Raw genomic sequence first — 54,565 nt, 5'->3', positions numbered from 1 at the left:
GCTCCTGCTGGTGCTCAACCGCAGGCCGGGACGGGGCATCACCATATTCCTGATGATGCTGTCGCTGCTTGTCTCCCTGCGCTATATCGTATGGCGGCTGACCACCACGCTGGAATTCCACGGTTTGATACAGGGTGCCCTGTCCATCCTGCTCCTGCTGGCCGAGACCTATGCCCTGGCCACGCTGTGCCTGAGTTACTTCCAGATGTCGTGGCCGCTGGAGCGCAGGGAGCATGCCCTGCCAGAAGATCCTGCCGAGTGGCCGAGCGTGGATGTCTACGTGCCATCCTATAATGAAGAACTGTCTCTCGTGCGCTCGACGGTTCTGGGCGCGCTGGAACTTGACTGGCCGGAAGACAAGCTGAATGTCTATATTCTTGATGATGGCAGGCGGGTTGCTTTCCGTGACTTTGCGATAGAGTCAGGCGCGGGTTACATCATCCGCTCGGAAAACAACCATGCAAAGGCTGGCAACCTCAATCATGCCCTTAAGGTAACGGACGGGAAATTCGCGGTCATTTTTGATTGCGACCATGTACCCACCCGTGGCTTCCTTAAAAGAACCATCGGCTGGATGATTGCCGACCCCAACCTCGCCCTTCTGCAGACCCCGCATCATTTCTATGCGCCTGACCCGTTCCAGCGCAATCTGGCCGCAGGCATGCATGTGCCGCCTGAAGGCAACATGTTCTATGGTCTGGTGCAGGATGGTAATGATTTCTGGGATGCAACGTTCTTCTGTGGTTCATGCGCCATCATCCGCCGCTCCGCCGTTATGGGGATCGGCGGCTTCGCGACCGAAACCGTCACCGAAGATGCCCATACCGCACTCAAGATGCAGCGCAAGGGCTGGGGCACCGGCTACCTGCGCGAACCGCTGGCAGGCGGGCTGGCGACCGAGCGCCTGATCCTGCATATCGGCCAGCGCGTGCGCTGGGCGCGCGGCATGCTCCAGATCATGCGGCTCGACAACCCCATGCTCGGGCGCGGCCTGCGGTGGGAGCAGCGGCTTTGCTATCTTTCCGCCATGTCGCACTTCCTGTTCGCCATCCCGCGCGTAACCTTTCTGGTCTCGCCGCTGGCCTATCTCTTCCTGGGTGAAAACATCATCGCGGCCTCGCCGCTGGCCATCAGCGCCTATGCGCTGCCCCATATCTTTCATTCCATCATGACCCTTTCACGTGTTGAAGGGCGGTGGCGTTATTCCTTCTGGAGCGAGATTTACGAAACCTCGCTCGCGCTGTTCCTGGTGCGGATCACTATCGTAACCCTGCTCCAGCCCCACAAGGGCAAGTTCAACGTGACCGACAAGGGCGGCCTGCTCGAACGCGGCTATTTCGATTTCAGCGCGGTCTATCCCAATATCATTCTGGCGCTTATCCTGTTTGCAGCCCTCATGCGTGGTGTGTTTGGCATCATCTGGCAATATCACGACCGCCTCGCACTCCAGTCCTTCGTGCTCAATACCCTGTGGGTGATCATCAGCCTCATTATCGTGCTGGCTGCCATCGCCGTGGGGCGCGAAACGCGCCAGACCCGCGCCGCGCCGCGCATTACCGTGCGCCTGCCCGTAACCATTACCGATGAGCAGGGCAGGGCGTTTCATGCCCATACGCATGACATCTCGCTCGGCGGCCTGTCAGTTGACCTGGACTGGCCGCACAATGTCGAAGCGCCACAGACCGTCATGGTCAGCTACGACAACGAGCGTGACGGCATTCACACCCATGTGCCGGCCGAAATCATGGCCATGCAACCGGGCAATCTGCGCCTGCAATGGGCGCGCCAGGACCTGAACGATGAACGCCAGATAGTCGATATGGTGTTCGGGCGCAGCGATGCCTGGGCCAACTGGGCCGATTTCCCCCCCGACCGCCCGCTCCGCAGCATCGTCATGGTGTTCAGAAGCATTGGCGACCTCTTTAAATGGCGCAAGCCTGAAAAACCCCGCCCCATTGCGCAGGCAGAGGACATCACCGTGCCCATGGTGGAAGAAAAACTGGAGAAACAGAGCCTCGTGCTGAAACCTGCCCAACGCGGCGCCCGCAGTGGGGCTGCCCTATCCGCCACTTTCCTCCTGGCCTTTACGGCCCTGGCCCCCGCGGCACTGGCCCAGGGGCTTGCGCCCGTGCCCGCCACCACCACGGTGGACCAGACCGGAATCAGCACCCAGACCCCGTTTGGTGACAGCAATACGGGCATCGTGCCCGATGCCGCTCCTGCGGTCGACCCGCTGGCCGCAGCCCGGATCAGCGATACGGAGGTGACGCGCACCCTGTCATTCCGCGACCTTGGCGCCACGACCGGCCCGCTGACATTGCGCGGCTACTCTCCGCTACAGGGGCTTGATGTGGTCGTGCCCGCCAACCGGGTGGTCACGCACGCGCAACTTACCCTTTCTGGCGCGCTCTCGCCCTCGCTTCTGCCAGAGGCGAGCGCTGTCACGGTCACGCTGAACGAGCAGTATATCGGCACGATCAAGGTCAACCCCGACCACCCCGAGTTCGGCCCCATCACGTTCGATGTCGATCCGCTGTATTTTACCGGCGATAACAAGCTCAATTTCCGTTTTGCCGGTGAATACAGGCGTGATTGCAATGATCTCTTCAACGAGATCCTGTGGGCGCGCATTTCCGACAGCTCGCGCATTACCCTGACCACGGTGCGGATCGCGCCCGAACGCAAGCTCTCGCGCCTGCCCGCGCCCTTTTTCGACCCCAACCTGCGCGCGGCACTCCGGGTTCCGTTCGTCATGCCATCTCCCGAAAACCGGGATGACCTGAAGGCCGCGGGCGTGATCGCCTCATGGTTTGGCAAGATCGCCGATTTCCGCGCGCTGTCCTTTCCAGTTTCCACAACCGTGCCCGCATCGGGTAACGCGGTTGAAGTGGGCCGGAACATTCCCCTTGATGCCAATGGCACGCTGCCCACCGGCCCGACCCTTGCCGAGGTCGCCAACCCCAATGACCCGTGGGGCATTGTGCTGATCGTGACCGGGCGCACCGCGCAGGAAGTCGAGGCGGCTGCGCGGAATCTGGCTTTCTCACACGATACGCTTGGCGGCGTTGCATCGAAAGTGGTGGAGGACGTGACCCTCGACCCCCGCCAGGCTTATGATGCGCCTGCCTTCGTGCCAACCGACCGCCCTGTGCGTTTTGGTGAACTCGTCGGTGCTGCCGACCTGCAGGGCGGGGGCTATACGCCTGCGGGCATGACGCTGCCCTTCCACCTGCCGCCTGACCTTTATACCTGGCGGGGGCGGCCTTACCTCATGAACATGTGGGTGCGCGCGCCCGGAGGCCCGGTGGTGGACCTCGAGACATCACGCGTCGATGTCAGCCTGAACAACAATTACCTGCAAAGCTATTCGCTCTCGCCGCCCGGCGTGTGGCAGAAATGGTCGGAAAGGCTGGTCAACCAGCATGCAGGGGCCACGGGTCACATGACCGCCCTGCCACCGTGGCTGCTGTTTGGCCAGAACCAGTTGCAGTTCAATTTTGACGCCCGCCCCATCGACCGGGGCGCATGCCGCCGCACGCCGGGTGATATCCGCATGAGCGTGGATTCAGATTCCACCCTCGATTTCCGCCGGGGCTACCATTACGCCGAACTGCCCAACCTGTCCTATTTCGCCGAGGCCGCCTTTCCGTTCTCCCGCATGGCCGATCTGTCCGAGACGACGATCATCCTGCCGCAAAGCCCCGATGCGGGCACCGCTGGCTCGTTCCTTGACCTCATGGGCTTCTTTGGCGCGACAACGTGGTACCCCGCCGCAGGCGTGCATGTCATGACGGCGGACCAGATGAAAAATACCACCCCGCAGGGTGATATCATCCTGCTTTCCACCGCCGACCGGCTGAATTCAGCCTCCGACCTGCTGTCACGCTCGCCTTACGTGATCAAGGACGGGCACGTGCGGGTTGGCCAGCACATGGGGCTGGAAGGGATCTGGTACCTGTTTCAGGACCACGATCATGCCGGCCTGCTCAACGGCGTGAGTGCTCACCTCAATGCGCCGATTGCCGAGGCAGGCGTGATGATCGGCGCACAGTCACCCTATGACAGCCAGCGCTCGGTCATCGCCTTTGTGGGCGATACGCCGCAGCGCATCCATGACCTGGTGCTCAGCCTGCGCAACACCAGGGATCTATCCTCCATCCAGGGGGATCTGGTGCTCAAGAACGCCGAACAGTTTACCAGTTACCGCACCGCGCCGACCTACAAAGTGGGCTCATTACCCCTGTGGCTGCAACTCGACCGGTATCTGAGTTATCATCCTTTCATTCTTTATCTGACCGGTCTATCAGGGGCGGGACTGACCGCTTTCGGGGCGTGGAGTTGGCTGCGCGCCAAGTCTCGCAGGCGCGTGCTGGATGATGACAGGACCGGTGAGGCATAAGGTAAACGTCCCTGCATGCTGACCGTGCCCCACATGGTGCGGCCTGCATGGGCGGCAATGTCTGTCGCATCGCCCCGGTCCATAAATAAATTCTTATACGGAGAAGTAATTCATGAGTGCTCTTCTTGCTGGCCTCACGCTGCTGATCATCGGCGATAGCCACGTCACGTTCAAGGACTCCCTCCTGTCCGTGCTGCCGGATGAATTCAGCCGCCAGGGCGCGAAAGTGGTCACCTACGGTGTGTGTTCCTCCACCGCGGCTGACTGGGTCGTGCCCAACCCCAACAATGGCTGCGGCGCCGCCGAGCGCATTGGCGATGCCCCGATTGGCGCGCCCAACATGAAGCCCGCATCGCCCCCGCCCATCAGCGACCTCGTGGCCAAGTGGCATCCCAACGTGGTAATGGTGATTCTTGGCGATACTATGGCAGCCTATGGCCAGGCCTCGGTCTCGAAAGACTGGGTGGACGAGCAGGTCAAGACCCTGACCTATGCCATTGGCAAGACCGCGTGCATCTGGGTCGGGCCGACCTGGGGCCAGTTCAGCCCGCGCTATGGCAAGACCGACCAGCGTGCGACCGAAATGGCCACCTTCCTCAAGGGTGAAGTCGCACCCTGCACCTATGTCGATGGCACGGCACTGCTCAAGCAGGGCAGCGTGAACACCATTGATGGCATTCATGCAACACCTGAAAGCTACAAGGTATGGGGCAACGCGATTGTGCAGGCGACGCTGCCTGAACTTGAAAAGTTAAAAGACGCCCCGCCTGCCACCGGCCAGTAAGGTCGCCCCTTACGGAAGCATGAGCGACACCGCACGGCGTGCTTCCGTATCTGCCCATGACGGGCACAAGACGTGGAAATCTGTTGATGCTGCACCTGAATGAACCTGCCGCTACGCCGAGCAGGTGGCGTGAAATACTTGAGAAAGACTTTTTTCCCCTCAACCGTCGACGCGATATCGATGGGCTGCGTGGCCTTGCCATTGCCCTTGTGGTCCTGTTCCATGCAGGCTGGCTGCAGGGCGGCTTTATCGGCGTCGATATTTTTGTGGTGATCTCGGGCTATTTCATGGGGCGCTCGGCGCTCATGCAGCATCCGTTCCAGCCCCTGCGGTTTGTCTGCCGCAGGCTCTACCGCCTGCTGCCCGCGCTGGTCTGCATGATTGCCCTGGTCTCGGCGGGCATGCTGTGGTGGGTCCTGCAAAGCGACCGGGCCGATATTGCCATCAACGGGGCCTATGCGCTGGTGTACCTGTCCAACATATGGGCTTCGGGGCATGTCGGGTATTTCCAGGGGCAGAGCATTGCCTACCCGTTCCTGCACACATGGTCGCTCTCGCTGGAAATGCAGTTCTATACCATCATCTTCCTGATGGCGCTGCTGCTGCCGCTGACAAGGCACCGCAAGCTGGTGCTCTCGGGCATTTTCACCGCCTCGATGGCATTTTGCGCATGGAGCTACGTCAAGGGCGATACGCAGGCTTATTACAACATATTCGATCGGCTGTGGCAGTTTTCACTTGGCACCATGATCTGGATATTGCCCCGGCCACGCCTTTCCCCGGTTGTTGCAAATATTGTCTATGCCGTGGCGCTGGCGGTGATTGTGGGGGCAGGGCTGTTCTATACCCTTCAGTTTGCCTGCCCGTCCTACATGACCATTTTCCCCTGCGTTGCCGTGGCCACCATCATCATGCTGCCCGAAACGCAGGTGGGCAGGTTGTGCCTTGTGCCCATTTCACCGCTCGGGGTCATTTCGTATTCGGTCTATCTGTGGCACTGGCCGGGCATCGTGGTGGCGAATTACCTCTTCTTCTTCCAGGTGCATGGGTGGATGATGGCGGCCGTGCTGGGCATCGTCCTTGTCATCAGCGTGCTGAGCTACGTGTTCGTGGAGCGGACCGGGCTTGATTATGAGGACCGGGTTGCGGTTTCCGCGCGCAACCGTGGCGCCGCCCTGCTTGTCGGCGCGTGCGTGACGCTGGCGGCGATCCTGTTCTATATCTCTTATGTGTCCCGTGTTCATTAGACACGACATAAAAGGACGATACCATGCCGCCAGCACGCTGCCTGCGGGGCGCGGATGGCGTCGTGCGCCCGCAGCCTGGGTCATGGTGCCCCAGCCCATGCGCCCGGCATGGAGCACGCTGAAACTCCTTTGCGGCATGATGGCAGGAGTCATCCTGTCGGGCGAGATGGCGCGGGCGGCGGACCCCGCCCAGGCCACGCCAAACACTCCAATCACAACCGGCGGCACAGCCATCACGGTCACGCCCACGCAGGACCAGGATGCGGAACGCGCGCACATGGCGCATGCGGCAGCCGTGCTGGAACTGCTGCTCAACCAGGGTTATTACTGGCTGGGCCAGCATAACCTGAATAAAGCGCATGAAACGATAGAACGCTCGATTTCGCTCGAGCCCAATAACCCTGAAGCGCTTTACCTGCAGGGGCGCCTGCTCATGGCGCAGGGCAACCCGGCCCAGGCTTCGGCCACGCTGGCCCGGCTGGAGCGCAACGGCGCGGCGCCGGGGCTGGTTGCCGACCTCAAGGCGCAGATACAGGCTGGCCCCGTAGACCCCAAGGGCTTGGCCGAGGCCCGCGCCCTTGCAGCGGCAGGCAAGATGATGCCTGCCATGTTCAAGTACAAGGCGCTTTTCAAGAACGGCGACCCGCCACCCGATCTGGCACTGGAATATTACCGCGTGCTGGGGGCAACCATTCTGGGCCGCCAGGAAGCCCAGACCAAGCTGACCGCCTGGGTGCAGCGCAACCTGCGCGATCTCGATGCCCGGCTGCTGCTGGACCGGATCCTGACCTACCGTGTCACGTCGCGCCCCGAAGGGATGGACGGCCTGCGCGAACTCGCCCGCTCCAACGCTCCGGCACCAATCCGGCAAGGGGCGGTTGCAGCATGGCGCGAGGCGCTGTTGTGGGAGCCGATCACAGGCCCCACCATTCCGCTCTATAATGAATGGCTCGGTCTGCACCCCGATGATGCGGAAGTGAGCGAACTGCTGCACAAGGCACAGGAAACACAGAACGCCATCGATGCCGCCACCGCCCACCAGGAGGGCTACGCGCTGCTGGCCCGCCATAACCTGGAAGGCGCATCGCAACGCTTTCACCACGCCCTTGCGCTCAATGCCCATGATGCCGATGCGCTGGGCGGGCTGGGGCTGGTGGCGCAGGCCCGGCAGCAGCCCGCGCAGGCCATGCAGTATTTCCTACAGGCGATACAGGCTGACCCGGACTCGGCCCCCCACTGGCGGGCGGCCATCAAGGCACTGCAATCTGGCCCCGGGGGCGTGGACCCGCTGGTGGTGCGGATATTACAGGCCATCAATGATGGCCACTATGATACGGCGCGCACGGACCTCGCGGCGCTGGGCCGCCGCCCTGGCAGCAGGCTGACTTTCCTGTCACTGGAAGGCATGCTCGAGCGTAAGCAGGGGCATGATGTGGAGGCCGAGCGCATCTATCGTGAAATTCTGGCCCAGGCGCCAGGCAATGCCGATGCGCTGTTCAATCTGGGCGGCATCCTGATCCAGACCGGGCGCGGGGCGGAAGCACAGGATATCATTGCCCGCCTCAAACCCCTGCGCCCGGCGCTGGCAACCTACCTGCAGGCCGCCGATCTTTCCGCCCGCGCCGACAGCACGCGTGACCCCGATGAACGCGTAGCCCTGCTGCGCGAGGCCGCGGCCCTTGAGCCCACGGACCCGTGGATCCGCCTCAAGCTAGCCCATGCGCTTGATGATGCAGGCGGCCATTTTCAGGCGCAGAGCCTGATGGATGACCTGACAAATGCCAGATCCGTCACGCCCGATGACCTGCAGGCCGGGATCATCTACGCCATGGGCCAGCATGACCTCGCCACCGCCGAGCGCCTGATGGCGCGTCTGCCTGCAGGCGGGCAGAGCGCTGGCATGGCCAGCATTGCCAGCCAGATCGAGCTTGCCCGCCGCATACAGGCGCTCAACCGCGCGCCGCGCGCGGATAATGCCGCCCTCGTGGCGCTGGCCGACCAGCCCGACCCCACGGGTGACCGGGGCGTGCAGATTGCTGGCGCCCTGCTGGACCGCCATGCCACGCGGGAGGCCCAGCAGGTGCTGGCCGGCGAAGAGCGCCTGACCCAGCCACCAAAGGCTGCGCAGATGCTGGCCTATGCCGGGCTGTACCTGCGCCTGCATGCCACGTTCGACACCACGCGCTGCCTCAGCACCTTTGATGCGATGGCACGTGACTACCCCGGATCGGTCACACCGGAACAATTACACATAAGAAACGACATTGCCATCGGCCTCGCCATCATGACCGCCGATGAATTTGACCGTTATGGCCAGACCACGAAGGCCTATCAGGTACTGGCTCCCGTGCTGCGCGCCCACCCGGAATCAGCCGAGGCCCATCTGGCCATGGGCCGGATATACCAGACACGCAACATGCCCGCCCGCGCGCTGGAGGAAGACCAGATTGCGCTTCGCCTCAAGCCGCACAATATCTACGGCCTTGCCGCCGCCGCGCGTGATGCGGGCGGTACGAACCAGGTAGCGCTCGCACGCGGCTATGCCGAGCGGCTGGCGCATGAAGACCCCGATGGCCCTATGAGCTGGGAAGTGCGCTCCGATGTCGATCGCGTGGCGGGCAATACGCGCGCGCAGCTAGCCGATGTGGAACACGCCCGCCGCGCCCAGCGCACGCTTGATGGCGAAAGCACGTATGCAGGCCATGAAAGCTTCCTGCCGGATTATCGCTGGCCGTTCATTGACAGCAATTACATCGACCTGCAGGGCGCGACACTGCCTGCAACCTATCATTACATCCCCGAGGATGACGGCGCCGAGGCGATGGACCGGCAGATCGTCTACCTGCGTGATTCCATCTCGCCACAACTCGACGCCAACAGCTTCGTGCGTAGCCGCACCGGCGTTGCAGGGCTGGGGCAACTGACGGAATTCGCCATTCCCATCACCGGCACGCTGCCGTTTGAATCATGGGAGCACCGGCTGTCCTTCTCGATCACGCCCACGCTGCTGTTTACCGGCGATGCGCTGAACAATTCTTACTCAGCCCACCAGTTCGGCACCTATTCCATCAATGGCGCCCTGCCGGGGGCGTATCATCATTACTATACGCAGGGCGTGGGGCTGAGCCTGAACTACGTCAATCACTGGTTCTCGGCCGATGTGGGGTCTTCGCCGCTGGGCTTCCCCATTACCAACGTGGTGGGGGGTGTGGAATTCGCGCCGCGCCTGACCCGTAACCTTGGCCTGCGCATAAGCGGGGGCCGCCGCATGGTCACGGATAGCGAGCTGTCCTACGCGGGCATGCACGATCCTGGCACGAACCGGGTGTGGGGCGGGGTGACACGCATGTTTGGCCATGGGGCGCTGGAATGGTCCGCGCCAGGGTGGAACATCTATGCCGGTGGCGGCTTTGCCTATCTGGATGGCACGCATGTGCAGAGCAATACCGAGGTGGAAGCAGGTGCTGGCGGCACCGCCACGGTATGGCAGACCCACAACCGGCAGTGGTTGCGCGTGGGGCTGGACCTCATGTATTTTGGTTACAAGCGTGACAGTTACTTCTTTACATGGGGGCAGGGCGGTTACTTCTCGCCACAGCAGTATTACGGCGCGATGGTGCCGGTTGAATGGTCGGGGCATAACAGGCGATGGACGTGGTTCCTGCGCGGTGAGGCAGGGTTCCAGCATTATCACAGCAATGGAGCGCCCTATTACCCCACAAGTGCAAGCCTGCAGCAGCTTGCGGCCTCGAACCCGCCTGATGAATATTCAGGCAGCGGGGCAAGCGGTCTTGCGGGCAACGTACGCGGGCGCATTGTCTATCAGTTTACCCATCGGTTGCGGGTGGGCATGGAAGGCGGCTACAGCCGGGCAGGCAACTGGTCTGAAACCAGTGGCATGTGGATGGCGCATTACGCATTTGACGGTCAGTAATACAATCAATCGGGGGCAGGTTCATGCCCTACACCTCATATCCGGGAACAGCATTACATGGAAACGCGCGGAAGAGTTCTGGCCTGCATCACCGCCATGGCAACCCTTGGCCTGCCTGCCCTTGGGGTAGCGGCCCAATGCCCGGCTGATGACCATAAAGGCACAGAAACCTGCATTCCGGCCAATAGCGCCGCGAATACAGGGCTGAACCGCCCGCCCGGTGCGCATGACGACGTGAGCAGCGGTTACGCGCCAGGCGACCTGTGGCAGGCAGGCGGGCAGGTGTGGCGCGCAACCGCGCTTACGCCCGGGGCCGCGCAGTGGACGGCCGTGCCCACACCGCATGCCCCCGCCGATACCTTTGGCCCGCATGCCGTTTTTGCCGGTGGGCCTACGCGAATGGTCAGCACCTATTCCGGCCCCGCCGTGGATATCGAGACGACAGCAGGCGGCCAGACGGTTGCCACCACGCTGAACATACGTCCTGATGGCATGCTTGATACGGCCACCCTCAAGCGCGTTCTCGCCGCGCGGGATGCGGGCACCTTCGCCACCGTAACCCGCGTGTATGACCAGACCGGGCACGGCAACCACATTGTAGCGACGCCGGGGCACCATGTGGTGCATATCGGCGCGGTGCAGGTTTCAGGGCAGGAGACCCTCTCCTGGGGTGAAATTAACGGGCCGGGTGGATTTGTACTGCCGCAGACACTCAAGGTACCCACCAACAGCTTCTTTTTTGGCACCACGGGCACCTATGCCTCATCCAATTCCGGCTATTCTGCCTTCCCCGTGCCGCTCATGCTGGGGCAGCAAGGGCAGGAATTCAAGGTGTTCATGGGCAGCTACACGCTCGATGGCTTCGTGCATGTGGCTGACATGCGCAGCCCGGACCAGCGCACGGACCTGATCATCAGCAACGATCCCGCCGCCTTTGGCCTGAGCGCAACACCGGCGGGCTACCGGCTTGAAAACGGCAATAACCACGTCGTGCTTGGCGGGGCGCTGTCGGGGGGGGCGTTTTCCGGCGGATATATCGGGTATAATGCCGATGGCGGCAACTGGTTTGAACAGGGCCGCAACACCGGGCAGTGGACCGGTATCGTCATCGCCGATCAGGCCGCCACGGCCGGGCAGGAGCAGGACTTTGAAGCCGCTGCCGCCGTGGCAGGCAACCACATGCCGCAGCTACGTGATACTGTCGTTGCCATTGGCGATAGCCGGACGGAAGGCTTCGGCCTGAGCGATGGCACGAACTGGCCCTATCTCATGCAGCGTTACGCCCGCTACAAAAGCTACAATTTTGCCGTGTCAGGGGCCACGACCAAGCAGATGCTGGACATGGTGCCCGCAGCGGAAGCACTGGCCCGCCATCCCGGCCGCAAGGTCGCGGTCGTGTTTGGCGGCTTCAATGACCACCTGCACCAGATCGGCACCGGCGAGACGGTCCATAACCTCGGGCAGATCACCAGCCGCCTGAAAAAAGCCGGCTATCACGTGGCATTCCTTGACGAGACCATGACGCAGGGCGCGCCGCGCAAGGCGCTGGACAATGCGGTCGAGGATGGCAAGATTCCTGCCGATCTCGAACTCGATCTTTTCTCCACCGGCGAGCCTCTTTCCGATGTGCTTGACCAGACAAAATGGCTTGCCGATACAACCCACCCCAACCAGGCCGGGCATGACATCATCGCCCGCAACGTGTGGCAGAATATCGCCAATTTTCTTGGCCAGTAAAAACGCCATACGCCTGTAGGGAACAGTTTTCCAGATGCTGCCTTTTGCAAAAAGGGCAGCATTTTTACAGGACACTATTTAAAAACAACTCATTGATAAAAAATGATAAAAGCTTCACCAAAAACGTCCTGAGGATGGTGCGCCGTATGCCGCAATCCATCCGGTTACCCTGCGTATTCGCATGGAGTTGCAGGCAGGACAGGCCGATCAGGCCGGGTGGACCGCCGCCATGGCGGGGTCGGTGCGCCCCGGCCGCCCGGTCTCGATGCGCCCTGCGAACTGATACAGCAGTTCCGGCTCATCCGCACTCGACACGGTGAGATCATACCACAGCATGCCCTGCGTCAGGTCAAACGCCATGCTCACGCTGCCGCCAGCGGCCACATGCACCGCGCGCGTGATGCCGGAGGGCGCCATGGAGCAGGTCAGGTTCGCGTGTTTCGCGCCATGATTGCTTATGGTCACGACCAGATCCTTCCCCGGCCCACGCAGGTAGGTGCAGGCCGCCTGTAGCCGCAGGCCGCCCTTCCTGCCGCTATAGCGGCGGTAAAAGCCGTTGGGGGCATGCACGTCCACATCATAGACCCGGTTGTGGAAGGTGGACTGGGCAAACGTCACATCAAGCGCATCGCCTGCCGCCACGGCGTAAGTGCCCGCCTGCATGCTGCTTTCCGACGCGATGCCGTGGCGATGGATATTGAACGGCACGCCAGCAGCACGGGCGCCAAAGCGGGCCCGGCCCGCGCGCAGGTGTACGCTCACCTGCCTGCCATCAGCCGAGACCCCACCATCGCAATACGGCTCATAGGGCAGGGGGGAGGCGACCCGCGTGCCGGATTCCTGCGCCACGCTTTCGCGCATTTTGGCCGGATCGTTGCGCAGGGCGGCAATCGTAGCCGCATCGAGGGCCTGATAGCCACCGGGCAGGGGCCGGTTGCGCGCGCTCTCGATGGTGTGCAGATACGCATTGCGCTCAAGGAAGGGCAGGTGCGGCATGCTGCCATCATAGGGGCGGAAGCATGATGTCAGGTCGCCACTGATGGCCCGCCGCCAGGGCGAGATATTGGTCTCAGTCACGTCCTTGCCGAATTTGCCCCGCACGAAGGTCTCAAGAAAACGCAGCGTGGAGGTATGCTCGAACAGTTGCGAATTGACCCATCCGCCCCGGCTCCAGGGCGAGGCGATGACCATCGGCACGCGAAAGCCCAGCCCGATCGGCCCACTGCGCGCCAGGCGCTCCGGCACGCCACGATTGATTTCATCCTGCGCGCTCGTATATTCCAGCCCCTTCTGGCCAATGCTGCGCGATGACGTGCCGGTTTCGGGCCGGTTGGGGTCGGGTGCGGCATAGGAGCAGCAATGATCGAAATAGCCGTCATTTTCATCATAGGTCATGATGAAGATGGTCTTTTTCCATACATCGGGGTTTTCGGTCAGGATATCCATGATTTCCGATACGTACCACGCCCCATACCACGGCGAGGTCGGATGATCGGAGAAATGCTCGGGTGCTGCCAGCCATGAAACGGTGGGCAGCCTGCCTGTTCTGACATCCTGGCGGAACTGATGCAGCACATCGCCCTTGGGCGCCTGCATGTGGATGGCTTTTCTGCCATCATGGAATTTCAGTTTTTCCAGCTTGCGGTAGTTCCTGTCGCCCGTGTTGGTCACGAATGCGTTGCCAAACAGGGCGCGTTCCGCCGGTGTCAGTTTTTCAGGCGTTTCGCCCGCAGCAGCACGGCGGCGCGTGAGCACGGCCAGCAGGTTTCGCGCTTCGGCCAACTGTTCGCCATGCGTGCCTGACACAAGCATTTCATGTGTGTTCAGCCGATCGATATGTGACTGGCATTCATTGATGCGCTCCTCAAGCCACGCGCCAAAACCGGGATTGGCCGTGACATGGTACTGATCGAAACATTCCAGCACATTGCACCCGAAATTGGACAGCCATGCCCGCTCGGGCGCGCTCATGCCGCCAGCCTGCGAGAGTTCGTTCTGGTAGAATTTCCATGAAACGCCTGCCTGTTCCAGCCGCTCGGGGAAGGTGCGCCACGTCATGCCGCCTTCAAGGATCTCACCATTACGCATGTACACATTCGACGTTGGAACCTGCCGGTCGCGCACCGTGCCGGTCCAGAACAGCAGCCGGTTTGGGGTGGTACTGGTCATGGCGCCACAGTAATTCTGGTCACATACGGTAAAGGCGTCGGCCAGGGCATAGTAAAAGGGCAGGTCCTCGCGGGTATAATGCCCCATGGTCAATGGATAGTGGGCATAGTCCTTGTGGTGCGACTTCTTGGCGTCGATCCATCGGTCATGGCCGCCATTGTTCCACGCATCAACCTGGCTGTCGCGGGAGTGGGGGATGGAACCCATCCATGTCACACGCGTATCACGAATGTTGAGCCGCCACGGCAGATAGGTCTCGCCTGACTGGCTGGACTGTACAAAAGCCGGGTTACCGTTGGGCAGGCGCATGGCACGCGGGTCATTGAACCCGCGCACGCCCTGCAGGGTGCCAAATACATGATCAAAAGAACGGTTTTCCTGCATCAGGATCACGACATGCTCGGCATCCTGCCAGGTGGACCCTACCTCGGGCGCAATCGCGAAGGCCCGCCCGATGGAAGCGGGCAGGCGGGAAGACGCTCCCGCGGCACCCGTGAGGAGGGCATATTTCAGGAAATCTCTACGTGTCGTCATGATTGGCTCGCGCATGAAGGAATCTTGTTTCGTTGCCCTTTGACCATGCCTTGACCAAGGCTTCAGTCGTGAAAGCAAGCGATTGCATGTCAATATGGTCATGCGTAAGCGTGCTGACAGTCCCGGGCATGGCGTGAAGGGCCGTCATTCCGCTCTGAAGTAATGCCCTTTTTCATTGCCCTGGGGCGTTCCAGCATAAATCCTAACGGAGTTCCCCTAACAAATTCCTTATCTGGTTTATATACTTCTCTATTCTATTTCATTTTAAATTCATTCAATGTTCATAAAAGATTCATATCGGGATATATGCTTATGGTAGCAACAAAAAAGCGGGGAGACGCCACCATCTCGCAACGCCATGCTTCATTTGCCTGAAAAGGTGAGAACCGGCCCGTAATCTTCTTCCGATCCAGACACGACAACATCGAATTCCTTGCCCGGAAACCCCGCATGCAGGGCGACCATCCAGCATCTTTTCAATAAATGGACAACAAGGCGGGCATCATGCTCGGATATTTTATTGTCATTACCAAGAATATCATAGACGTGCACATGATTGATCATGCTCTCCACGTCCTTCATGTTGCCCGGCACGCTCATCCATTGGGCAAAACTGTCTTTTGTAAACTGGATGCCCAGAAACACACCGCCCTCATGGTCCACGAATTCCGGCAAAAGCAGTCTGGCTGTGGCCAGCATGTCAACGCCGGTGCTGTTAAAAGCGATATGGGACAGCCAGGGCTGGCTTAAGGGCGGGTTGCAGGCTTTGCGCCATCATCGGGCTCGGACCAGTCGCCATTCAGCGGATCGACAATCTTCATCACATTTCATCTTTGTTCCGTGCATATGCGCAAGCTAGAGCAATTCCACTGCACTCTGGCTCAGTGGAATTGCTCTAGCTCATTGTTTATATAGCATCTTCACCCGTTCGAATGTGTCCATTCAAATGGGATCTGCTCTAGCACGGAGGGCGTTTTCAGGTGCCGTTTTTGCCCGAATCCTTTTTCTGCCCGCCGCCGGTTTCCTTATTGACCGTAGCCCAGGCGCGGCGTTTGGCTTCATCCTCGCTGACCCCGCGCTGCTCGTAGCTTTCCTCAATATGGGCGGCCTGTCGCTTCTGCTTGCCTGTATAGGCGGATTTGTCACCACGCGGCATGATCCATGCTCCCGTTCATGCGTTTGCCAGGGCTTTGGTGCGGTCGCACATGCAAGCCCCACCTGCGTGATAATGCGGGGTCGGGGCAAAAGTTTTTTCAGGGCCGCCTGCCGGGCTGTTACACTTTGAGAGCGGCATATCGGATGTTGTAAATGCTCTTTTCTCGCTATTGCGAGACAGGGGGTGTAGAAGCAGACCTTCATCCCGATGGAAGATCTCTATGACGACCGTGTGCCGGACTATCGCCATTTCACCACAACAGGATTCTCTCATTCCCATGTGCCCCAGCCCCAACCGGGGAGGCCGTTGTGATCATGCGAAGGAGGCACGCCAAAGGATTTCATCATGATGACCGATGCCTGCAAGGTCCTGATGATCTTCCCGCTTTTCAATGCCAATTCATTCTGGAACTACAAGGAAGCCTGCGATCTGGCGGGCGCGCGCTACCCGGCAGCGCCCCTTGGTCTGGTCACGGTCGCGGCCATGCTGCCCCAGCACTGGCAGATACGGCTGGTCAACCGCAATACCGAAGACCTGACCGACGCCGATCTTGACTGGGCCGACATGGTCATGACCGGCGGCATGCTGCCGCAGCGCAATGACGCGCTGCACATCATCGCGCAATGCCATGCGCGCGGCAAGCCGGTGGTGGTGGGCGGCCCCGATGTGACCTCAAGCCCGCCGCTTTACAGCGCCGCCAATTTTCAGGTGCTGGGCGAGGCCGAGGAGATCATGGATGATTTCGTCGCGGCCTGGCGCAGCGGTGCGCGGCAGGGCGTGTTTGAAGCGCCGATGGGCAAGACGGATGTTACAAAAAGCCCATTGCCGCGCTTTGATCTGCTCAAGCTTGACCAGTACCTGCATGTGGGCGTCCAGTTTTCACGCGGGTGTCCGTTCAGTTGCGAGTTCTGCGACATCATCGAACTCTATGGCCGGGTGCCGCGCACCAAGACCAACGAACAGGTCATGGCTGAACTCGATGCCCTGTACGCGCTTGGCTACCGGGGCCATGTCGATTTTGTTGATGACAACCTGATTGGCAACAAAAAGGCGCTCAAGAAATTCCTGCCCGACCTGAAGCACTGGCAGGAGGAAAAGAAATTTCCCTTCGAATTTTCAACCGAGGCCTCCATCAACCTCGCTGATGACGCCGATCTGCTGCGCAGCCTGGCCGATACGAATTTCTTCGCCGTGTTCGTGGGCATCGAAAGCCCCGATACGGACTCGCTGGTGCTGATGCAGAAAAAGCAGAACACAAGGCGCAGCCTGCAACAGAGCATTGAAACGATCCATAAGGCCGGGATTTTCGTCAATGCAGGCTTCATCGTGGGGTTTGACAGCGAGAAGGGCAGTGTCGCCGCGGGCATGATCGAATGTATCGAGGATACCTCGATCCCGGTCTGCATGGTCGGCCTGCTTTACGCGCTGCCCACAACCCAGTTGACGCGCCGCCTGCTGGCCGAAGGGCGGCTGTTTTCGGGGAGTGAACAGACCCAGTCGGGCGATCAGTGCACCGCCGGCCTCAATTTCGAGACCAAACGGCCACGCCGCGACGTGCTGAACGATTACAGGACGGTGCTCAAAACGATTTATGATCCGGTCGCCTATTTTGGCCGCGTGCGCAGGCTTGGCCGCATGCTCGGGCGCAAGCGCAGCCACCGGATGATCAAGGGCGACCTGCGCAGCTTCATGCGGCTTGTCCTGCGCATTCACCGCGCGGGGCCGGGCACGACCGGGGCATTCTGGCGGATGATGCTCGACTGCGCGCTGCATAACCCCAAAGCATTGCCCTACGTGGTCATGACCAGCGCGCTCTACCTGCATCTCGGGCCGTTTGCACGGCAGGTTGTCAGCGAGATTGATGGGGAAATCGAGAATGTTGACACGGGCCACTGGCAGGCGCCGCCAATGCTCAAGCCCGTTCCGGCAGCGCTTGTGCCTGCCTGAGCAGGGCATGGGGTAAAAAACTTCCAGGGATTGGCGCGGCGGTTGTGCCAGCCGCCGCGCCAGCGCATCATCAGGCTTTGGCGGCCTTGGCCGCCAAAGCCGCTGCGCGGGCCGCGTTCTTCTCTTCCTCGGTCCAGACCTTGCGCTCGCGTATTTTCGGCGGCTTGACCTGCTTGACCGGGCCGCCACCCAGCACGGGTGCGCGCATGGTGGAGTTGCGCGCGGCCTCCGAATGCCAGGGGTGATCTGCCTGCACGTCGAGCGGGCGGCCGATTTCACGTTCCACGTCATGCAGCCAGGCGCGCTGCTCGGCATCGCACAGCGTTATGGCAAAGCCCGTGCGGCCCGCGCGCCCGGTGCGGCCAATGCGGTGCACATAGCTTTCGGGCAGGCTGGGCAGGTCATGGTTGAACACATGCGTCACCGTATCGACATCAATGCCACGCGCCGCGATGTCGGTTGCCACCAGCACCTGTGCCGCGCCACACCGAAACGCCTCAAGCGCGCGCTCACGCTGCCCCTGCGACTTGTTGCCGTGGAGGGCCTCGGCCGTAATGCCCGCCTCGGTAATGAAGGCGCAGACCTCGTTGGCGATGTTCTTCTGCAGGGTAAAGACCACGGCCTGCCCCATGCCCGGCGTGCGCAGCAGTTCAAGCAGGGCGGCCTTCTTGTCAGCCGCATCGACAAACATGACCGACTGCTCGATCCGCTCCACCGTGGTGGAAGGCGGCGTAATCTCGACCCGGGCCGGATCGCGCAGCAGGCTCTCGGCCAGCACAGTGATGGATTTGGGCATGGTGGCTGAAAACAGCACGGTCTGCCGGGCTGCGGGCACGGTTGCGACAATACGCTCGATGGGCTTGGCAAAGCCCATGTCGAGCATCTGGTCCGCCTCATCAAGCACCAGCGCCTCAAGCTGCGACAGGTCGCATTCGCCCTGGGTAATCAGGTCCAGCAGCCGCCCGGGGGTTGCCACGATGATGTCCACCCCCTCCTTGAGCGCATTGATCTGGTGGAAGGGGCTGACGCCGCCAAAAATCGTCGTAATGCTGGGCTTGAGGTAGCGCCCGAAGCCCGTGAAGCCATCAGCGATCTGGGAGACCAGTTCACGCGTGGGGGCCAGCACCAGCACGCGCGCGCCACCCTTGGGGGCGGGGCGGGGATTCATGGCAAGGCGATGGAGCAGCGGCAGCGCAAACGAGGCCGTCTTGCCCGTGCCGGTCTGGGCCATGCCCAGCAGGTCACGGCCTGCGAGCAGCATGGGGATGGAACCGGCCTGGATCGGGGTGGGGGTGGCGTAGCCCTCCTCGGCCAGTGCGCTCAGGAGTTCGGGCGCCAGGGCAAGATCGGCAAAAGTCATGGACATGGTCAAGCAGCGCCTCCGGCGCTCTGTAAAGGCTACGCCTGTTCGGGCTTCGCGGGTGCGGGAGGCCGGACTATTACGGGGGGCACCGTGCCACGTCAACGCAGCGCGGCATGGCTGATGATGGTTTTTGCCCGCGCCCAAGCGCCACAATCCCCATGCTTTGGAAGATGGCCTGAAATGCACGCCGGTCATACTGTTCGCATGTAATATCGATCTCATCACATGCAGGATGATTGCACTTCTGGTTCCTCCCATCCTTTCAGAAGCCGCATCGCTGCGGGGCTGGCCCTTGCCCTTGATAAGGCGGACAAGCGGAACGATGCGCCCGAAGTCATGGCTGATGACCTGCTTCCCCTGCTCGAGCAGGCCGCCGGGAAGGGCGATTGCGAGGCCATGCTCACGCTGGGGGTGCAGAAAAGCCTGAAGGACGGGGATCGCACGGAACGGGCGGCATGGTTCCTCAGGGCCGCGCAGGCGGCCGGGCGGGGCCAGTAAAATTATTGACCAGCCTGCCAATCAGGGGCACGGGGGGCGCCCAGTGCCATGTTTTCAACAGGCGCGTCGGACGCAGGGAACATGGCGCGACAGGCCGGGCGAAGTTGCTCACGATTGGCCTGCAGGCAGGCGGCAATTTTCTTCTTGTTCGGGATGTCGTTTCCACAGAATTTGAAAGCATCCTTTTCGCAGGCATGCGCTTCACGCGCGCGGGTGGTTTCGGCTGCATGGCATATGTTCATGCCCGACAGCACAAAAGCAGCGCCTGCCATCATGTTTATGAACGCCTTCGCGTTTCCGCGTTTTTTCATTCTGGCACACATAAACTGCTTCCTTCATTCCCATAAAAACCGAAGCCACCCGGCACGTGGTCAGGCAGCCTGTTGCCGTCTATATAAACGATACGGTACCGTTCCTTAACAGCATGTACGAAACAGCCCGTCAAGGTCCCGGTCAGGGGCATATGTCAGCGGATCTCTGGCAATGCAGATCCCGGCGTTGAAGACGAAAATATCGACTGGCCTGCCGTCGCGCGTGGCGGCAAGGATTGCACCACGGTCGGTTGCATCAGCCTGAATGGCGTCCGCCCCGCTCCCGCGGGCAAGGTCTTCAGGCTTCGCGCGCGAACCGGCCCATGTAAAGCGCACCAATGCGCCTTCGCTGGCCAGGGGTTTGACGATGGCGGCCCCGGCGGTTCTGTGGAGCACGCCACGCTTTACGGCCGGGTCGCATCGCGCGCGGCAGGGGGGAGCATCCGCAATGCCTGCCGTTTACGGTGCCAGATCATGACTCCTGTTACCGTCAGCATGCACACGACAAGCCCCGACAGGCAGATGACAATGCGACCGGCCAGCCCCGCCAGCCTGCCGCCATGCCACGGCAGTTGCATCTGCATCACCAGATTTCCCGCGGCCCCCTGTCCGGGCATGGCGCCATCCGTCACCTGGCCGGTCTTGAGGTCGATGGTCACCATGGGGCTGCCCAGCCCGGCAGGGTCAGTGCCATCATTGCTGAAAAGATAGAACAGGGCCGTCGCGCCATCAGGGTCGAGCAGCACGGCGGCGGGTCTTTCCGCATGGCCGTGGACGCGTGCGAAGCCTGCGGCAATGCTTTCGGCCTGATCAACCGTAACCGGATGGGGTTGTGCCTGCGTGTCCGTCATGGGTGGGTCTGTTGGCAGGATGGTGCGCACGACGGGATTGAACACTTCATCTTCAAGCGCCAGCGCCACCCCGCTTATGGCAATGCCCAGCAACACAACCCATAGCCACAGCGAGACGGCCCGATGCAGGTCGAACGTGATCCGTATGGCCGAGCGCCTGAAGGAAAGGGTCCATGTCTTGCCCCATCTCTGCCAGAACGCGCGCCGCCATGCGGGCTGGTGCAACGGAGAGGTCAGGACAAGACCGACAACACAGTCGATTGACCACAGAATGGCCGAAAGACCCATGATCCATAGCCCCGCCTGGCCCAGATCGAGGGAATAATGAAGCCGGTACACAAAGGACATCAGCGCGCGACGGCTCAGGCAGCACCCTTCGGTCGGTCGCATGCCCTGAATGCGCCCCGTGGCGGGGTCGAGAAAGATTTCATGCTCAACCGGCCCGGTGCCGCCCGCGACCTGTTCGGCAGAATAGGCTTCGATCGCACGGCCTGCCGGGGGGCGATAGAGCAGGGCGGTCACCCGGGTTTCCGGGCGCTGTGCCTCCAGCCGCGCCAGTATGGTTGAAAGCGGCAGGGGCTGCGCCGGGGCGGGGGCGTGATACAGGTCCGGGTTGAGGGCCGCATCGATTTCCGTGCGGAACACGCTGATGCTTCCCGTAAGCCCCGCGATAAACAGCACACCCGACAGCAGCAGCCCCGTATATCGGTGCAGGCGCACAAGGGCCGGACGAACGGTTTTAAGGGTCAGGGCAGCCATCTGGCAGGATCTGGCACGCCGGTCGGGGCGGAGCAATAGAAGAAAATAAGACGCATTTGCATATTTAATTCCCGGTTTCCCCATACGCCCTGCCGGGGCAGGGCCTGCATGAAAGCCCCGGATTGTATCGAAACATCACAGCGCAGTTCTAGCATTGATAATGATTCTTATATTCATATAAGGAAGGCCCATATCCCGTACGGGCACTGACGCAAGCTGTCAAGGAACCTTCAGGCCGTGGCCTCGACCGATCATCTTCTGGAAACCTACCTGGCAAACCGGCCCCGTTTCGTGTCTCTCGCGACCTCCATGGTCGGCTGCACGGCACAGGCAGAAGATATCGTGCAGGATGCCTTTGTTCAGCTTGCATCCGTCAGGCGGCAGAGGGTCATTTTCAACCCGGTCGCCTATCTTGGCGCAATCATACGCAATCTGGCGCTTGATCATCTCCGTGCCGCGCGCAGGCATATCCCGACCGAAATCGATCACAGCCTGCTGGCCGATACAGGCGCGGGGTCCATATCGCCCGAAATCCATTGCGGGCACCGGCAGGAACTGCATAGCGTGGCCCATGCCCTGAACAGCCTGCCGCCACGCACCCGCCGCGCGTTCGAGATGTACCGCATCGGCGGGTACACCTTGCACGAAATTGCAACCGTTCTGGGCGTTTCCACCACGCGCGTGCACAAGATGATCCAGATCGCGCTGGTGGCCTGTGCTGCGGCCCTGCCAGACATGGAGCCGTAAAGATTTTTCCTCTACCGTTGAAAAACAGACCTGTGCGCCGTCCCTGTTGCTGGAAGCACGTTCAACGCCACCGGCGCGGAACGAAGGGGAGCGAACACGGATGAGCACACAGCCAAAACAGGGTGCCGAACGTGCCATGCTGGAAGCTGCCACCTGGAAAATCCGCCTGAATGCGGCACCGCATGATGAAACGGCACGGGCGCAATGCGCCGCATGGCGCGCGCTCGACCCCGAGCACGAACGGGCATGGCGCCGGATGGAACGCGCCTGGACCCTGACAGCCCAGCGGGTGCCCGTAACGCCCCCGCCTGACCGGCCCGCAACACGTCGGCAGCCTGCGGCTGGCAGAACGGCCCGGGCGCGCCCGTTGCGGATTGCGGTGGCCTGCATGCTGCCGGTGGCAGCCAGCCTGCTGGCCTTCGCCACGCCAGACCTCATGATGCGCCTGCAGGCTGATCATTACACAAAAACGGGCGAGACCCGCACGCTCGGCCTGCCGGACGGAACAGCCGTGACCCTGGCGGGTCATTCCGCCATAGCCGTGCATTACGCGGATCAGGAACGGAGGGTTACGCTGCTGGCCGGGGAGGCGTTTTTCAATGTCGTGCATGACGCAAGGCGCGGCTTTGCCGTCAGGGCAGGCAATGTGACGACGCGCGATATCGGCACGAGCTTTGATGTGCAGATGGCCGGGCCGCATGTGCGTGTTGCGGTGCGCGAAGGGATGGTGAGCGTAGCCCGCCAGTCCGACCCCGCCCTGCGCCTGGGCGCAGGCCAGCAGGGCACGGTCGACCGGCACACGGGGCAGGCCTGGCGCGGCACGATCGACCCGGAGGATGTCGGTTCGTGGCGTTCGGGGCAACTGGTGCTCAACGATGTAGGGCTGTCCGACGCGGTTGAAACCCTGGGGCGCTATTATCCCGGCACCATCGTTACGCATGGCCTTGAACACGACACCACCCCAGTTGGCGGCGTGTATGACCTGCACCACCCCAGGGAGGCGCTTGAGGCCCTGTGCGCGTTGCATGGGGGCAGGCTTGTGGCACTCCCCGCGGGCTTCACCCTGGTGCTGGCTGAGCACAAAACCCCCTGACGGGTCCGGGCGGCCCGTCAGTTTTCGCGCGTCGGACCATAAAAAAGTTCCGCCAGCCCGTTAAAAAAAAATCATCTCAACGGACATGAATATACGCGAATGCAATTCGTTTGCATTTTCTGCCAACCGTCCGCCCGTGAGACCTGACCATGCCGTATGTTCTTCCGCCGTGCCGCCCCAATCGCATCCGGCCATCCCGCTCCAGCCTGCTTACGGGCACGTCCGCCCTGCTGTTCGTCATGTGGGCCGCCGCGGGCCATCATGCCGCGGCGGCAGCGGTTGAGGGCAGCGTGGCCGTTCCGCCATCTCCGGCACAATCCTTCAGCATTCCCGCCCAGCCGCTCGCCCGCGCCCTTGCCGCCTTTGGCGCGCAGACAGGCATGCAGATCGCATTCGACAGCGCCACGATAGCAGGCGCGCGGTCAGGGGCGGTGACCGGGCAGATGACGACGGAACAGGCGCTGTCCGGTCTGCTGGCGGGCACGGGCATCAGTTACAGCAAAACCGGGGCGCATTCCGTCTCGCTCATCCGCGCGCCGTCCGCCATCACCCTTGATCCGGTGCGGGTGGAAGGGCAGGGGAACGAGGGCGGCAGAAAAGGGTGGAAAGAAGAGCAGATCGCCGTTTACGCCACATCGGGGCGGGCAGGGCTCGTGCCCAAGAATTCGAGTGCCGCCACCAAAACCGACACGCCCCTGATCGAAACCCCGGAATCCGTATCCGTCGTGACCCGCGCGCAGCTCGACCAGCAGAACGCCCGCACCATAGCCGAGGCCCTGCGGTATAATGCCGGTGTGTCGGGCGATGTGGCATCGGGCTACACCACGCGGTTCGACATGGTTGAAATCCGTGGCTTTCAGGGGGCTGCGGGCGCGGATGAATTTGTTGACAACCTGCGCCTGTTCAACGGCGCCTATTACGCCACCCAGCAGATCGACCCCTACCTGCTCGACCGGATCGACATCCTCAAGGGGCCGCCTTCGGTCCTGTACGGGCAGTCCAATCCCGGAGGGGCCATCGTGCTGACCACGAAACAGCCAACGGCTACCCCCGTTCATTCCGTCTCGGTTGAAGGGGGCACGTATGGCTACGTGCGTGGCACCGCCGATTTTGGCGGGCGGATCGACCGTGATGGCAAGTGGCTGTACCGCGTGGCCGCAACCGCCACCACATCGGGCACGCAGGACGAGCATACCCGCAACGAGCGCTTCGGTGTCCTGCCATCGCTGACATGGACCCCCAATGACCGGCTGACCATGACGCTGTCCGCCTTCTGGCAGCGCGACCCGCGTGGCGGCAATTTTGACACCGCCCCCCTGCAGGGCACCATCCTGCCCAACCCGAATGGCCAGGTTTCGGACCATTTCTACCCCGGCGACCCGAATTTCGAGACCTACAAGCGCACCCAGACGGCAGTGAACTACCGGCTAAGCTACCGCATCGCGCCCAACTGGACCTTCAAGTCATTTGCCCGTTACGCGAATGTGGGGGCGTTTTTCCAGCAGGTATCCTCGGGCGGGATGCTCGATGATGACAACCGCACGCTGGAGCGCGCGGCATACGGGTCGGAGGAGCATTTCGACACGATCACGGTGGAAGAGCAGATCCTTGGCCATTTCCGTACCGGGCCGGTCAAGCACAACGTGATTGTTGGCGGCAACTGGCAGAATATCCGTGATTCCGCCAACCTGTATTACGGCGATGCCCCCTCGCTCGACGTCTTCGCGCCCACCTATGGGCAGAGCATCGGCAAGCTGGACCTGTATGAAGCCCAGAGCATAACGACCAACCAGGAAGGCATCTATGGCGAGGACCAGATGACATGGGGCCACCTGCACGTGCAGGGCGGCGTGCGCCATGACTGGTCCACCATCGACACCCGCGACCAGACCGATAGCGGCGGCAGCTTCAACCAGTCCGATCAGGCCACGACGTGGCGTGGCGGCATCCTGTATGCGTTCCCCATCGGGCTGTCACCCTATTTCCATTACGCGGAATCCTTCCAGCCCGCCAACAACCTGTCGTTCAACGGCACGCCGTTCAAGCCCACCCGGGGGCGGCAGTTTGAAGTGGGGCTGAAATACCAGCCGCATGGCTTCAACGGGTTTTTCACGGCCGCGCTGTATGACCTCAAGCAGACCAACGTGCTGGTAACCGATCCGGTCCATATTGATTTCTATACCCAGACCGGCGGCATCCGCTCGCGCGGGATCGAACTCGAAGCCCATGTGGACCTGACGCGCAACCTGAACATCATCGCCGCCTATACCTATCAGGACGTGGCCTATACGCGTGGCAGTGGCGACCTGACCGGCGAGCGCCCGATTGCGGTGCCCAAGCAGACATTCTCGGTCTGGGGGCATTATGACCTGCATAACGGTCCGTTGAGCGGTCTGGGGTTTGGCGCGGGCGTGCGCTACAATGGCAATACGCTGGTTGACAACACGCTGGAATATGTAACTCCCAGCTATGTGCTGGTGGATGCGCAGGCACAGTATTCACTTGATACTGTCGCCCCACGGCTGAAGGGCATGCTGTTTCAGGTCACGGCCCAGAACCTGCTCAACCAGCGGTACTATCCCAGCTGCGCGGGCGCCGATACCGGCTGCTATATCGGCGCGAACCGTAATGTGATCGGGAAAGTGACCTATAGCTGGTAATGTCTGCAAATATTAATTTTCAGTTATGCATTTATCGCATAACTCAGTAAATGGATCCCATACAGACGATCCATCCCGGCAGGAAATAACAGCGCGCGGCAACCGCCGCCCAATATTTTTGGACAGATTCATGTAACATACTGTTTTACCTATCTTTTATATGGGCTCAGCGAGCATGCCGCAGGCATCCCGACGGCGGCATGCGGAACATCGGCCACATGATATGTAACTTGAATATGCGAATGATTATTATTACAGGACATGGAAACAGCAGGAGACACGACGCATGACAGGACATTCCCTGCGTCGATCTTCTTGGAGGCCATGCCTGTGTCCTACGCGGACAAGATTTTTCTGGAAGTCCTTGAAAGCAACAGACGTCATCTTGTCGCGCTGGCGGCACGGGTTGTGGGCTGCGCATGGCGGGGCGAGGAAATCGTGCAGGATGCCTATGTCCGCATCATCCGCGCCTCGGCCACGCCACAGGATATCCGGCACCCGCTCGGTTACCTGAAACGGGTCATTTTCCGCCTTGCCATTGATGCCCGCCGGGCCAAAGCCGTTGAACGCGCCTACGCACAGGCCATCAGTTTCCCCGACAGGCGGAGCACATCCACCGACGGGGCAGGGGATGCGGATATGCTGCGCCCCGATGCCATCGAAATCCTGACACCCGAACGCCAGTTGACCAGCCAGGATGAACTCCGCCGCGTGCTGGCCTGCCTTGACGGCCTGCCCCCGCGCACCCGCCGCGCGTTTGAACTGAGCCAGTTCTATGGCCATAAACAGCGTGAAGTGGCCGAGATCCTGGGCGTCAGTTCCCCGCGCGTGCATGCCATGCTCCGGCAGGCTTTCCAGCGGATTACCGAGCAGCTTGGTGAAGAATGAAGCTTTACCCGCCGGTATTAATTTCCATGCCGTTCAATCGTCAGACAGAAAGGGAGATGTGAAGGCGCATGTCCTGCCTGCAAAGCATATGGGTCCATGACAGATATTACCCCGCCTGACGCTGACGATACGGCCCTTTCATTCCTTCTCCGCGTGCAGGATGATCCCGAAGATGCCCGGCTGAAGGCCGAACTCCAGCAATGGCGGCAGGCTGATCCGGCGCATGAACGGGCATGGCAGCAGGCATTGCGGGTCCGCCTGCTTGGCCGCCTGGCCCTCCAGGGCGCGACGCAGTCCCCACCAGCCCCCACACCCGACAACCTGCATCGCCTGCCGGTCCGCAGATGGCGGGCGGGGGCGCTGGCAACTGCGGCGGCGGCGGCCATTGTCCTTGCCTGCGCGCCTTCGCTGCGCCTGTGGCTGCAGGCGGATTACACCACGGCCACCGGCCAGACGCGCCAGATTGCCCTTGATGATGGCAGCAGCCTGACCCTGGGCAGCGCATCCGCCATAGCCGTGCACATGCATGGTGATACCCGCCGCGTCATGCTGCTGAAAGGCGAGGCACTGTTCCAGGTAAGGCATGATCCCCGGCGGGCGTTCGTTGTCGAGGCCGACGGCATTGTCTCACGCGATATTGGCACGGTGTTTGACGTGCGCAGCGGGGGTGGGCACGTCGTGCTGGGTGTTGCTGAGGGCACGGTCGGGCTGCGTGCGCCACGGGCGGGAATGGCGGCCGAGCAGGCCGTCAATGCCGGTGAACAGATCGACATTACGGAACAGACCGGGGCCGTACGCCACGCCGCCATTTCAACTGATAGTGTCGGGTCGTGGAATACTGGCCTGTTTGGTGCCAGTGCGGTCAGCGTGGGGGATATGCTGGGTATATTGCGCCGCCATTATTCCGGTTATGTCTTCATCCGCGGAACGGTGCCCGCGAGCAGGCTGGTGGGCGGCGTGTATGACCTGCGGCACCCTGCCGACAGCCTGCGCATGCTGGTCACATCCTCTGGCGGGTCCATGCGCGAAGTGGCGGGGCGTATCCTGATTGTCAGCTTTCCCGGCTGACCCGGCACGGGCGGGCGATGTGCATGCCGCCTCCACAAAAAAATCCATAAACGTGCAATCGCTATTAAGTTCCGTTGGCGCCGCCCGTCATGTTTTGTGAGACGAATTGATCTTAATTCGCATTTGCAATTCAGCAGGCAACATTTTCATGGCAGCAAGCGTCGATACTCCCACAGCCACAGGCAACCGGTTCCGTCATATCCTGCTGACAGCGGTGGCCCTTTCCACATATGGGGGCCTGGCATGCGCGGGGGCTCTGGCCGCACCCGCCGCCGGGGTCAATGGTGGCACCATCCTGTCCTTCCAGATCGCGCAGAAACCCCTGCGCGACGCGCTGGTGGATCTCGGCACGCAGGCACGCGTACGCCTGATCTTTGCCGCCGACAGCATACCGGATATCCTGGTTGGCCCCCTGAACGGCACGTTTTCGGTGCCTGATGCAATCGGGCGGCTGCTGGGCGGGACAGGACTGACATTCTCCAGCCAGGACGGCGCGTTCTATATCCACAAAGCAGCCAGCGCCAGCATCACGCTGGGGCCGGTGCGCGTAGGCGGCACGGTGGCGCATGAAAGTGCCACCGGCCCCGGCGTGGGCTACGTGGCCACCAATACCCTGACCGGGTCAAAGACCGACACGCCCATTATCGAGATACCGAACTCGATCCACGTCATCACCAAACAGCAGATGATCGACCAGCAGCCCCAGAACGTGATGGAGGCGCTGCGCTACACCCCCGGCGTGCATGTGGAAGGGCTGGGCGGCTTCGCCAATGGCGTGGGCAGTGGCTACAATAACGGCAGCATCGTGCAGCGCGGCTTTGCCACCGCGCAGTTTGTCGATGGCATCCGCTCATATTCCAACAGCGCGGGGGAGACCGCGTTCCTCGAACGCATCGAGGTCATGAACGGCCCGGCCTCGGTGCTGTATGGCCAGACCACGCCGGGCGGCCTGATCGGCATGTCCCTGAAAAAGCCGACCGACACGCCGCTGCGCAACGTCACCCTTGGCTTTGGCAACTGGGGGCGGTACGAGGCCACGTTCGATGTCAGCGACAGGGTCACAAAATCAGGGAACGTGCGCTACCGCATTGCCGGTATTGGCGTAACCCAGGGCACGCAGACCAACTATATCGACTATCATCGCGTGGGCGTGCTGCCCTCCATTACATGGGATATTGACCACAAAACATCACTGACCCTGCTGGGCAGCTATATGTACACACCCGGCGATGGCATCAACATGACGCAGCTTCCGCCCAGCGTGCTGCTTGATACCAACGGTTATGGCCGCATTCCCCGCAGCCGTTTCCTGGGTGACAAGAACTGGAACGAGTCAGGCCAGACGGATGCCATGTTTGAATACCAGTTCAAGCATACCTTCAACCGCTGGATCGATTTCAGCCAGACCATGCGTTTTGAAAGCTCGGAGTTTCGTAACAAGACGCTCATGCGCGGCGAAGGCATGGTGACCGACCAGCTATACTCCCGCGGGCCGGTCGAGACCAACTGGCCCAGCACCACCATCGGACTGGATACGCGCGTGGGGGGCAAGCTGCCGATTGGCCCGGTACAGAATACATGGGTCGTTGGAACGGACTTTCGGCAGTATAACAGCAGGGACAGTTCGCTCAGCGATGATACACCGGGCAATAACGGCTATCCTGGTCTTGATGGGTACACGCTGGTCAATGTCTATAATCCGCAGAGCAATTATGTGCCCTGCATGGACATCCATTCCGCCAAATGTCTTGTCAGCGGATATCAGAGCCACCAGAACTATTTTCAGGAAGGCATCTATTTTCAGGACCAGCTTAAATACAAGGGGCTGTCCGTTATCCTTGGCGGCCGGCAGGACTGGGTGAACTATCATGGCTATACCGCGCAGACGAGCAACGAGAACGCCACCCATACCTACACCTATACCCGCACCAGTGCCCTGCCACGGCCGCAGGCGGCCTTCACATGGCGCGCGGGGCTGGTCTATCAGTTCAAATTCGGCCTGGCGCCGTATTTCAGCTATTCCACATCCTTCGTGCCGCAGAGTTCGCGCAACTGGCAGGGTAACCTGTTTCCGCCGCTGACCGGCAAGCAGCTTGAAGCAGGACTGAAATATCAGTCACCTGACCAGAAAATCTTTCTGCAGGCCGCAGCCTTCCGGATCGAGGAAGACCATTACCTGATTACCGACCCCGACCATCCGAATTTTTCCGCCGATGCAGGGCGCGTGCGCTCACAGGGCTTCGAGCTTTCGGCCAATGCCAACCTGACCCGTAACCTGCGTTTCATGGCCTCCTATACTTACGATGCCGCGACCTATCTGAGCACAAACCTCAGCGACGTGCAGGAATATGCCAACGGCACCACGGGCGGCACGATATCGGAAAAAGGCAAATACATAGGCGAGGGAATTCCCCGCAACATGGCCTCTGCCTTTCTGGATTACACGCTGCCCACGCGTTACCTCAAGGGCTTCGGCATCAATGGCGGCGTGCGCTATAACGGCTTTACCTATTCCGATGACGTGAACAGCTTCAAGGTTCCCGCGTACACCCTGTTCGATATCGGCGCGCATTACGATTTCGGGCAGGCCACGCCCATCCTGAAGGGTTTGCGAGGGCAGCTTTCCGTCTCCAACCTGACCAACAAATATTACATCACTTCATGTGGTGGTACTTACTCATGCTATATCGGGCAGGGTCGGCGTGTTTATGGCAACCTGAGCTATAGCTGGTAAGAGCAGGCTGAAAAAACGGTTCTCCCCATCGTCTTTTCGGGCAGGAGGTGCGCGCAATGAACCGCATGCAATCTTCACACGCCAACGTGCTGCGTGCCCTGTGGCATCTGCAACGCCCGTTATGGCCAGTCATACTCGGGGCCACTGTTGTCGGCACGGCAGGCGGGCTTGCAAGCGCGTGGCTGCTGTCTGGCATCAATGACGCCCTGCATGCGCCCGACAGGCTGAATGCAGCCCTGGCGCTGAACCTTGCGGGGCTGTGCGTGCTGTCCATTGCGGGATCTGCCCTTGCCGGGATCGGCAACAGCGCCGCGGGGCAGAAGATCATCTCCCGTCTGCGCCATGAGGTCGCCGCCCGCGTGCTGGCCACCCCGCTGGCCACGCTGGAGCGGCATAAACCGCACCGGATGCTGGCCATCCTGAATGGCGACATCAGTACCGTCAGTGCGTTTACCTTCAATTTCTCGGGCTATGTCGTCTCCTTTGCCGTGGTGCTGGCCTGCGTGCTCTATCTGGCTGTCCTGTCGGTACCGGCCTGCCTGATCGTGGTCATGTCCTTTGCCTGCGGAGTGGCGCTGACGGTCTGGCGTCGGCGCAGGTGGCGGTCTGATTACCGTGAAATCCGCAACATGGAGGACCGGCTGCAAAACCAGTACCGCACCATTACCGAGGGCGCGCGGGAGCTGCAGCTCAACCACAGGCGGCGCGACCATGTGCGCGATACCCTGCTGGGTGGGGCCGCATCGCGTATCGCGGTACTGAAAACCACGGCCATGCGGCGGTTCTGGCTATTTGATTCCGTTCATGAAGCGCTCTTTTTCCTGACAGTCGCCATCCTGCTGGGCACACGTTTTCTCACGGGGCTTTCCACCCCTGCCGCCAGTGGGGCGGTGCTTGTGCTGCTTTATGCGCGCGGGCCACTGGAACGGCTCCTGCAGGCGCTGCCAGCCATGACCGAGACCGAAATCGCCCTGCAACGCATTGCCGAACTGACCGCCGACCTGCCCGATGGCAGGCTGCCTGACCTGCGCGCGGAAGACGCGCTCACCTTCCAACATGCCATTACCCTCCATGGTGTGAGCTGCCACCCGGATGGCATGGCTGTGCCCGGCTTTACGCTGGGGCCGGTGGACCTGAGCGTCCGCCATGGCGAGATCATGTTCATCACGGGGGGCAATGGCGCGGGCAAGACCACGCTGGTCAAGCTGCTGCTGGGCCTGTATGCGCCCGTGACGGGCACCGTGCTGTGTGACGGGGTTCCGGTCACGGCGGAAAACGCCGCCGCATACCGCCAGCTTTTTGCAACGGTTTTTACGGATTATTTCCTGTTTGACGACCTGCCGCACCCGGATGCACGGAGCGTGGCCCTTGCAACACGCTGGCTGGAACGGCTGGGCCTTGCCCATAAGGTCAGGCTGGAGCAGGGCCGTTTCAGCACCACCGACCTTTCCACCGGGCAGCGCAGGCGTCTGGCGCTGGTGCAGGCCCTGACTGAAGACCGGCCGGTCATGATGCTGGATGAATGGGCGGCCGATCAGGACCCGGTTTTCCGCCGGGTTTTCTACACCGAAATCCTGCCCGAACTGAAAGCCGCGGGGCGCACGCTGATCGTCATTTCACATGATGACCATTATTTTGCTACGGCCGACCATATCATCCATCTGCATGATGGGCGCATCGTGACCGACCACCACCCGAGCGAAACGGGGCAGGGGAGGCGCGCCATGCCGCAGGATGCCTTTGCCATGCAGGCGGCAATACGCAATCCATCGGAGGAAAGCGCAGCAGGGCCACCGGTTATATAAAAACCGGGTTTTCTGTGAAAAAAGACGCGGCTGGATCGTCTTTATGACAGGGGAGGCATTTCTGCCGGTCTGTCCGCTTGTCGGCAGGGCAGCATGCCTGCTGGTTTTCTTTCAGGACAGGCAGGAACGCGACGCAATGGAACAGGCTGGATCCAGTGCAAAATTTGTTTGCAACTCATTCTCGAAATCATTATTAACTAATCTATTGCCATGACGCCCCGCGCCCTTCGCCGCTGGTTCGGCATTCATAAATGGACCAGCCTTGTCTGCAGCATCTTCCTCCTGATCGTGTGCGTGACCGGATTGCCGATGCTATTTTCCGAACAGATATTCGACACTTTCGTCGGTGATGACGACCCGCCTTACGAAAGTTTGCCTGCGGACACGCCAAATGCCAGCCTTGACGTCATCGTGCACAAAGCGATGGCGCTCTACCCGGGCCAGATCATCACCAGTGTCAATCCAGAAGACGACGAGCCGGCAGTGCTCATTTCCATGGCGCCAAGCTGGCAGGCGCTCAAGGATGACGAGACCTACCCGGACCGCCATTCCGGGCACTGGATCAAGTTTGATGCCCGCACGGCCAAAGTGCTGAAACAGTCCCGTCCCGCCGATGCGCCGAAAGAGCCACGCTCCTGGACCGGCGTCATTCTTGGCACCTGCACGCGCCTGCACATGAACCTGTTCGCGGGCCTTCCCGGTGCGCTGTTCATGGGCGCGATGGGGGCGGTGTTCGTGGCCTCGCTGGTGTCCGGCACGGTGCTGTATGGCCGGTTCATGAAGCGGCTGCCGTTCGGTTCTGTCCGAACGGATCGGGCCTCGCGGCTGACATGGCTGGACCTGCACAATCTGCTGGGTGCGACCACACTGGTCTGGGCAACCGTCGTGGGCTTTACCGGGCTGGTCAATGAACTCCAGACCCCGCTGTTCGGCCTGTGGCGCGTGACCGATGTGCGGCAAATCCTCAAACCCTACGCCAACCTGCCGGTGCCGTCGCAGGGCCATCTGTCCTCGGTGCAGGGGGCGTTCGATACGGCGGCAAAGGCAGCGCCCGGCAATGAGGTGACCGGCCTGTCCTTCCCCGGTGCCTCCTTCGGCAGTCCGGTGCATTACGTGCTCTGGACACGGGGGGCGACACCTTTGAGGGCACGTCTGTTCACGCCGGTTCTGGTCGATGCCCGCACGGGCGAACTGACCGGGGCGTATCCCATGCCGTGGTACCTGCGCTTCCTCGAAATCTCCCGCCCCCTGCATTTCGGCGATTACGGCGGCATACCGCTGCGCATCCTCTGGGCGCTGCTGGATATGGTGGTGATTTTCGTGCTGGTCAGCGGCCTGGTGCTGTGGGCGGGCAAGCGCAGGATCGCGACCGATGCCCGGTTGCGGGCACTGGGTTACGATCTGAATGAGGTGGATGCGCTCCCCGCTCTTGCGGAGAGTGCGCGATGAACGCCGTCTCGCCCTCGCCAGTTGTGACCCCGCGCCCATCCGTCGCCATCTGGCTATGGCCGATCGTGCTGGGCCTGCTCACTGTTTTTGGCCTGCTGTCCGCCCTGCTGGGCCAGCACGGCATCTGGCTGGCCCTGTCGTGGACCGCCCTCTCCATTCCCCTCATCGTGACGGTTGCCTGCCTCCTGCGGGCATGGTGCCGCACACCATCTGTCAAAGGAGGTCAGTCATGACCCCGATTTCGTTCTCCCCATGGGACATGTTCTTCAACGCCGGTCCTGTCGTGCGCTGCGTCATGACCCTGCTGGCCGTGGCCTCGCTGCTGACCTGGACCATCTTCATCGCCAAGTCGGTGGAACTACTGCGCGTGCGGCTCAGGCTCCAGAAGGCGGAAAAAGCGCTGGAAGAGGCCAACACCCTGGACCTTGGCGAGGAATGGACACGCGGCAATTCCTCCATCGCCCACACGCTGGTCATGGCCGCCGAGACCGAGCGCAAACGCTCTGCCGACATCCCCGATGACAGCGAAGGGCTGAAGGAACGCATCGTGCTACATCTGGAGCGCCTTGAAGCTGCCGAAGGACGCCGCCTCCTGCGTGGCACTGGCGTGCTGGCCACCATTGGCGCGACATCGCCCTTCATCGGCCTGTTCGGCACGGTCTGGGGCATCATGACCTCGTTTACCGGCATTGCGGCCAGCAAGGCGACCAGCCTTGCCGTGGTCGCCCCCGGCATTGCCGAGGCCCTGCTGGCGACAGCACTCGGTCTGGTCGCCGCGATCCCGGCGGTGGTGATCTACAACCATCTCGCCCGTCAGACGGCCTCGTGCCGCGCACAGGTGGCCGACCTCACCGCGCTGGTGATGCGTCTGGTGTCGCGCGATCTGGGACGCACGCAGATGCTCATGGCGCAGGGCAATATCGTGCTGCTTGCCACGCAGGCGCGGGATGTCCGCGCGGCAGCGGCGGAGTGATCCGCCATGATCCGTATGCGCCATACCGATGAAAGCCCGCACGAAGCCAGCGAGATCAATGTCACGCCGTTCATCGACGTGATGCTGGTGCTGCTGGTGATCTTCATGGTCACGGCCCCGCTGACCACGGTGAACGTGCCGGTGGACCTGCCATCCTCGACCGAGAAACCCACGCCGCGCCCCGATGATCCGGTGTTCCTGACAGTGAAGGCCGACCATAATCTGGCGCTGGGGGAAGACGACATCACCATGGATGCTCTGGCGGGCGCGCTGGAGAGTGCCACCAAGGGCAACAGGGACGAACGGATCTTCCTGCGCGCCGACAAGACCGTGGATTATGGCACGCTGATGGGGGTGATGGATAAGCTGCGGTCCGCTGGCTACCTCAAGGTCGCGCTGGTCAACCTGCAGGGGCAGGAGCAAGGCAGCGAGGCCGGTTCAACGCCTGTGCCGTCTGGCACTGCTGCTCCGGCAGTGAGTGGCGCAACACCGGCTTCCACGCCTGCCACCCCGGCATCAGGCGCGACCCCATGAGCCATGCTGCCGACATGACGCAGGCAGAATCCGGCACGGCCCTGCCGTCCTTCGCCGAATGGCGGCGGGAGCAGGTCCGTCTGACCCGCCGTCGCGACGCCATCCGCTGGGGGCTGTCCTTCCTTGCCGTGCTCGCGGTCAGTGGCGGGGCGGTCTGGTGTGTCATGCGCCTGCCACCGCCCGTCATGGCCGTGCCGGAACCGCCGCCTGCGGCAATCGCCATCGACATGGCCCCCGAACCCGTCTCGACGCCGACGCCACCGACGGATGCGCCCATCGGGCCGAAGCAGACCCAGTCCATTCCCGATCCGGCCCCGATCGAGCCGCCCAAGATCACGGCACCTCCATCGCCCGCACCCAATCCGCCAGTTCCGGTGCCAAAGCCCGAAAAGCCGCGCAAGATCGTCAAGAAAAGCAAGCCGGTCTTGCAATTAAAAAAGCCTATCCCGGACAAGACCCCGCCAGCCGAGGCCACAACCGCGCCACCCTCGTCAGAGGCACCACCAGCACCGATGCAGGCCGCCCCCGCGCCCGGTTCGTCATCGGCCCATGCGTCGCACGACCCGGTAACCTGGCAGGGTGCACTGCTGGCGCAGCTTGAAAAGTTCAAGCGCTACCCGTCAGACGCGGTGGCCGACCGCCAGGAAGGCGTGCCGACCGTGACGTTTTCCATGGACCGCAAGGGCCATGTGCTTTCGGTAACACTCGCCAGCAGTTCGGGTCATACGCTGCTGGATCAGGAGGCCATAGCGCTGCCCAAACGCGCCCAGCCGCTACCCATCCCGCCTGACAGTGTTGCGGGAGAGGTTATTACGCTCACCGTTCCGGTGGAATTCTATCTCCACCACACCTGACCATTAACGGATAATAGGAGACTGGTTGAAAAGTCAGCCCGGAATCATAAGGACATTTTTGGCAAAGCTTTTTTCAAAAAGCTTCGAAGAACGCCGTCTTTTGAACCGTCGTCGCGCTCGCCCTGATGTCGATGGAATTCGCCCGGCATGGGTGCGAACCCCAATGCCGTCCGGCGGCTGGAAGTCCGCAGCCACAAAGCCCGCGCCAGAATGACCAGCCTGTGCCGTGTCCTGCGTCACCGTACGAAACGCCGTGCCGGTTGTGTTTGTTGATGCCACGCCATCGGAGGACGCCATTGTCGCACGCACGCGCTTTCTGGCCGGTTTTGTGGGTGCGAAAACGGCAGGTGCGCAGTTATGCGCGGACATATCGCAGCATTTCGACATGCTGGCACGATGGCGCGCCGTACACCCGGCCACAAAGCGGGTGCTGTTCGTCATGCGCATGAGCAATAATCGCCCGATGGTTGCGGGCAAGGCGGCGGATGCCGTGATCCACCTTGCCGGTGGCGTCAATCCTGCTGCATTCGGCGGCTACAGAATACTGGATCAGGAAGCCCTGATCGGCCTGCGGCCAGATGCGGTCCTGACCATGGAACAGGATGCCCCGCAGGTTCGCGCGGCACTGCTGGGCAATGCGGGTTTCAGGCTAACACCGGCAGGCCGCACCCAGACCATCATCGCCATGGAGGGCGAACGCCTGCTGGGCTTTGGGTCCCGTACCCCTGACGCGGCACTGGAACTGGCCCGCCATCTGGACACGCCCGCATGACACGGAACACGTCGCGCGCTATGGCTCCTGACGCTGCTGGCCGTCCTGCTGCTGCTGACCATGCTGCTGGCCCTTGATACAGGGGCCACGTGCACCTGCGAGAACTGTGGCACCCCAACGAGGCAGGGGGCAGATGGCACGACTGGTGCTTGGGAACATCCGGGGCTCCCGCATTGTCATGGCCTGCCTGACCGGGGCGGCGCTGGCGGTTGCGGTTGCGGTTGCGGTTGCGGACACGATCATGCAGGGGCTGTTTCGCAACCCGCTGGCTGATCCGGGGCTGGCGGGGATTTCGTCCGGTGCGGCGCTCGCCACCGCCTGCGTCATGGTGCTGGGTGGTGCGGGGCCATGGGTGTCATGGCTGGGCAGGTGGGCCATTCCCTGCGCGGGCATTGCCGGCAGCTTTGCAGGCATGGGGCTGCTCTATCTTTTCGCCACGCGCGGTGGCGTAACATCCATGACCGCCATCCGGATGCGACCGGGGACCAGTGGCGAATTATACCGCCATTGGCCCGCAGGCGGCTGCACGGGCCAGCTTCATGCCCTTGACTGCCTGAACAGCCAGTCGCGTGCGGCCCGGATGTAGAAGAACTTGCGTGCCGACCCCATGTGATCAACCCCGTCAAACGTCAGGAAAGTGACATTGGCATCCTTTGACAGACAGGAGTTGACCTGATCCGTCAGCTTCTGCTGGCGATCGACAGGAAAGATGAGAGCAGGGTCAAGCAGCTCCTTCGGGCGCACCACGGTGCCACCGGCCTTTTCCCATACCGGCACGCATTTCTCGTTCCATGGCGTGGCCTTGTTGTCTTCCGATCCGGTGATGATGAGGAGTTTCTGTCTGGCAAGGGGCACGACATCGGCCGGCCGCTGCTGGCCCGCGATGATCAGCCCGGCGGCAAAGGTTTCCGGGTGTCTGGCCATCAGCCAGAGCGATGTCATGGCCCCCATGGACCAGCCGGTGCAGTAAACCCGTTTGGGGTCGATCTTCAGCACCTTGTCGCACCGGTCCGGCCGATTGGGGTTGCCATAATTCCACGTATTGCCGAGCAGGGATTCAACCAGGCGGTAGGTGTTCTCAACGTCCGATGTATGCTCCCAGTAATCGTTCATGGTCGTGCGTTCATAACGTGGCGTAATGATTACGCATTCATGCCGGTCCTGTTCTTCGGGCAGGCTCCAGATACTGGCAATACACTGTTCGGTCAGCGTCTGGGCGCAGGTACCGTCGGGGCTGGTGCCGGAATGGGTAACGGCCAGAACGAGGGGATAGGCCCGGTTCTCGCCGCCTTCCGCCAGAAAGGATTTCGGCAAGTAAATGCTGTATTCAAGCCATGCGGAACGCGTATCATCCCACCACCAGTGGTTCTGCTCCCATGCATCGACACCACGGATCACGACCCTGTTGCCATGGTGGTCCGCATTGCTCCAGGCCGTGTGGCTGGCGGCATAGACTGCGCCGCCTGCCGTCCTCACATTTCTGTCCTGTGTCAGCGTCACCCTGTCACTATCCGTCGTGGGCAGGCTGAGGTCAGGATCATGACCGAACTCGGTAATGACGTACCGGCCGGGAACGCTTTTCCGGTCGGGGCGCAGGGCCGGATCAGTATTGGTGTAGATGGCCACTATGGGGCGTGGCTTCGCTGCCGCGGTTGTCTCATTCTTGTCCGGCTCCTGCGGCATGCCTGCAAAAAAGCCCCCGGCTGCGGGAAAAACGGCCGTGCTGTAGGTATCAAGCGCCAGGCTGGCCGGATCGATCGTGGCGTCATATTCCACCGCAATGCCGTAAACCTTCTCGCCCCCGCCGGTTACCTCGCACAACGCGCAGATACCCTGAAGGCCAGGACTTGCAGGCTTGTGAGGACCAGGGCCATCCGGACCGCCAGACGATGCCGCCATGAAGCCGTGCCCGCCCCCTGCGGCGTGGGCCTGCCGTGCGCCGGCCCCCATGGCGGCGGTGACACCGGCAAACACGGCCCCTGCTGTTACGAAATCACGTCTTGATACATCGGTCATGGGCTTGTTCTCCCGTCAGGGCCAGATATGAGTGTAAAAATACTCTCGGCGTCATGATATGACTTGATACGCCATGGGTAACATACCTTGCCCGCCCTGTTCAGCGTCCGGCCCCCCGGAGCGCCAAACATGCGCACCGGATCAAACGGCAGATCGTCGAACCTGCTCCCTGCACGGACCCTGCTGAGGGACTGGCTGAATGTTCATGGCGGTCATCGGCATGCCTTTGTCGATACAAAAATGTAAGTAATTATTTGAAACATTTTGAACTTTATTTTCCTCAAAATACTTCATCCCGCACGGCCATGCCCATGCATTGGTCCTGGCAGGGCATTCCGCGCAACTGCCCACGATACACCAGAACAGGGAGGAACGGTCTCTTGACGGATCGTATGAAAGAGAAATGTCTGAAAACCATCCCCTCCCGCCACAGGAAATCGAACTGAAGCTGCTTTTCGAGCCTGAAGCACAAACAGTCATCAGCCACCACCTGGCCGCCATGGCCCTGGGGCGCAGCCAGAAAAAGCGCCTGATCACGACTTATTACGATACCCCGGACCTGCAACTCAAACAGGCGGGGCTGTCCCTGCGTGTCAGGCGTTCGGGCAGCCTGCGTATCCAGACCCTGAAAACCGATAGGGAAGACGGCCAACTGGCCATACATCGTGGGGAATGGGAATGGCGCATCCGTCACGATCACCCCGATATGGACGTGCTGTCGGATACACCGTACGGAGCACTGATAACGGCGCTGGCTACCAGACTGACGCCGGTCTGGGTTTCACACATAGACCGTACCACGCATACGCTCCCATACAACGGCGCGATGGTGGAGGCTGCCCTTGACGAAGGTCATGTCCAGTCAGGCAATGCGCGCGATCCGGTAAGGGAACTCGAGCTTGAGCTCAAGGATGGCCCGGTACGGGCGATTTATGCCCTGGCTCTGGCATTGCAGGCTGTTGTTCCCCTCCGCCTCGGCGTCCTGACAAAGGCTGGGCGCGGGTACCGTCTCCTGACAGGTGCGCAGGCTCTCCCGGTGCAGGGCCGCAAGCCCCCACTGACCGGAAAAATGACCCTGGCTGAGAGTTTCCGCACCCTGATCCGCTCTAGCCTGAACGCATTGATCGACAACCAGCCGGCAGCCGAGGCAGGGCACCCTGAAGGGGTACACCAGATGCGCGTGGCCATACGGCAGTTGCGCACCGTGCTTCAGATCGTCGAAAGCAGGCATGTGGATCGTTCCGCCCTCAGGCTGTTCCAGGCTGAATTGCAGCGCATTGGCCGTGAACTGGGGGAAGCACGTGACTGGGATGTATTATGTCTGGAAACATTGCCCGTAGCCTTTCCCACGCATGAACATGACGATCAGGTCCGCATGCTGGCTGATGCCGCCGAGCTAAAAAGAACAGCCGCGTACCAGCAGATCAGGCACGAACTGCAGGCGCCAGCCCTGAGCGCACTGGTCCTTTCACTCAGTCTCTGGATCGAGGATGCATCTTTTACGGGAGGGAAGGGGGGTGAGGAAATTTCTTTAGGCCATGTGGCGCCCACGGTGCTTGATAAACTCCAACGCAGGGTGATGCGGCGCGGACGACGGATCAGCCATCTTTCGCCAAAGAAACGGCATGCACTGCGTAAATCCCTCAAAAAATTACGCTATGTGGCCAGCTATCTTGAAGCTCTTTATCCTGCCCGCGCAGTCAGGGCATATATGAAACACTGCAAGGAACTACTGCAGCAGCTTGGCAAAAATAATGATACCGTTGTCGCGTCAACACTTGTTCTCGATTTAAGAGAAACACACCCGGATCTTGCACCGATTATCAGTGCCTTTATTTCCTGGAACGAAAGGCAGCATCGTCAGGCATTACGCTCCCTTTCTCCAGCCTGGAAGCGGTTACGCCGCGCACCGCTTTTTTGGCATCAATAGACGGCCGACGGCCCGATGCCCTGATTTACCCCTTCAGCCAGGGAAGCCGCCGTGGATCAAGACCCAGTATTTCCCGGGCTTTCCGGTTATCCGCACCCGTCAGGCTGTTCTGGTAATACACGCTTTCCACGCCCAGCAGGCCACGGGCTTTTTCCTCGTCGAGGCCGGGCGGCACGGAACATCCGATCCAGTCCGCATAAGCGGGCAGCCATTCCGCCAGTCGCGCTGGCTGACTGTCGACAACGTTATAAAGGCCGGACGGCGCCGTTAAGGCCGCCACTGTCGCCTGCGCGGCATCATCCACATGAATAAAGGAAAATATGCTGTTTCCTCCGCCGATCAGGGCGACTTCACCGGCTGCAAGATGATTGCTGAACGCACCATCCGGCCAGTACCATGTACCGGGGCCGTAAAAGAACCCGTAGCGCAACCCCACCGTTTCCATCGGCGGCGCACTCGAAATCCGCGCTTCCAGTTGCGCGTACATGCGCGCACTTTCACCAATCGTGCCCGGCGCGTTTACCCGCAGGGGGGCGGCCTCGGTTGCCAGACCCGTTCCCCCATCCAGATAAAACCCCGACAACTGCTGGATATGGCGCCGGACCTGGAATTTCACCGCGGCATCAAACAGATGCCCGCCGCCCTCAAGGCGGAGCCTGCGGTCCGCAGGCAGATAATCGGGCAGGTCAGCAGGACTGGGGGGAAGAGAGGTGAGCTGGTCGATCACCACCTCCGGCCGGACCCGCTCGACAAGTTCGAAAATACTGCTCCGCTCAAGCGCATTACCCTTTGCAGGGTGCGCGCCGAGCCGTTCGATAACCTCCAGGCTACCGGAACGATGGGCCAGTCCCCAGACCTCGTGCCCCGCGGCAAGCAGGCGTGTAATAAGCGGACGCCCCAATGCGCCGCTGGCACCGACAACAAGAACCTTCATGCTTCGATATCTCCTGGCTCAAACAGAAATGGCAAGAAAACGGGCGGGTTCCGTCTAGCTGGCATTGCGCCCGATGAAATGGACATCATCCGGTCCTGCGAAAAAAGTCTGTCCTTCCTGCAAGGGCACCCGAGCGCCACCCTCGACCTGTATTATAGACACAGACACCGAGGCTTCATGCCTGTGGAGCGGTTCCGCCGCGCCTGGTGCATAATCAATGGTGCCTTCCCTGTGGGGGTGCCTTGCAGGTCGTGAGTTATCAGGGGTGTAGCGCTGGTCGCGGCATGAAGGGACGGTCCCCAGAGGCTCGCGGCCATGACCGCTGCGGCAATGAATTTGCGCATTTCTGCTTTTCCTGTTTCAGGCGGCGGGTGATCCGGAGCGTGAGCGCCTGCGTTGCCTGGCCCTGCCTGTTCGACGGGTCTGGATACGCCCTTCAAACCACGCCTGTGCTTCACCAAAGAAGGGCGAGGGGGCCTTGTTGCGAACGGCTGCCGCCAGATCGGCTAACGAGCTCCGGGCCAGTTCCTGGCGCATGGCCTGTTCGGCCCGCAGCATGACAGCATGAATGCCGCAGACACCCTGTACCGCCCATTCAGGTGGCCGTTGAGCGAAAAGAGCGCAGCGACCGCGGATTTCCTGACAGTTGAAAAGGCTCTTTCCGCCTTCAACCGCATCCACAACAGCAAGGATGCTGATCTCCTCCGGCGGTCTGGCCAGCCTGTATCCGCCCCTCAATCCTTCGGCGGCAGTAAGCAGGCCCGCCTTTTCAAGCTTGGGCAGTTGCTTGGCAACAAATGCCGCGGGAATATCCTGCAGTTCTGCCAAATCGAGGCTGCTGACAGGCGCGGGATTATCGACCAGCCAAAGCAGGCTGTGCAGGACGTATTCGGTGCTTGCGCCATAAAGAGAAGTCATACACAGACCTTAATGGTCCGCGTTTTGATTCGCAAGCCAGCCCGGCTGATCCATTGTGGATATCCAGGCGCATTTGAGCAGGTCATTGCGCTATCGGGAATGCTGCACGCGGGATTGTCGACCAGGAGGATAAAACCGATGGCCATTTTCGCCTTACCTGAAACATGAAATCACGGGTTGGATGGCTTTCCGATGCGACAGGACAATTCCTGACCCGCCATGCGCCGAGCGAGGGAGCATTCATGATTGCGTGCATGCTTCATGCTGGATTGCAGTGAGGCAGAGTGGAAACAATAAGTCGAATTACAAGAGACTATTTGAAAACAATTCATTGATGAAAAATAAAAGTTTTGGGGCGCCGCCTTTTTTTCAAAAAGGTGGCGTTCTTCGAAGCCTCTTGAAAAAAGCTTCACCAAAAACGTCTTTATGATTGCTGGAGTTTTTCCGGGCCGACTTTCCACACAGTCTCTCAATGCGCATCAACAATATGGACAGGACCGGCGCCTGATCGCGATTTACGGGACCAGCCTGCGTTCGCGCATCCTGTCCAGATGGGTGAGCAGCACGTCATCGGAACGACGTGTCATGCCGGTAAACCCTGCCTGCCGCGCTTTGGTCACATCGAAGATCGCGTCTTTCTCGACATGAAAGATGAAATCTCCGAACCCGCCCAGCGCAAGCCGGTCCGGGTTGGTCTCGGCCAGACCTTCGCGCGCGGCAAGTCGCGCCCAGACGGGTTTGAGCGCATGCACGCGCTGGGCGAGGGAGATTGGTTGCGGCTCTCCCACATCCAGTCCGAACCATTCCGCAAGTCTGGGCCAGACATGGCACCAGCGGAACACGTCCCCGTTCGTGATGTTGAACGCGCCATCCATGTCTTTTTCCGCAGCCCACAATGCTGCCTCGCCCAGCACTTCGGTGCTGACGATGTTGACCAGCGCATGACGGTAGGCCGCCTCCGGCCCGGGGAACTGCATGGCCGTTTTTGTCTCGCGACATAGGGTACCGTACAGCCCGATCAGGTTGCCCAGATTCATTGATGAACCAAGCGAATGACCAATGACGATATCGGGCCGCAGGGCGGTCCATTTCAGGCCCTCGCTTTCCTGGGCGCGGGCGAAGTCCTCGTGCCGGAAATACAGATTGGGCGGAAAATGGCGGCTGTCGTCCTCACGCGCAGGCGTTTTGTAAACGCCCAGATGCGCCCCGTATACCTTGCCACCCTGAATGAAAATGAGCCGTTCGAGGGGGGCTCCGGCCTTGCGGAGTGCTGCGACAAGGTTCTCGAGCATCGCCGCGTTTTCATCCGCTTCAACGCCCGGGTCAGGGTCTGGCTTGAGAGCCGCATAAAAAAGATGCGTAATCCCCTTGAGCGCACTCCCTTCAGAAGTGAGGCTTTCCGGATCGAGCAGATCGGCGCTGATATGTTTGCCCCTGCCCGGACCACGCGGCGCGCGACTGAGGGTGGTGACCGCCCAGCCCGCATTCTGGAAGGCATCAAGCGCTGCGAGGCCAACAACGCCCTGGCCTCCGGCAATCAGAACATGTCCAGCGTTCATGATGTCTCCATAAAAATATCTGCGGTCACGCGGTATGGGGAGTATGGCTTATCCATCCTCAAGGAAGAATTGACTTTGGAGTGAAGGCATTCTTCATCTTATATGCACGATGGATGTTCTCCCGCACATTCGGATTTTCCTCGACATTGCCGATCAGGTTCGGATGCGCCCGACATACCCGTAGCGTTCAGGAAAGCCCTGCGCATCGTCTACGGCGGAACAATGATTTATGCCGGTCGTTACACGCAGGCGCGCGCTGAAGAGGCGCTGCGGGCAGGGTGGACGGATCTCGTAGGCTTCGGGTGTCCGTTTATTGCCAATCCCGACCTGCCATGGCGGCTGGAACATGGGGCCGCCCTCAATCCCGTGTGGGAGGAATATTATTACGGTGGAACGGGCATCGGCCTGACAGACTACCCATTCACCCCGACACATGAAGGGAGAGATGCATGAAAGTCGGATTTGTCGGAATCGGCGCCATGGGTCATGCCATGGCGCAGCGACTGCTTGATGGCGGTCATGACCTTGTCATCTGGAACAGGACGCGCAGCAGGGCCGACGACCTGGTGGCCCGGGGCGCCATCCTTGCGGATACGCCAGCAGACGTTGCCCGCCAGGTGCGGATCGTCTTCTCCATGATGTTCGATGATGCCAGTACGGAACAGGCGGTCTTTGGCGCGGAGGGGATTGCGCTCTCCCTTGCCCGGGGCGCGATCCATGTCTGCTGCGCTACGCTGTCCCTTGCACAGGCACGGCGCCTGCGCGATGGGCACGCCGGGCGGGAACAGATTTACGTTGGCGCCACCGTACTGGGCCGGCCCCCCGCAGCCGCGGCGGGGGAACTGTTTGTCATCACGGCGGGCGAGGATGAGGCTCTGAAAAGGGTCCATCCGCTGCTTGAATGTTTTGGCGCCCGTATCTTTGATGCCGGACGGGACCCGGTGCAGGCCACTCTTGTAAAACTGTCGCTCAATTTCATGATCTACTCCACAATCGAACAGATGGCGGAAGTCTTCGCCCTTAACGAAAAGGCCGGGATAGATCCGCACACGATTTTTGCAATCATGACCAACACTTTTTATACGGCCCCCGTTCACAGGAATTACGGAAAGCTGATGGTCGCGCATGAATACGACCATCCCGGCGCACCACCCGTAACGCTCGGCCTCAAGGACATGAAAATGTTCCTCGATGCCGGAGGGGAGTATGACGTTCCGCTCCCTTACGCCTCGGTTGTGCGCGACCGCCTGCTGAGCGCCATCAGCGCTGGCGATGCCAACCGGGATTTTGTCGTGCTCATGGAGCGGGCACGACAGGATAGCGGCTTGAAATAACCGTCAATGAATTATTTTCATTAACTCCCTGCTGCACCCGGAGAGGACGGACAGTCGCGCCCGCACCTGTCATTTACTTCAATGCCTGGAGCAGTGCCTGATGAAAGGCCCTGGGCGCCTGTAGCTGGGGCGTGTGCCCGACATTGGGAAATTCAACCAGTTTTGCGCCGGGAATGACCGCCGCTGCCGCCCGGCCCAGTTCAGGGTAATGCCCCAGCTTTGCACGCACCTCGGGCGGAGCGCCGTCACTCCCTATCGCGGTCACGTCCCTGTCCCCGATCATCAATGTTGTCGGAGGTTTGAGGCGTGGCAGGTCGTAAATGACAGGCTGCGTTGTGATCATGTCGTAAAGCAGGGCGGAATTCCACGCCACACTGTCCGCATCCGGCCCCCGGTACATACCCGCAAGCATCTGGACCCACGGCTCGTATTCCGGCCTCCATTCACCCGCATAATAGACCTTCTGCTCGTAAGCCCGGATCTGGTCGGCTGTCCGGCCCCGCTCAAGGGCGTACCAGGCGTCAACTGTCCGGTATGGCACACCCTTGGCCTGCCAGTCCTCCAGCCCTATCGGGTCAACCAGCACCAGTCGTGAAGTCTCCTGGGGGAACATGAGAGCATAGCGAATGGCCAGCATTCCCCCTGTGGAGTGCCCCACCATGGCGGCCTGCAAAATGTTCAGATGCTGCAGCAGGGCATGGGTATTGCTGGCAAGCTGCCCGAAACTGAACTGATAGGCCCGCGGCTTGCTGGACTTGCAAAAGCCGATCTGGTCCGGGGCAATAACCCGGTAACCCCGGCTGATCAGGACTTGGATCGTATTTTCCCACGTTGCCGCACAGAAGTTTTTGCCGTGCAGGAGCACCGCCACCTGTCCGTTAGGCTGCTCGGGGCGGATGTCCATATAGGCCATGTGGAGCGTCTGCTGCTGGGACTGAAAGGAAAATTCCGAAACAGGCCACGGATATGCAAACCCCTGCAGTTCGGCACCATAAACAGGCCCCTTCCGGGGTGCCGCCCGGGCCTGCGGGGTAAAGGGCAGCGTCGCGGCGAGCAGCGACAGGCAGAGTGCGGCATGACGGCCCGATCGAAACGTCTTCATCTTTTTGTCCATATCCGGATTCTGTCTTAAAAAAGAAGGGGGAAGACGTGTCAGAGGTCAAGGCAATCCATTTCTCCGGCAGGCGGGCAGATCCACGTGGCTCCCATGCCCAGCCAGCCTTATGCGCGGCCAGACGCCACGGCGACAGCCAGCCGTCCGGGTCTATCCCTATCCGTATATTGCCCGGTATGCCGGGGCAGGGGAGGTGAATGACGCGCGGAATTACCGACCCGTAAAATCGCCCGTGTCCCTGCCGATGGCATTTGCAAGTCACGCCCTGCCGCTGATCGGTCCGGATAACCAGAAGCCGTATGGCGTCCAGGATGGCAGGCTTGTCGTGGAAGGCGCGAAGTAACGGAAACCGTGCCGCCCGGCATCAGATGTCGGACCGAGTGAGACAGGTAGCGGACGCGACAGTCACACCGGTTCCGGTGCACTGACCTCGATGAGCAGGTTGTCACCCGCCGGGTGATAGAACAGGGTCCAGCGCTCACGCCCGCGCGTCGTGACCTCCACCGGTCCCGGCTGGTAGCCATCGGCGCGCAGGCTTTCATGTCTGGTGTGGACATCCTGCGGATTATCGAGAATGAATCCGATATGGAAGTTGCGTGGATAGGGCTGGGGCGTCTTTCCCATGCCGGTCAGGATCAGCGTCATGCCACCCGTGCCCGTAAGCTGGGCAAAAGCATGCTATCCGCGTGTTTCTTCCAGGTTAAACCCAAAATGTTTTTCCAGCAGGGAAGAAAGTGCGGGTACATCGCTGGTGCAGAGATTGATATGGTTCAGCTTCATCCGGAAAGCCCTGTATCGTAAGTTGCAGACAGAGGTGCTGCCTACCCCTCAATTCGTAGCCTGCTCACGCGTTGCGGCACATGCCGTCCAGCAGCACATCCAGCGCAGCCGGGATCGGCGCTGGCCCGACCTTCTCTTCAAGCAGTTGATGACTGATCGCCAGCATGGCCAGGCCATGCACCTGCGCCCAGCTTGCCGCCGCCTGTGCGCTGATGGCTACTGGCCGGAAACTACCATCACGTTGCCCGTTTTCCAGCAGGCGCAGAAGGATTCCGAATGTAGCCATGGCCGCGTCATGCAGCGGCGGGTCTATCGTCTTGTCGGCATCGGAACTGAACATCAGGCGATAAAGACCGGGATTGTGACACGCAAACCCGATACATGCCTGCGCCGCCGCCGTGAATTGCGCGCGCGTGGAAGGCGCATCGGAAGACATTGCCCCTGTCATGGCCTCCCCAAGCCGGACAAAGCCGATGCGGGCCAGTTCGCGCAGCAGCATCTCGCGATCCTGAAAATGCTTGTACGGCGCCGCGTGGCTGACACCCGTGCGCCGCGCCACTTCCCGCAGGGTGAAGGTCCAGTTCTGGTCCGCTGCCAGCATGTCCAGCGCCGTGCAGATCAGGGCGCGGCGCAGGTCACCGTGATGGTAGGGGCGGTCCTTGGTTTCACTCATTCGCGAGGTCCATGTTTACACAAGAAACTTTCATTGACACCCGATCGTCATGCTCCATATCCTGCCTGCATAAGTTTCTCCTGTAAACATGGAGGACGTGATGTCCGACGTTACCCCCGCTGACCTGCACCGTATTCTCGACCGTCAGCGCGCCGCGTTCCTGAATGCCGGACCACCCGACCTGAAACAGCGGCGGACCGGCCTGCGTCGCCTGAAGGCTGAAATTCTCAAGCGACGGACTGATATCGTGCGCGCCCTGAAAACGGATTTCGGCCAGCGCTCGGAACGTGAAAGCGCCATTGTGGAACTGATCCCGCTGGTGCAGTCGATCAATTACATGATCGCGCATCTGGGGCACTGGATGAAACCGCAGCGCCGTCACGTATCGGCCTACTTCCAGTGCGGTCGTGCCTGGGTGATCCGGCAGCCGGTGGGTGTCGTGGGCATTATCGCGCCATGGAACTATCCGGTCTCCCTGGCCCTCGTGCCGCTGGCCACAGCGATTGCGGCTGGCAACCGGGCGATGCTCAAACCCTCTGAATTCACACCGGCCACATCGACGGTGATTGGCGAGATCGTCCGGGCCGTTTTCCCGGCGGACCAGGCTTCCGTTGTGACCGGTGATGGCGAAGTGGGGGCTGCGTTCTCGGCCCTGCCGTTCGATCATATCCTGTTTACCGGCAGCTCGGCGGTGGGAAAGAAGGTGGCTGAGGCGGCGGCGCGCAACCTGACGCCCGTCACGCTTGAGCTGGGGGGCAAGTCGCCTGTGGTGATCGAACCCGGTTTTTCCATGCGGCGGGTGGCGGACCGCGTGGCGTTTGGCAAGCTGACCAATGCCGGGCAGACCTGCATCGCGCCGGATTACGTGCTGGTGCATGAAGACGACAGGGACGCTTTTGCCGCAGCCTATCAGGACGCCGTGAAAAAGCAGCATCCGGGCGGTTATGTGGGGTCGCCTGATTATACGGCCATTCTCAACACGCACCATTACGCGCGGCTGAGCGGTCTGATCGACAATGCTGCAGCACAGGGGGCGCAGGTGACCCGGCTAGGCAGTGATTCAGCTACGGATCATGTTCTGGCTCCCGTGCTGCTGCTGAGCGTCACGCCCCAGATGGCGGTCATGCAGGAGGAGATTTTCGGCCCCGTCCTGCCCGTCCTGACCTATCGCACACTGGATGACGCGATTGCCTTCATCAACGCGCGACCCCGGCCTCTGGCGCTGTATTATTTTGGCGATAACCGCGTTGAACGTGACAGGCTGCTGAAGCGCACGGTTTCAGGAAACGTTACCCTCAATGGCACCCTGCTGCATATCGCACAGGATGACCTGCCGTTTGGTGGCGTAGGGGAGAGTGGCATCGGGGCGTATCATGGCAAGGAGGGCTTCATTGCGCTCACGCATGCCCGTGGCGTGTACCGGCAGGGGCGTTTCAATGCGGCAACACTGCTGCGGCCGCCATTCAGCAAATTCACCGACGCCATTACAAACCTGATCCTGCGATGACAGCGCGCATCGACGCGGCTCAGGACGTCACCCGGATGCGGACCCTTATCACCACACGGCCTGTCTTGCTCCGGTGAAGTTCCGGGGCATGGAAATCTTCGGCCTGCATGGAACCTGTCACTTCGTGCCATATGCGCGCTTCCTCGCTGCCGACCTTGCCGCGCTGCGATTTGGCTGACCCTTCTCCTGCGTCCGGACGCGCGAATTCGCCGCAAGATCCCTCAACGCTGTTCCTGAGGCCATGAACTTCCGGAACGTTCCGCGGATGTATCGGTAGCGTTACACGCTGGTGCTCCACCTTCTTCCCCGCAATAGTGGTAGCGTCCCGCGATTGACCCGTTGTCTGATTTTCAGGGTTTATTCCGAGACCCATTCCTCAACTGGCCGGTTGGCCATGTCATGGGCCTTGTAGCCTTTTTTGCGGGCCCGATCGCTGTCCGCGCTACCTGCGGGAAACAGCCTGCGGGCATCTTCATAGGCGAACATTGCCGCCTTTGCCGCTTTCTGGCGTTCATGTGCATTTTTTTCAGGATTCAAGGCCTTAGCCATCCAGGCATCGCCTTTGCGCTCACATTCATTGGCAGGGATCATCATGGGGCCTTTTCTGAGAGGGTTTCCTGTATATAAAATACTATAAATAATGCGGTCAGGTCCAGTCATGGCGCTAAAACCATCATATTCCCCGGGACAGGCAGGGTGAACGAACCCCATGCGTCCCGATTGCATGTGCGTGCCGCGCAGAGGCAGAGTGAATGCAATCCAGTCAGCCTTTTTTACGCGCTGCCGCTTCGTTGTGACATGGCGTATTGTGTTCACGGGTAATTGAGACCGGAGGAAAGACGTGAGCCAGACGTGGGGTGATTTTCAGGCCGTCGTGCAGTTGTCAGCGGCCCTTAACGTGGCAATTCTCAGTTTTGTCGATATCAGCCTGCCCGCGATCAAGGAGCGGCGACGGGTCTTTGCCAAGGCCCAGCAGGAACTGGGTATGTACCGTACCGCTCCAGCGAAGCTGGTCAGTGCGCAGCAACTGGAACGTGACTGCCAGATAGAGGAGGTGAACGAGAAGCTCTATCTACTCTGGCAGGAAAGCGCCGATTACAGTAAAGAGGAAGACACGCTGGTCCATTATACCGGCGTTCTTGGCTTTCTGGGCGCCGTGCTCAGCCTCGTGCTGCTGTGGTATTCGGCGGAGTGTTATGACGCTGTTATTGGTGGGTTGGGGCAGGCGGTGATCGCACTGTCGTTCTGTTCGCTGGTGGTGGCGTTCATCATCAATTTCATGACGGCTTCGCAATCCAGTGTCTTTACCAAGAAATGCAATGATATCCGGGAACAGGCGCGGCAGAATCTGGGCCAGCCGGCCGCTCCGCCAACCACGCCATCTTGAAGCTCCCGTATGATCATGGCCTGTGTTCGGATCATGCTCATCTCCGGCGCGAAAAATGTTGTGCGTCCGGTGATTTGCGCGCGCGGGTAGAATTACGTAGAACCAGATATGAATACTATGTATAAATAGAGCTCTAATTGTAAAAATTATGTAATTATAGATACAAAATATGTTTATTTATTCTTGCATTAGGAAAACATAAGAAGCGATCCTGTTTGTTACACAATATTACCTTTCATCCATCCCGATCTGTCCCAATATGTGTCGGGCGATCAGATGAGGGATCATGAAACGTTCAATCTTGCTGGCCCTTGCGCCGATTACCGCGCTGCCACTGGCAGCACAGGCGCCGTCTTTTGATCAGAATTATTCTGGCGGCCAGAACGGTCGTGGGGATGGCTGCCTCGCGAAGCTGTCCGATCACGCAGGGACAGGGGCGCTGCACAACGACGATACGAGGATATTGTAGCACCGGGCCATCATACGTATGCGGCGCGTCATGCCGCACGACCGTGCCCGAAGACTGTATCTGAGCCGTAACGTCCCAAAACAGGGGAAACTTCATGAATCGTCGAAATATGTTGAAGATGCTGGGGGCGGCCCTCCTCCTGCCCGCCGGTGCCGTGGCGGCCCCCCGCAGAAAGGGCGTGATGCTGATGAACCGTATCGGACCATCAGTGTCACAGCTTTACCTTGCCAACGCGGACGGGAGTGACGAACGGCCCTTCATGCCGGGAAATGGCCTTGATTATCATGCGTCTTTTGCCCCGGACGGGCAGTCCATCCTCTTTACATCCGAACGTAACGGGCTGGGGCAGGCGGACATATTCCGCGCCCGTCTGGACGGCACCGGTGTCGCCCCCCTGGTCAGCCATCCATCCGTGGACGATGCGGCCGCCCTGTCGCCCGATGGCACGCGCCTGGCCTTCGTTTCCACGCGCGACGGATACCGTGCGAATATCTGGGTCATGGACCTGCGCATGGGCAGGCTGCGCAACCTGACCGGGTCGGCCCGCGTGCAGGGCGACAAGGCGGGACCAGACTGTTTCTTCCGCCCCGCATGGTCGCCCGATGGCCGGTGGCTGGCATTTTCCTCCGACCGCAACACCCCGTGGCGCGGGCATGACAATGGCCGGGGCTGGGAACATACGCAGGCACTCAGCATTTACATCATCGGTGCGGATGGACAGGGTTTCCGCCGTATCGCGACCCGCCCCGACTACTGCCTTGGCTCCCCCAAATGGTCGCCGGATGGCCGACGGGTGGTGTTTTATGAGATGCTGGCCGAAAGCACATGGGGCGCCAGACGACCCGAAGGGGTCGCATCTGTCGTCTCCCAGATTGTGTCCGTCGATATTGCCAGCGGGGAACGGGTCCAGCATACGTCCGGCTTGGGGCTGAAGGTCTTTCCCCAGTTCGTTACGGCGGAAATCATCGGATATCACCGCAAAGGGGGACCAGATGAGGGGCTGGCCTATACCGCTGGCATTGCCAGCGTGCACCGGACGCTGCGTTCCCCCGCCTGGTCCCCCGATGGCCGGACGGTCATTTATGAAAAGGTCAGTTTCCGCCCGTTTGCCCAGAACCAGCCCCTGTATAGCTGGGATCCGCAGCGGGATTACCGGTATACGGATGTGTTTCCCGGCCTGTCACGCGACGGCACGCTGGTGCTGACGGAAAAGGCGCTCAATTCCTCCATCGCCACCATGAACCCGGATGGATCGGACCGGAAGCGGATCTTTGATGTCTCCAGCACAAACCTCAACCCGGCACAGGTAGGCCACGGCATGGCCGGCGCGTTCGCCCCCGCATGGTCACCCGACGGGCAGTGGATCGCCTTCGGGCTGGGCCAGTGGTTCCAGGCGCGCCGCACGGGCAAGGCAACGGTCATGCGCATGCGCCGCGACGGCAGCGCGGTCGAAGCCCTGACCGATGGCACCATACATTCCGGTTTCCCCAGCTATTCCGCTGATGGCCAGCAGATCGTGTACCGGGTGTGGGGGGAAAACAACATGGGCCTGCGCATACTGGACCTGCGGACCCGGCAGACACGCGTGCTGACCACGGCATATGACAATCTGCCCGGCTGGTCGCCCGATGGCAGCCGGATCGTGTTCACGCGCCGGGTCGATGACGAAAATTATGATATTTTCACCATCCGTCCCGACGGAACCGGGCTGAAGCGGCTGACCACCAGCGGCGCCAATGACGGCCATGCCGTATGGACCGCCGATGGCCGCATCATGTGGTCAAGCGGCGTATATGGCTTCCGTGACGAAGCGGCCCTGTATGACAATACGTTCCAGCCTTACGGGCAGATATTCATCATGAATGCCGACGGCAGTCACAATCGGATCCTGACGGACAGCCTGTGGGAGGATTCCATGCCCCTTTATGTCCCGGCATGATGTCGCGATCATGCACGATAACGGGCAAGGCATGGTCTTCCGGCAGGCATCCGTTCGCACGATACCTGCCGCGACACCGCCGACAGACAGGCACGTTGCGATTAACACGCCTGGCACAGCCGTGCGGCACTGATCCGTACCTTTCGATTACCCGCAGCTTGCTGGCAAGTTGAAACCAGAAATATTGATTAGATAATATAATATATCATAATTTATTTATCATCATGGTATATAGAAATGTAATTTAAATTCATGGAACATGAATTGATACAATTTGCTTCAAATATCGCGTTGACACAACTCAGCCGCTAACATAGAAGCCCCAACTATTGGGAGATGAAAATGAAGCAAATATTACAAAAATTCATTATGAAACGACCTCCACAAAATAATTCCGAATATGTTCATAAAATAAATGATTATACAATATTTATAGTTTGTATGATGGCATTTTTTTCATGCACCATTCTTACCTTATTTCAAATAAGATCTATCGATTACAATATAGAAATTTTCTTAAATTCATTCGCAAGAAAAAGCAAGTTTGTGAATGCACTCCTTTCATCCCTGACATATGATAGTATGACCGTCGGGGTATTGATGGCTGCCATATTTTATGTATGGTTTAATGACAAAAAAGACAATAATAGGAAAGAAATTATAACTGGAACTGTTATATCTTTCTTTTCTGGTGCATTGAGCCGCATTGTCCAGTTGGCCATGCCTTCACATCTTATAC

The 54,565-nt window shown here is 60.6% G+C and carries 43 protein-coding genes and 1 pseudogene; 29 read left to right on the top strand and 15 right to left on the bottom strand.

Annotation, left to right across the window (positions count from 1 at the left end; genetic code table 11):
• From bcsA to GXY01S_RS09875, 5 genes are all read left to right on the top strand, one after another.
• Positions 1 to 4,399 (top strand): UDP-forming cellulose synthase catalytic subunit (gene bcsA / locus GXY01S_RS09895; protein WP_061274625.1); only part of this gene is annotated, 4,399 nt, incomplete at its 5' end.
• Between the two features lie 112 nt (positions 4,400 to 4,511).
• A complete protein-coding gene (locus tag GXY01S_RS09890) occupies positions 4,512 to 5,183 on the top strand; it encodes an SGNH/GDSL hydrolase family protein (protein ID WP_061274623.1) in 672 nt (223 codons plus the stop codon).
• 86 nt (positions 5,184 to 5,269) lie between these two features.
• Positions 5,270 to 6,430, top strand: coding sequence for an acyltransferase family protein (locus GXY01S_RS09885; RefSeq protein WP_061274621.1), 1,161 nt, complete (start codon positions 5,270 to 5,272; stop codon positions 6,428 to 6,430).
• Positions 6,420 to 10,364, top strand: a complete 3,945-nt coding sequence (locus GXY01S_RS09880) for a cellulose biosynthesis protein BcsC (RefSeq protein WP_061274635.1) — start codon at positions 6,420 to 6,422, stop codon at positions 10,362 to 10,364. The genes GXY01S_RS09885 and GXY01S_RS09880 overlap by 11 nt, the downstream gene beginning before the upstream one ends.
• A gap of 57 nt (positions 10,365 to 10,421) precedes the next feature.
• Positions 10,422 to 12,101 carry an SGNH/GDSL hydrolase family protein gene (locus GXY01S_RS09875; RefSeq protein ID WP_061274619.1) on the top strand — a complete coding sequence of 560 codons (1,680 nt, stop codon included), beginning with the start codon at positions 10,422 to 10,424 and terminating at the stop codon, positions 12,099 to 12,101.
• A 207-nt stretch (positions 12,102 to 12,308) separates the two neighbouring features.
• Here the strand turns inward: GXY01S_RS09875 and GXY01S_RS09870 are convergent, their stop codons facing one another.
• The 3 genes and pseudogenes from GXY01S_RS09870 to GXY01S_RS09860 form a co-directional block, all read right to left on the bottom strand.
• Complete coding sequence (locus GXY01S_RS09870; protein WP_061274632.1) at positions 12,309 to 14,804, bottom strand: phosphocholine-specific phospholipase C; 2,496 nt, start codon at positions 14,802 to 14,804, stop codon at positions 12,309 to 12,311.
• Positions 14,805 to 15,167: 363 nt separating this feature from the next.
• Complete coding sequence (locus GXY01S_RS09865; protein WP_061274617.1) at positions 15,168 to 15,503, bottom strand: hypothetical protein; 336 nt, start codon at positions 15,501 to 15,503, stop codon at positions 15,168 to 15,170.
• A gap of 289 nt (positions 15,504 to 15,792) precedes the next feature.
• Positions 15,793 to 15,960: pseudogene (locus tag GXY01S_RS09860) on the bottom strand (plasmid stabilization protein); the annotation flags it as partial.
• Between the two features lie 345 nt (positions 15,961 to 16,305).
• Here GXY01S_RS09860 and GXY01S_RS09855 point away from each other — a divergent pair.
• Positions 16,306 to 17,907, top strand: a complete 1,602-nt coding sequence (locus tag GXY01S_RS09855; protein WP_456305875.1) for a B12-binding domain-containing radical SAM protein — start codon at positions 16,306 to 16,308, stop codon at positions 17,905 to 17,907.
• Between the two features lie 70 nt (positions 17,908 to 17,977).
• Here GXY01S_RS09855 and GXY01S_RS09850 read toward each other — a convergent pair whose 3' ends face one another.
• Positions 17,978 to 19,273 (bottom strand): DEAD/DEAH box helicase, encoded by a 1,296-nt coding sequence (locus GXY01S_RS09850; protein ID WP_061274613.1) that lies wholly within the window; start codon positions 19,271 to 19,273, stop codon positions 17,978 to 17,980.
• Between the two features lie 222 nt (positions 19,274 to 19,495).
• Between GXY01S_RS09850 and GXY01S_RS09845 the strand changes: the two genes are divergently transcribed.
• Complete coding sequence (locus GXY01S_RS09845) at positions 19,496 to 19,768, top strand: hypothetical protein (protein ID WP_061274611.1); 273 nt, start codon at positions 19,496 to 19,498, stop codon at positions 19,766 to 19,768.
• Positions 19,769 to 19,770: 2 nt separating this feature from the next.
• Here the strand turns inward: GXY01S_RS09845 and GXY01S_RS18940 are convergent, their stop codons facing one another.
• The 3 genes from GXY01S_RS18940 to GXY01S_RS09830 all read right to left on the bottom strand — a co-directional run bounded on the left by GXY01S_RS18940 (position 19,771) and on the right by GXY01S_RS09830 (position 21,689).
• The gene (locus GXY01S_RS18940; RefSeq protein ID WP_255210408.1) at positions 19,771 to 20,091 is read right to left on the bottom strand and encodes a hypothetical protein; all 321 of its coding nucleotides are present in this window, start codon (positions 20,089 to 20,091) and stop codon (positions 19,771 to 19,773) included.
• Between the two features lie 93 nt (positions 20,092 to 20,184).
• The gene (locus tag GXY01S_RS09835; protein ID WP_242501310.1) at positions 20,185 to 20,475 is read right to left on the bottom strand and encodes a hypothetical protein; all 291 of its coding nucleotides are present in this window, start codon (positions 20,473 to 20,475) and stop codon (positions 20,185 to 20,187) included.
• Positions 20,476 to 20,483: 8 nt separating this feature from the next.
• The gene (locus tag GXY01S_RS09830) at positions 20,484 to 21,689 is read right to left on the bottom strand and encodes a PepSY-associated TM helix domain-containing protein (protein ID WP_061274609.1); all 1,206 of its coding nucleotides are present in this window, start codon (positions 21,687 to 21,689) and stop codon (positions 20,484 to 20,486) included.
• A 237-nt stretch (positions 21,690 to 21,926) separates the two neighbouring features.
• Here GXY01S_RS09830 and GXY01S_RS09825 point away from each other — a divergent pair, with 237 nt between their 5' ends.
• The 14 genes from GXY01S_RS09825 to GXY01S_RS09760 all read left to right on the top strand — a co-directional run bounded on the left by GXY01S_RS09825 (position 21,927) and on the right by GXY01S_RS09760 (position 37,852).
• Positions 21,927 to 22,436, top strand: coding sequence for a sigma-70 family RNA polymerase sigma factor (locus GXY01S_RS09825; protein WP_061274608.1), 510 nt, complete (start codon positions 21,927 to 21,929; stop codon positions 22,434 to 22,436).
• 100 nt (positions 22,437 to 22,536) lie between these two features.
• The gene (locus tag GXY01S_RS09820) at positions 22,537 to 23,529 is read left to right on the top strand and encodes a FecR family protein (RefSeq protein ID WP_061274606.1); all 993 of its coding nucleotides are present in this window, start codon (positions 22,537 to 22,539) and stop codon (positions 23,527 to 23,529) included.
• A 149-nt stretch (positions 23,530 to 23,678) separates the two neighbouring features.
• On the top strand, positions 23,679 to 26,189 hold the full coding sequence (locus tag GXY01S_RS09815) for a TonB-dependent siderophore receptor (protein ID WP_061274604.1): 2,511 nt from the start codon (positions 23,679 to 23,681) through the stop codon (positions 26,187 to 26,189).
• A 261-nt stretch (positions 26,190 to 26,450) separates the two neighbouring features.
• Positions 26,451 to 27,077 (top strand): sigma-70 family RNA polymerase sigma factor, encoded by a 627-nt coding sequence (locus GXY01S_RS09810; RefSeq protein WP_082770812.1) that lies wholly within the window; start codon positions 26,451 to 26,453, stop codon positions 27,075 to 27,077.
• A gap of 96 nt (positions 27,078 to 27,173) precedes the next feature.
• Positions 27,174 to 28,145 carry a FecR family protein gene (locus GXY01S_RS09805; protein WP_061274601.1) on the top strand — a complete coding sequence of 324 codons (972 nt, stop codon included), beginning with the start codon at positions 27,174 to 27,176 and terminating at the stop codon, positions 28,143 to 28,145.
• A 148-nt stretch (positions 28,146 to 28,293) separates the two neighbouring features.
• Positions 28,294 to 30,879, top strand: coding sequence for a TonB-dependent siderophore receptor (locus GXY01S_RS09800; RefSeq protein ID WP_061274599.1), 2,586 nt, complete (start codon positions 28,294 to 28,296; stop codon positions 30,877 to 30,879).
• Positions 30,880 to 30,944: 65 nt separating this feature from the next.
• A complete protein-coding gene (locus GXY01S_RS09795) occupies positions 30,945 to 32,684 on the top strand; it encodes a cyclic peptide export ABC transporter (protein WP_207207896.1) in 1,740 nt (579 codons plus the stop codon).
• A gap of 210 nt (positions 32,685 to 32,894) precedes the next feature.
• Complete coding sequence (locus GXY01S_RS09790; RefSeq protein WP_061274597.1) at positions 32,895 to 34,133, top strand: PepSY-associated TM helix domain-containing protein; 1,239 nt, start codon at positions 32,895 to 32,897, stop codon at positions 34,131 to 34,133.
• Positions 34,130 to 34,366 (top strand): hypothetical protein, encoded by a 237-nt coding sequence (locus GXY01S_RS09785; RefSeq protein WP_061274595.1) that lies wholly within the window; start codon positions 34,130 to 34,132, stop codon positions 34,364 to 34,366. The genes GXY01S_RS09790 and GXY01S_RS09785 overlap by 4 nt, the downstream gene beginning before the upstream one ends.
• Positions 34,363 to 35,106 (top strand): tonB-system energizer ExbB, encoded by a 744-nt coding sequence (gene exbB, locus GXY01S_RS09780; protein WP_110570415.1) that lies wholly within the window; start codon positions 34,363 to 34,365, stop codon positions 35,104 to 35,106. Before GXY01S_RS09785 ends, exbB begins: the two co-directional genes overlap by 4 nt.
• A 6-nt stretch (positions 35,107 to 35,112) precedes the next feature.
• Entirely contained in the window at positions 35,113 to 35,640 is a 528-nt protein-coding gene (exbD, locus tag GXY01S_RS09775; RefSeq protein WP_061274591.1) for a TonB system transport protein ExbD, read from the top strand.
• On the top strand, positions 35,637 to 36,494 hold the full coding sequence (locus GXY01S_RS09770; RefSeq protein WP_061274589.1) for an energy transducer TonB: 858 nt from the start codon (positions 35,637 to 35,639) through the stop codon (positions 36,492 to 36,494). Before exbD ends, GXY01S_RS09770 begins: the two co-directional genes overlap by 4 nt.
• Before the next feature lie 226 nt (positions 36,495 to 36,720).
• Positions 36,721 to 37,266 carry a heme/hemin ABC transporter substrate-binding protein gene (locus tag GXY01S_RS09765; protein ID WP_061274587.1) on the top strand — a complete coding sequence of 182 codons (546 nt, stop codon included), beginning with the start codon at positions 36,721 to 36,723 and terminating at the stop codon, positions 37,264 to 37,266.
• A 133-nt stretch (positions 37,267 to 37,399) separates the two neighbouring features.
• Entirely contained in the window at positions 37,400 to 37,852 is a 453-nt protein-coding gene (locus GXY01S_RS09760; protein WP_061274585.1) for an iron chelate uptake ABC transporter family permease subunit, read from the top strand.
• On the opposite strand, the gene GXY01S_RS09755 is transcribed toward GXY01S_RS09760, so the two are convergent.
• Positions 37,804 to 39,282, bottom strand: a complete 1,479-nt coding sequence (locus GXY01S_RS09755; protein WP_061274583.1) for a prolyl oligopeptidase family serine peptidase — start codon at positions 39,280 to 39,282, stop codon at positions 37,804 to 37,806. The genes GXY01S_RS09760 and GXY01S_RS09755 overlap by 49 nt on opposite strands.
• 403 nt (positions 39,283 to 39,685) lie before the next feature.
• Between GXY01S_RS09755 and GXY01S_RS09745 the strand changes: the two genes are divergently transcribed.
• Positions 39,686 to 41,212 (top strand): CYTH and CHAD domain-containing protein, encoded by a 1,527-nt coding sequence (locus tag GXY01S_RS09745; RefSeq protein ID WP_082770810.1) that lies wholly within the window; start codon positions 39,686 to 39,688, stop codon positions 41,210 to 41,212.
• 25 nt (positions 41,213 to 41,237) lie between these two features.
• On the opposite strand, the gene GXY01S_RS09740 is transcribed toward GXY01S_RS09745, so the two are convergent.
• From GXY01S_RS09740 to GXY01S_RS09730, 3 genes are all read right to left on the bottom strand, one after another.
• The gene (locus tag GXY01S_RS09740) at positions 41,238 to 42,146 is read right to left on the bottom strand and encodes an NAD-dependent epimerase/dehydratase family protein (RefSeq protein WP_061274577.1); all 909 of its coding nucleotides are present in this window, start codon (positions 42,144 to 42,146) and stop codon (positions 41,238 to 41,240) included.
• 360 nt (positions 42,147 to 42,506) lie between these two features.
• Positions 42,507 to 43,064 carry an RrF2 family transcriptional regulator gene (locus GXY01S_RS17105; protein WP_082770809.1) on the bottom strand — a complete coding sequence of 186 codons (558 nt, stop codon included), beginning with the start codon at positions 43,062 to 43,064 and terminating at the stop codon, positions 42,507 to 42,509.
• Positions 43,065 to 43,579: 515 nt separating this feature from the next.
• On the bottom strand, positions 43,580 to 44,623 hold the full coding sequence (locus GXY01S_RS09730; RefSeq protein WP_061274573.1) for an SDR family oxidoreductase: 1,044 nt from the start codon (positions 44,621 to 44,623) through the stop codon (positions 43,580 to 43,582).
• 102 nt (positions 44,624 to 44,725) lie between these two features.
• Here GXY01S_RS09730 and GXY01S_RS09725 point away from each other — a divergent pair, with 102 nt between their 5' ends.
• Positions 44,726 to 45,076: an oxidoreductase gene (locus GXY01S_RS09725; protein WP_242501311.1), complete on the top strand. Its 351-nt coding sequence runs from the start codon at positions 44,726 to 44,728 to the stop codon at positions 45,074 to 45,076.
• The gene (locus tag GXY01S_RS09720; RefSeq protein ID WP_061274569.1) at positions 45,073 to 45,957 is read left to right on the top strand and encodes an NAD(P)-dependent oxidoreductase; all 885 of its coding nucleotides are present in this window, start codon (positions 45,073 to 45,075) and stop codon (positions 45,955 to 45,957) included. Before GXY01S_RS09725 ends, GXY01S_RS09720 begins: the two co-directional genes overlap by 4 nt.
• A gap of 73 nt (positions 45,958 to 46,030) precedes the next feature.
• On the opposite strand, the gene GXY01S_RS09715 is transcribed toward GXY01S_RS09720, so the two are convergent.
• From GXY01S_RS09715 to GXY01S_RS09705, 3 genes are all read right to left on the bottom strand, one after another.
• Complete coding sequence (locus tag GXY01S_RS09715; RefSeq protein ID WP_061274629.1) at positions 46,031 to 47,059, bottom strand: alpha/beta fold hydrolase; 1,029 nt, start codon at positions 47,057 to 47,059, stop codon at positions 46,031 to 46,033.
• Between the two features lie 417 nt (positions 47,060 to 47,476).
• Positions 47,477 to 47,716 carry a VOC family protein gene (locus GXY01S_RS09710; RefSeq protein WP_061274567.1) on the bottom strand — a complete coding sequence of 80 codons (240 nt, stop codon included), beginning with the start codon at positions 47,714 to 47,716 and terminating at the stop codon, positions 47,477 to 47,479.
• Positions 47,717 to 47,915: 199 nt separating this feature from the next.
• On the bottom strand, positions 47,916 to 48,524 hold the full coding sequence (locus GXY01S_RS09705; protein WP_061274565.1) for a TetR/AcrR family transcriptional regulator: 609 nt from the start codon (positions 48,522 to 48,524) through the stop codon (positions 47,916 to 47,918).
• A 100-nt stretch (positions 48,525 to 48,624) separates the two neighbouring features.
• On the opposite strand from GXY01S_RS09705, the gene GXY01S_RS09700 reads away from it, so the two are divergent.
• Positions 48,625 to 50,031, top strand: a complete 1,407-nt coding sequence (locus tag GXY01S_RS09700) for a coniferyl aldehyde dehydrogenase (protein ID WP_061274627.1) — start codon at positions 48,625 to 48,627, stop codon at positions 50,029 to 50,031.
• Positions 50,032 to 50,388: 357 nt separating this feature from the next.
• Here GXY01S_RS09700 and GXY01S_RS18120 read toward each other — a convergent pair whose 3' ends face one another.
• Positions 50,389 to 50,847, bottom strand: coding sequence for a hypothetical protein (locus GXY01S_RS18120; protein WP_129551237.1), 459 nt, complete (start codon positions 50,845 to 50,847; stop codon positions 50,389 to 50,391).
• Positions 50,848 to 50,872: 25 nt separating this feature from the next.
• On the opposite strand from GXY01S_RS18120, the gene GXY01S_RS09690 reads away from it, so the two are divergent.
• The 4 genes from GXY01S_RS09690 to GXY01S_RS18750 form a co-directional block, all read left to right on the top strand.
• On the top strand, positions 50,873 to 51,418 hold the full coding sequence (locus tag GXY01S_RS09690) for a hypothetical protein (protein ID WP_061274561.1): 546 nt from the start codon (positions 50,873 to 50,875) through the stop codon (positions 51,416 to 51,418).
• A 286-nt stretch (positions 51,419 to 51,704) separates the two neighbouring features.
• Positions 51,705 to 51,887 carry a hypothetical protein gene (locus GXY01S_RS18115; RefSeq protein WP_129551238.1) on the top strand — a complete coding sequence of 61 codons (183 nt, stop codon included), beginning with the start codon at positions 51,705 to 51,707 and terminating at the stop codon, positions 51,885 to 51,887.
• 109 nt (positions 51,888 to 51,996) lie between these two features.
• A complete protein-coding gene (locus GXY01S_RS09685) occupies positions 51,997 to 53,826 on the top strand; it encodes a hypothetical protein (RefSeq protein ID WP_255210407.1) in 1,830 nt (609 codons plus the stop codon).
• 342 nt (positions 53,827 to 54,168) lie between these two features.
• Positions 54,169 to 54,565, top strand: a 397-nt coding sequence (locus GXY01S_RS18750; protein ID WP_218003163.1) for a hypothetical protein, incomplete at its 3' end; no start/stop codon positions are given.

Origin of the sequence: Komagataeibacter xylinus NBRC 15237, assembly GCF_001571345.1 — a bacterium.
In the GTDB taxonomy this organism is placed as follows: domain Bacteria; phylum Pseudomonadota; class Alphaproteobacteria; order Acetobacterales; family Acetobacteraceae; genus Komagataeibacter; species Komagataeibacter xylinus.
The sequence above is the reverse complement of the archived record's forward strand: the minus strand, read 5'-3'. Positions and strand labels throughout refer to the sequence as shown.

What these genes read in the sequence shown, in the direction of transcription:
- GXY01S_RS09890 (WP_061274623.1), top strand. Translation starts at nt 4,512, where the DNA reads ATGAGTGCTCTTCTTGCTGGCCTCACGCTGCTGATCATCGGCGATAGC.
- GXY01S_RS09885 (WP_061274621.1), top strand. Translation starts at nt 5,270, where the DNA reads ATGCTGCACCTGAATGAACCTGCCGCTACGCCGAGCAGGTGGCGTGAA.
- GXY01S_RS09875 (WP_061274619.1), top strand. Translation starts at nt 10,422, where the DNA reads ATGGAAACGCGCGGAAGAGTTCTGGCCTGCATCACCGCCATGGCAACC.
- GXY01S_RS09870 (WP_061274632.1), bottom strand. Translation starts at nt 14,804, where the DNA reads ATGACGACACGTAGAGATTTCCTGAAATATGCCCTCCTCACGGGTGCC.
- GXY01S_RS09865 (WP_061274617.1), bottom strand. Translation starts at nt 15,503, where the DNA reads ATGCTGGCCACAGCCAGACTGCTTTTGCCGGAATTCGTGGACCATGAG.
- GXY01S_RS09855 (WP_456305875.1), top strand. Translation starts at nt 16,306, where the DNA reads ATGATGACCGATGCCTGCAAGGTCCTGATGATCTTCCCGCTTTTCAAT.
- GXY01S_RS09850 (WP_061274613.1), bottom strand. Translation starts at nt 19,273, where the DNA reads ATGTCCATGACTTTTGCCGATCTTGCCCTGGCGCCCGAACTCCTGAGC.
- GXY01S_RS09845 (WP_061274611.1), top strand. Translation starts at nt 19,496, where the DNA reads ATGCAGGATGATTGCACTTCTGGTTCCTCCCATCCTTTCAGAAGCCGC.
- GXY01S_RS18940 (WP_255210408.1), bottom strand. Translation starts at nt 20,091, where the DNA reads ATGTGTGCCAGAATGAAAAAACGCGGAAACGCGAAGGCGTTCATAAAC.
- GXY01S_RS09830 (WP_061274609.1), bottom strand. Translation starts at nt 21,689, where the DNA reads ATGGCTGCCCTGACCCTTAAAACCGTTCGTCCGGCCCTTGTGCGCCTG.
- GXY01S_RS09820 (WP_061274606.1), top strand. Translation starts at nt 22,537, where the DNA reads ATGAGCACACAGCCAAAACAGGGTGCCGAACGTGCCATGCTGGAAGCT.
- GXY01S_RS09815 (WP_061274604.1), top strand. Translation starts at nt 23,679, where the DNA reads ATGCCGTATGTTCTTCCGCCGTGCCGCCCCAATCGCATCCGGCCATCC.
- GXY01S_RS09810 (WP_082770812.1), top strand. Translation starts at nt 26,451, where the DNA reads ATGGAAACAGCAGGAGACACGACGCATGACAGGACATTCCCTGCGTCG.
- GXY01S_RS09805 (WP_061274601.1), top strand. Translation starts at nt 27,174, where the DNA reads ATGACAGATATTACCCCGCCTGACGCTGACGATACGGCCCTTTCATTC.
- GXY01S_RS09800 (WP_061274599.1), top strand. Translation starts at nt 28,294, where the DNA reads ATGGCAGCAAGCGTCGATACTCCCACAGCCACAGGCAACCGGTTCCGT.
- GXY01S_RS09795 (WP_207207896.1), top strand. Translation starts at nt 30,945, where the DNA reads ATGCAATCTTCACACGCCAACGTGCTGCGTGCCCTGTGGCATCTGCAA.
- GXY01S_RS09790 (WP_061274597.1), top strand. Translation starts at nt 32,895, where the DNA reads ATGACGCCCCGCGCCCTTCGCCGCTGGTTCGGCATTCATAAATGGACC.
- GXY01S_RS09785 (WP_061274595.1), top strand. Translation starts at nt 34,130, where the DNA reads ATGAACGCCGTCTCGCCCTCGCCAGTTGTGACCCCGCGCCCATCCGTC.
- exbB (WP_110570415.1), top strand. Translation starts at nt 34,363, where the DNA reads ATGACCCCGATTTCGTTCTCCCCATGGGACATGTTCTTCAACGCCGGT.
- exbD (WP_061274591.1), top strand. Translation starts at nt 35,113, where the DNA reads ATGATCCGTATGCGCCATACCGATGAAAGCCCGCACGAAGCCAGCGAG.
- GXY01S_RS09770 (WP_061274589.1), top strand. Translation starts at nt 35,637, where the DNA reads ATGAGCCATGCTGCCGACATGACGCAGGCAGAATCCGGCACGGCCCTG.
- GXY01S_RS09760 (WP_061274585.1), top strand. Translation starts at nt 37,400, where the DNA reads ATGGCACGACTGGTGCTTGGGAACATCCGGGGCTCCCGCATTGTCATG.
- GXY01S_RS09755 (WP_061274583.1), bottom strand. Translation starts at nt 39,282, where the DNA reads ATGACCGATGTATCAAGACGTGATTTCGTAACAGCAGGGGCCGTGTTT.
- GXY01S_RS09745 (WP_082770810.1), top strand. Translation starts at nt 39,686, where the DNA reads ATGTCTGAAAACCATCCCCTCCCGCCACAGGAAATCGAACTGAAGCTG.
- GXY01S_RS09740 (WP_061274577.1), bottom strand. Translation starts at nt 42,146, where the DNA reads ATGAAGGTTCTTGTTGTCGGTGCCAGCGGCGCATTGGGGCGTCCGCTT.
- GXY01S_RS17105 (WP_082770809.1), bottom strand. Translation starts at nt 43,064, where the DNA reads ATGACTTCTCTTTATGGCGCAAGCACCGAATACGTCCTGCACAGCCTG.
- GXY01S_RS09730 (WP_061274573.1), bottom strand. Translation starts at nt 44,623, where the DNA reads ATGAACGCTGGACATGTTCTGATTGCCGGAGGCCAGGGCGTTGTTGGC.
- GXY01S_RS09725 (WP_242501311.1), top strand. Translation starts at nt 44,726, where the DNA reads ATGCACGATGGATGTTCTCCCGCACATTCGGATTTTCCTCGACATTGC.
- GXY01S_RS09720 (WP_061274569.1), top strand. Translation starts at nt 45,073, where the DNA reads ATGAAAGTCGGATTTGTCGGAATCGGCGCCATGGGTCATGCCATGGCG.
- GXY01S_RS09715 (WP_061274629.1), bottom strand. Translation starts at nt 47,059, where the DNA reads ATGAAGACGTTTCGATCGGGCCGTCATGCCGCACTCTGCCTGTCGCTG.
- GXY01S_RS09710 (WP_061274567.1), bottom strand. Translation starts at nt 47,716, where the DNA reads ATGACGCTGATCCTGACCGGCATGGGAAAGACGCCCCAGCCCTATCCA.
- GXY01S_RS09705 (WP_061274565.1), bottom strand. Translation starts at nt 48,524, where the DNA reads ATGAGTGAAACCAAGGACCGCCCCTACCATCACGGTGACCTGCGCCGC.
- GXY01S_RS09700 (WP_061274627.1), top strand. Translation starts at nt 48,625, where the DNA reads ATGTCCGACGTTACCCCCGCTGACCTGCACCGTATTCTCGACCGTCAG.
- GXY01S_RS18115 (WP_129551238.1), top strand. Translation starts at nt 51,705, where the DNA reads ATGAAACGTTCAATCTTGCTGGCCCTTGCGCCGATTACCGCGCTGCCA.
- GXY01S_RS09685 (WP_255210407.1), top strand. Translation starts at nt 51,997, where the DNA reads ATGTTGAAGATGCTGGGGGCGGCCCTCCTCCTGCCCGCCGGTGCCGTG.